General features: G+C 65.2%; 47 protein-coding genes and 1 tRNA gene (2 of these 48 running past the window's edge). 18 read left to right on the top strand and 30 right to left on the bottom strand.

All coding sequences use genetic code 11. The annotated features are described in order from the left end of the window. Positions 1–244: the 5' end (the start) of a TIGR02757 family protein gene (locus FRC96_RS10165; protein WP_146974383.1), read on the bottom strand. It extends 629 nt beyond the left edge of the window; the window shows 244 of its 873 coding nt (coding positions 1–244); the start codon lies at positions 242–244; its stop codon lies beyond the left edge, outside the window. A gap of 102 nt (positions 245–346) precedes the next feature. Here FRC96_RS10165 and FRC96_RS10160 point away from each other — a divergent pair, with 102 nt between their 5' ends. Continuing rightward, entirely contained in the window at positions 347–592 is a 246-nt protein-coding gene (locus FRC96_RS10160; protein ID WP_230470093.1) for a TIGR04563 family protein, read from the top strand. A 119-nt stretch (positions 593–711) separates the two neighbouring features. Then, a complete protein-coding gene (locus FRC96_RS10155) occupies positions 712–1,140 on the top strand; it encodes a hypothetical protein (protein ID WP_146974382.1) in 429 nt (142 codons plus the stop codon). On the opposite strand, the gene FRC96_RS10150 is transcribed toward FRC96_RS10155, so the two are convergent. The 10 genes from FRC96_RS10150 to FRC96_RS10105 all read right to left on the bottom strand — a co-directional run bounded on the left by FRC96_RS10150 (position 1,137) and on the right by FRC96_RS10105 (position 15,379). After that, entirely contained in the window at positions 1,137–2,717 is a 1,581-nt protein-coding gene (locus tag FRC96_RS10150) for a carboxypeptidase-like regulatory domain-containing protein (protein WP_146974381.1), read from the bottom strand. The genes FRC96_RS10155 and FRC96_RS10150 overlap by 4 nt on opposite strands. Further along, the gene (locus tag FRC96_RS10145) at positions 2,714–3,139 is read right to left on the bottom strand and encodes a hypothetical protein (RefSeq protein WP_146974380.1); all 426 of its coding nucleotides are present in this window, start codon (positions 3,137–3,139) and stop codon (positions 2,714–2,716) included. Before FRC96_RS10145 ends, FRC96_RS10150 begins: the two co-directional genes overlap by 4 nt. 149 nt (positions 3,140–3,288) lie before the next feature. After that, positions 3,289–5,049 carry a sigma 54-interacting transcriptional regulator gene (locus FRC96_RS10140; protein WP_146974379.1) on the bottom strand — a complete coding sequence of 587 codons (1,761 nt, stop codon included), beginning with the start codon at positions 5,047–5,049 and terminating at the stop codon, positions 3,289–3,291. 106 nt (positions 5,050–5,155) lie between these two features. Further along, positions 5,156–6,037, bottom strand: coding sequence for a hypothetical protein (locus tag FRC96_RS10135; protein WP_146974378.1), 882 nt, complete (start codon positions 6,035–6,037; stop codon positions 5,156–5,158). Further along, entirely contained in the window at positions 6,012–7,973 is a 1,962-nt protein-coding gene (locus tag FRC96_RS10130; RefSeq protein ID WP_146974377.1) for a serine/threonine-protein kinase, read from the bottom strand. The genes FRC96_RS10135 and FRC96_RS10130 overlap by 26 nt, the downstream gene beginning before the upstream one ends. Continuing rightward, entirely contained in the window at positions 7,970–10,918 is a 2,949-nt protein-coding gene (locus FRC96_RS10125; protein ID WP_146974376.1) for a hypothetical protein, read from the bottom strand. The genes FRC96_RS10130 and FRC96_RS10125 overlap by 4 nt, the downstream gene beginning before the upstream one ends. Beyond that, positions 10,915–11,712: an FHA domain-containing protein gene (locus tag FRC96_RS10120; RefSeq protein WP_146974375.1), complete on the bottom strand. Its 798-nt coding sequence runs from the start codon at positions 11,710–11,712 to the stop codon at positions 10,915–10,917. Before FRC96_RS10120 ends, FRC96_RS10125 begins: the two co-directional genes overlap by 4 nt. A gap of 176 nt (positions 11,713–11,888) precedes the next feature. Then, positions 11,889–12,899 (bottom strand): PhoH family protein, encoded by a 1,011-nt coding sequence (locus tag FRC96_RS10115; protein ID WP_146974374.1) that lies wholly within the window; start codon positions 12,897–12,899, stop codon positions 11,889–11,891. Between the two features lie 30 nt (positions 12,900–12,929). Then, positions 12,930–13,349: a hypothetical protein gene (locus tag FRC96_RS10110; RefSeq protein WP_146974373.1), complete on the bottom strand. Its 420-nt coding sequence runs from the start codon at positions 13,347–13,349 to the stop codon at positions 12,930–12,932. Further along, a complete protein-coding gene (locus FRC96_RS10105; RefSeq protein ID WP_146974372.1) occupies positions 13,346–15,379 on the bottom strand; it encodes a hypothetical protein in 2,034 nt (677 codons plus the stop codon). Before FRC96_RS10105 ends, FRC96_RS10110 begins: the two co-directional genes overlap by 4 nt. Before the next feature lie 152 nt (positions 15,380–15,531). Here FRC96_RS10105 and FRC96_RS10100 point away from each other — a divergent pair, with 152 nt between their 5' ends. Beyond that, positions 15,532–15,978, top strand: coding sequence for a MazG nucleotide pyrophosphohydrolase domain-containing protein (locus tag FRC96_RS10100; RefSeq protein ID WP_146974371.1), 447 nt, complete (start codon positions 15,532–15,534; stop codon positions 15,976–15,978). Positions 15,979–16,062: 84 nt separating this feature from the next. After that, positions 16,063–17,727, top strand: a complete 1,665-nt coding sequence (locus FRC96_RS10095; RefSeq protein WP_146974370.1) for a hypothetical protein — start codon at positions 16,063–16,065, stop codon at positions 17,725–17,727. 113 nt (positions 17,728–17,840) lie between these two features. Here the strand turns inward: FRC96_RS10095 and FRC96_RS10090 are convergent, their stop codons facing one another. Beyond that, complete coding sequence (locus tag FRC96_RS10090) at positions 17,841–18,032, bottom strand: TIGR04563 family protein (RefSeq protein WP_146974369.1); 192 nt, start codon at positions 18,030–18,032, stop codon at positions 17,841–17,843. A gap of 128 nt (positions 18,033–18,160) precedes the next feature. Continuing rightward, a complete protein-coding gene (locus tag FRC96_RS10085) occupies positions 18,161–19,552 on the bottom strand; it encodes a carbohydrate-binding family 9-like protein (RefSeq protein ID WP_146974368.1) in 1,392 nt (463 codons plus the stop codon). A 218-nt stretch (positions 19,553–19,770) separates the two neighbouring features. Here FRC96_RS10085 and murC point away from each other — a divergent pair, with 218 nt between their 5' ends. Beyond that, entirely contained in the window at positions 19,771–21,204 is a 1,434-nt protein-coding gene (gene murC / locus FRC96_RS10080) for a UDP-N-acetylmuramate--L-alanine ligase (protein WP_146974367.1), read from the top strand. A 4-nt stretch (positions 21,205–21,208) separates the two neighbouring features. Continuing rightward, positions 21,209–22,594, top strand: coding sequence for a UDP-N-acetylmuramoyl-L-alanine--D-glutamate ligase (murD, locus tag FRC96_RS10075; RefSeq protein WP_230470092.1), 1,386 nt, complete (start codon positions 21,209–21,211; stop codon positions 22,592–22,594). Here murD and FRC96_RS10070 read toward each other — a convergent pair. From FRC96_RS10070 to FRC96_RS10030, 9 genes are all read right to left on the bottom strand, one after another. Further along, on the bottom strand, positions 22,578–22,799 hold the full coding sequence (locus FRC96_RS10070; protein WP_146974365.1) for an acetyl-CoA carboxylase biotin carboxyl carrier protein subunit: 222 nt from the start codon (positions 22,797–22,799) through the stop codon (positions 22,578–22,580). The two genes, murD and FRC96_RS10070, sit on opposite strands and share 17 nt — an antisense overlap. 119 nt (positions 22,800–22,918) lie before the next feature. Continuing rightward, positions 22,919–24,259, bottom strand: coding sequence for an acetyl-CoA carboxylase biotin carboxylase subunit (locus FRC96_RS10065; RefSeq protein ID WP_146974364.1), 1,341 nt, complete (start codon positions 24,257–24,259; stop codon positions 22,919–22,921). A gap of 99 nt (positions 24,260–24,358) precedes the next feature. Beyond that, a complete protein-coding gene (locus FRC96_RS10060; protein ID WP_146974363.1) occupies positions 24,359–25,288 on the bottom strand; it encodes an NAD(P)/FAD-dependent oxidoreductase in 930 nt (309 codons plus the stop codon). Further along, entirely contained in the window at positions 25,285–25,863 is a 579-nt protein-coding gene (gene folE / locus FRC96_RS10055; protein ID WP_146974362.1) for a GTP cyclohydrolase I, read from the bottom strand. The genes FRC96_RS10060 and folE overlap by 4 nt, the downstream gene beginning before the upstream one ends. Before the next feature lie 26 nt (positions 25,864–25,889). Then, positions 25,890–26,912 carry a Holliday junction branch migration DNA helicase RuvB gene (gene ruvB, locus FRC96_RS10050; RefSeq protein ID WP_146974361.1) on the bottom strand — a complete coding sequence of 341 codons (1,023 nt, stop codon included), beginning with the start codon at positions 26,910–26,912 and terminating at the stop codon, positions 25,890–25,892. A gap of 58 nt (positions 26,913–26,970) precedes the next feature. Continuing rightward, complete coding sequence (ruvA, locus tag FRC96_RS10045) at positions 26,971–27,567, bottom strand: Holliday junction branch migration protein RuvA (protein WP_146974360.1); 597 nt, start codon at positions 27,565–27,567, stop codon at positions 26,971–26,973. Between the two features lie 38 nt (positions 27,568–27,605). Next, positions 27,606–28,091 carry a crossover junction endodeoxyribonuclease RuvC gene (ruvC, locus tag FRC96_RS10040; RefSeq protein ID WP_146974359.1) on the bottom strand — a complete coding sequence of 162 codons (486 nt, stop codon included), beginning with the start codon at positions 28,089–28,091 and terminating at the stop codon, positions 27,606–27,608. A 26-nt stretch (positions 28,092–28,117) separates the two neighbouring features. Further along, the gene (locus FRC96_RS10035) at positions 28,118–28,576 is read right to left on the bottom strand and encodes a low molecular weight phosphatase family protein (RefSeq protein ID WP_146974358.1); all 459 of its coding nucleotides are present in this window, start codon (positions 28,574–28,576) and stop codon (positions 28,118–28,120) included. 16 nt (positions 28,577–28,592) lie between these two features. Next, positions 28,593–29,675, bottom strand: coding sequence for a 1-aminocyclopropane-1-carboxylate deaminase/D-cysteine desulfhydrase (locus FRC96_RS10030; RefSeq protein WP_230470091.1), 1,083 nt, complete (start codon positions 29,673–29,675; stop codon positions 28,593–28,595). 134 nt (positions 29,676–29,809) lie between these two features. Between FRC96_RS10030 and FRC96_RS10025 the strand changes: the two genes are divergently transcribed. Next, positions 29,810–30,130 (top strand): hypothetical protein, encoded by a 321-nt coding sequence (locus FRC96_RS10025; RefSeq protein WP_146974356.1) that lies wholly within the window; start codon positions 29,810–29,812, stop codon positions 30,128–30,130. Between the two features lie 71 nt (positions 30,131–30,201). On the opposite strand, the gene FRC96_RS10020 is transcribed toward FRC96_RS10025, so the two are convergent. After that, positions 30,202–31,833, bottom strand: a complete 1,632-nt coding sequence (locus FRC96_RS10020; RefSeq protein WP_230470090.1) for a serine/threonine protein kinase — start codon at positions 31,831–31,833, stop codon at positions 30,202–30,204. Positions 31,834–32,155: 322 nt separating this feature from the next. Here FRC96_RS10020 and FRC96_RS10015 point away from each other — a divergent pair, with 322 nt between their 5' ends. The 3 genes from FRC96_RS10015 (at position 32,156) to FRC96_RS10005 (ending at position 34,646) form a co-directional block, all read left to right on the top strand. After that, positions 32,156–32,581, top strand: a complete 426-nt coding sequence (locus tag FRC96_RS10015) for a YbjN domain-containing protein (protein WP_115602636.1) — start codon at positions 32,156–32,158, stop codon at positions 32,579–32,581. Positions 32,582–32,697: 116 nt separating this feature from the next. Continuing rightward, positions 32,698–33,471 (top strand): PspA/IM30 family protein, encoded by a 774-nt coding sequence (locus FRC96_RS10010; protein WP_146974354.1) that lies wholly within the window; start codon positions 32,698–32,700, stop codon positions 33,469–33,471. Positions 33,472–33,581: 110 nt separating this feature from the next. Beyond that, on the top strand, positions 33,582–34,646 hold the full coding sequence (locus FRC96_RS10005; protein ID WP_146974353.1) for a nucleotidyltransferase family protein: 1,065 nt from the start codon (positions 33,582–33,584) through the stop codon (positions 34,644–34,646). A gap of 21 nt (positions 34,647–34,667) precedes the next feature. Here FRC96_RS10005 and FRC96_RS10000 read toward each other — a convergent pair whose 3' ends face one another. Beyond that, positions 34,668–38,498, bottom strand: coding sequence for an AAA family ATPase (locus FRC96_RS10000; RefSeq protein WP_146974352.1), 3,831 nt, complete (start codon positions 38,496–38,498; stop codon positions 34,668–34,670). A 9-nt stretch (positions 38,499–38,507) separates the two neighbouring features. Continuing rightward, positions 38,508–39,809, bottom strand: coding sequence for a metallophosphoesterase family protein (locus FRC96_RS09995; RefSeq protein WP_146974351.1), 1,302 nt, complete (start codon positions 39,807–39,809; stop codon positions 38,508–38,510). A gap of 173 nt (positions 39,810–39,982) precedes the next feature. Between FRC96_RS09995 and FRC96_RS09990 the strand changes: the two genes are divergently transcribed. Next, positions 39,983–41,683 carry a hypothetical protein gene (locus tag FRC96_RS09990; RefSeq protein ID WP_146974350.1) on the top strand — a complete coding sequence of 567 codons (1,701 nt, stop codon included), beginning with the start codon at positions 39,983–39,985 and terminating at the stop codon, positions 41,681–41,683. Positions 41,684–41,798: 115 nt separating this feature from the next. Here the strand turns inward: FRC96_RS09990 and FRC96_RS09985 are convergent, their stop codons facing one another. Next, complete coding sequence (locus FRC96_RS09985) at positions 41,799–42,650, bottom strand: PspA/IM30 family protein (RefSeq protein ID WP_146974349.1); 852 nt, start codon at positions 42,648–42,650, stop codon at positions 41,799–41,801. Positions 42,651–42,670: 20 nt separating this feature from the next. Beyond that, entirely contained in the window at positions 42,671–43,855 is a 1,185-nt protein-coding gene (locus FRC96_RS09980; RefSeq protein ID WP_146974348.1) for a 3'-5' exoribonuclease YhaM family protein, read from the bottom strand. A 288-nt stretch (positions 43,856–44,143) separates the two neighbouring features. On the opposite strand from FRC96_RS09980, the gene FRC96_RS22640 reads away from it, so the two are divergent. From FRC96_RS22640 to FRC96_RS09960, 4 genes are all read left to right on the top strand, one after another. Next, entirely contained in the window at positions 44,144–46,426 is a 2,283-nt protein-coding gene (locus FRC96_RS22640) for a serine/threonine-protein kinase (protein ID WP_146974347.1), read from the top strand. 160 nt (positions 46,427–46,586) lie between these two features. After that, the gene (locus FRC96_RS09970; protein WP_146974346.1) at positions 46,587–48,887 is read left to right on the top strand and encodes a protein kinase domain-containing protein; all 2,301 of its coding nucleotides are present in this window, start codon (positions 46,587–46,589) and stop codon (positions 48,885–48,887) included. A gap of 201 nt (positions 48,888–49,088) precedes the next feature. Then, positions 49,089–49,928: a lysophospholipid acyltransferase family protein gene (locus FRC96_RS09965; protein ID WP_434006975.1), complete on the top strand. Its 840-nt coding sequence runs from the start codon at positions 49,089–49,091 to the stop codon at positions 49,926–49,928. Continuing rightward, positions 49,925–50,842 (top strand): SDR family oxidoreductase, encoded by a 918-nt coding sequence (locus FRC96_RS09960; RefSeq protein ID WP_146974344.1) that lies wholly within the window; start codon positions 49,925–49,927, stop codon positions 50,840–50,842. Before FRC96_RS09965 ends, FRC96_RS09960 begins: the two co-directional genes overlap by 4 nt. 36 nt (positions 50,843–50,878) lie before the next feature. Here the strand turns inward: FRC96_RS09960 and FRC96_RS09955 are convergent, their stop codons facing one another. Next, a complete protein-coding gene (locus tag FRC96_RS09955; protein ID WP_146974343.1) occupies positions 50,879–52,501 on the bottom strand; it encodes a hypothetical protein in 1,623 nt (540 codons plus the stop codon). Positions 52,502–52,704: 203 nt separating this feature from the next. Here FRC96_RS09955 and FRC96_RS09950 point away from each other — a divergent pair, with 203 nt between their 5' ends. Further along, positions 52,705–53,835: a tetratricopeptide repeat protein gene (locus FRC96_RS09950; RefSeq protein WP_146974342.1), complete on the top strand. Its 1,131-nt coding sequence runs from the start codon at positions 52,705–52,707 to the stop codon at positions 53,833–53,835. 78 nt (positions 53,836–53,913) lie between these two features. Continuing rightward, a complete protein-coding gene (locus tag FRC96_RS09945; RefSeq protein WP_230470089.1) occupies positions 53,914–55,035 on the top strand; it encodes a LysM peptidoglycan-binding domain-containing protein in 1,122 nt (373 codons plus the stop codon). A gap of 416 nt (positions 55,036–55,451) precedes the next feature. Here the strand turns inward: FRC96_RS09945 and FRC96_RS09940 are convergent, their stop codons facing one another. Both FRC96_RS09940 and FRC96_RS09935 read right to left on the bottom strand, forming a co-directional pair. Further along, a complete protein-coding gene (locus FRC96_RS09940) occupies positions 55,452–56,219 on the bottom strand; it encodes a J domain-containing protein (protein ID WP_146974340.1) in 768 nt (255 codons plus the stop codon). Between the two features lie 171 nt (positions 56,220–56,390). Continuing rightward, positions 56,391–56,464: transfer RNA gene (locus FRC96_RS09935), tRNA-Met, on the bottom strand. Positions 56,465–56,689: 225 nt separating this feature from the next. Here FRC96_RS09935 and FRC96_RS09930 point away from each other — a divergent pair. Continuing rightward, a protein-coding gene (locus FRC96_RS09930; RefSeq protein WP_146974339.1) for a penicillin-binding transpeptidase domain-containing protein crosses the window boundary here: on the top strand, positions 56,690–57,671 show its 5' portion. It continues 437 nt past the right edge of the window; only the first 982 of its 1,419 coding nucleotides appear in the window; it begins with the start codon at positions 56,690–56,692; its stop codon lies off the right edge, out of view.

The following is a 57,671-nucleotide window of genomic DNA, read 5'->3' as shown; positions in this document are numbered from 1 at the left end:
GGGTCACCCGGAGCGTGTGGGCGGGGTGGGGCCCCAGAGGCGCCAGGGCCTCCACGATGGCGTCGCGCAAGACCTTGACCTGGCCGTAGGCCAGCGAGCTCGCGATGAGCGCGGCCACCTCCCGATCCTCATCGCGCTCGTACTCCCAGACTCGCCCCACCGGGTCATGATCGCGTCGGGCGAGGTGGTCGCAGTCGGCGATTGCTTCTTCAAGTAGAGCTTTAAGTGTATGCGTGTTCGTCATGGAGATTCAGGCCGAGGAGGATGGCGCGAGGATCTTTCGCATAAAATTTTTGACCGTCGTGGCGTCTCGCATAGGGTGTGCCTTCGATGTGGGAGAGGCGCGGTGGAACGCGGCCTCACCCTGGCACCCGACGATGCGCCCGAAGTCACGGAGGACTCAATGGCCACCAAAAAGAAGATGACCCTGTACCTGCCCGAAGAGCTTCTCAATGAGATGCGGCAGGAGGCGCTTCGCCAGGATCGCTCGTTGAGCTGGATCATGGAAGCCGCCTGGAAGGTCGCCCGGGAGCGACTTCGCGAGATGCCCGGGGTCGACGAGCTCTACGAAGATTATGAGGCTGCGAGCTAAGCAGACCTTTTGACGCATCACGTGAGGATGGGCCGCCGGGCGATTGCGCCCGCGCGGCCCTTCGTCTATGGAAGAGGCATCGAGAAGCGTGCATTCCTCCAGAGCCCGATGAGATGACCATGGCCGAGAAGACCCCGCCGAGTTCGAGCGCGTTGAGCCCGCGTGAGCAGCGCCTCCAGAGCGTGACGCGCAAGGCGCGGCGTCTGGGCTACATTGTCTTCTTTGGGACGGCGGTGTTGGTCTTTTTGCCCATTACCATCGGCGCGATCAGCGGCCTTCGGGATGGGCGCGTCTGGGATCCCTTCACCGGGCAGCAGGTCAGCGCAAGAGCTGAAGATCCGGATTGCCGCCGAGACGCGACCTCCCTTCTGATGGAGGCCGGGCGCCTCAACGCGCTGAGCGCGTCCTGGGAGAATCGCCATCGCCGTTGGGTGACGCGCTGCAAGGGCGAAGAGCCGGTGGCCTTCTCGATGTTGCGCAGCGCCCGCGGAGAGCTTCGGCGCGGGGAGTCCGGCAGCGCCTCAAGCGTTGAAGAAGACGTGGATTAACGAAGATCTTCGAGCACCGGCGCCGGCACAATGAGCTGGTAGCGGCCCGTGGTGTCGGTGCGTCCTTCGGCAAGAATGTCGCCAGTTTCGGGGTGGGTGAGCTGCACGGTGATCGCGCCGGTGGGATGCTGCGGATGCGTGAGTTCTCCGCGCACGATTGTCGGCGCGGCAAGGCGAAAGAGCAGCGTGGGGGTCTGGTCGTTGGCGCTCAAGGTCTCCACCTGGCGCGGCTGCCCCAGGCTTGCCGGTGGCACGATCGTGACACGGTAGTCTCCGGCCGGGAGGCGCGCCGACCAGCTGCCATCTTCCAGCGTGGTGAGGCTACGCGAGACATTCGACCTCTGGAGGTGCTCCAGGCGAAGGCGCGCTGACGCGACCGGCTCACCAGCGCTGTCGATGACGCGACCGGAGATCTCCGGCCGTGCCGCGAGCTCCACGGTGGTGCTCAGGCCATCGAGCAGGGAGGTCTCGACGACAGTGGACTCCAGCGCGCTGTCGGCCGGCGGACGCACCTCCAGCGCGTACGTTCCGGTCAAAAGGCGCGCGCGGGCCCGGCCCCCGGCGTCGACGGGGATGGGAAGTTGCAGCTCTCCGATGCCCAGCGGCGCGCGCGCCTCCAGGGCATAGGTTGACCAGTCTTCGGGCGCAAAGGGCGTCGCCGTCTGCAGCTGAACCTCCAGCTGCAACAGCTCAATGAGCCAGTTGCCCAGGTGAAAGCGCCCCTGGTCGTTCTCCGGGCCAAAGGCGCCTTCGAAGGTCGCCTGCGGGATCAAAGCGTCGGGCTGCGCCGGGGTGACGCGAAGGTCATAGGTGCGGCCGTCCTCCGGCGCGAGCAGGACGAACTCGCCAAGGCCATCGGTGATCGCGGTGGAGGTCGTCTGGCGGGAGTCGGGATCGATGCCGATCACGCGAGCGCCGGCGACGGGAAGATCGAGGAGGTCGAGCGGAAGTCCGGAGCGGCGGACCAGGCGACCGCGGAGCTCTCGAAGCTGGGAGGTGGGTGGCACCTCCAGGGTGCGCTCACCGTCGCCCTCTACCGAGAGGGGGCCCAGATCGTAGCGCGGCAACTCGCTGCCGTCGGGCACAAGAATGATCGCGTAATCACCGCGTGCCAGCCGCAGGGTGGCGCGGCCTTCGCGGACGCCGGCCTGGGTTTGTGCTTCCGAGAGGCTCCCATCGGGGATCGCCACCAGGGTGGCGCTTTGGTCTGGGGAGACACCTTCGAGTTGCAGCTCCAGGGTTGCGAGCGCGTCAACCTCCACCGTCGCACCTGTGACCGGCCGGCTCTGCGCCGCGATCGTCTGTGGCGCGATGTCCGAGGCGCTCGAGGGGAGGATGGTCAAACCGTAGCGCAGCGTGTCGCGGACAACCGGCACCACGCAGAGCTCCTGCTCGCATCGTCGCGTCGAGGGGCACTCCGTGTCGCTGCGACACTCGCCATAGAGGACCGGTTGATCCTCATCGGGAGGTTCAGGCCCATCAGGCCCCCCGGGGCCACAAGACGCCGCGGCGAGCCCTGTGAGCAGGCCGACGAGCATTCGGAAGGGAAGCGGCACACCACCTGAAACACGCGTCATAGTGCCTCCGTGCACAGACCCGGCCGAAAGCGCAGCTGCCAGCTATGCGAGACCATAAATCCGCCCGGCGCGACCTCGACCTCCGAGCCGGTCACGCGCACAAAGCGCCGGTCAGCCACAACAAGCCAGAGGGTCTCATCCTCACGATCCCGAAGGCGTTCGCTGCACGGATCGATGCGCGTGGTCACACGTTCGTAGACGTGGAAGACCTCGCGATGGCGAGGGTTGCCCGGAAGCGCACCGACCTCGGCCTGCTCCAGAAGTCCACTGTGCTCGCCCATCCAGACATAGTAGAGCGCCTCTTCTTCGTTGGGGTCGAAGAGCCCCTCGGCGGCGAGTGTGATCTCGCGCGCTGTCTCGACGCGTACGACGTCGAGGGCCGGTGAGACAAAGTCGCGATCGATAAAAGGGGGCAGGTTCACGGGGGCTTCCTCCACATGCAGCGGCGATCCAACGCAACTGCTCAAAAGCAAGGCCCATGCCACCGGCAAACACGCCCGACAACTCGCCATGTTGTGCGCTTCTTTCACGTCGTCGCTCTCGGGAGGGGCAGAATTCTCGGACATCGATGTCAGGCCTTCTCCAGATATCGGAAAATGGTGCGCGGATCGACATCAAGGTCGCGGGCGGTCTGGCTGCGGTTCCCGCCGTTTTGCTCCAGGGTCTCGAGAATGTAGTTCAGCGCGAAGGCTTCTTTGGCCTCGGCCAGCGAGCGACGCTGCGGGAGCGCGCTCTCCTGAAGCTCCAGATCGGCGGGCGTGAGCGCCGAGCCGCTGGCCAGAATCAGCGCGCGTTTTATGCGATTCTCCAGCTGGCGCACGTTGCCCGGCCAGTCGTAGCGGCGCAGCGCCTCGCGGCAGCTCGTGCTGAGAGGACGCGACGAGACGCCAAGCTCCGGGGCCAGGCGCTCGATCAGGAAGTTCGCCAGCAGCAGCACATCGTCGCCGCGTTTGCGTAGCGGCGGAAGGCGCAACTCCACGACGTTGAGGCGGTAGTAGAGATCTTCGCGAAAACGCTTCTTGGCCACCGCCTCGTGAAGATCGACGTGGGTCGCAGCGAGCACCCGAAAGTCGAGCTCCTCCGGGGTGTTGGAACCGACGCGCGTGACGCAATGCTCCTGAAGCACCCGCAAGAGCTTGACCTGCAGCGCCGCGGGCATCTCGCCAATCTCATCGAGAAAGAGGGTGCCGCGGTGGGCCGCGTGGAACTTCCCGTCGCGGCGGGCGGTGGCGCCGGTGAACGCGCCTCGCTCGTGACCGAAGAGCTCACTCTCAAGAAGATGCTCCGGGATGGCGCCGCAGTTGATGGTGATAAAGGGGCCATCGGCCCGCGGGCTGCGACGGTGAATCTCATGGGCGATGAGCTCTTTTCCGGTACCGGTTTCGCCCGTGATCAGCACGCTGACCGAGGCCGGCGCGACGCGCTCGACCGCTTCAAAGATCGTCTGCATGGCCTTGCTGGCGCCGATCACCGAACCGAAGCGTTGGTCGCGGAGCCGGGCGCGCAGCGCGTCGCGATCTTCTTGCAGAGCGTCGACGTTCAGCGCGTTGGCGATCATCAGGCTCGCCCAGGAGGCAAAGACCTGCAGTAGCTCCAGATCGACCCCGGCAAAATACCCGGTGGGGCGGTCATCGCCCACATAGATCAACCCGAGCAGCTCGCCATGGGCGAAGAGCGGAAGGCAGAGCACGCTGGAGATCTCCAGATCCACCACCGACTGGGCACCCTCAAACGCGTCCTCGCTGCGCACATCGGCGATGATGAGTGGGCGACGGCTGGCGATGGCGTGCCCGATAATGGAGTCCGAGAGGTGAAGGTGAGCGTTCTCCAGGGCGGTCGCGTCGACGCTGCGGGCCGCCGGGACACTCCACTGCCCGTCACGAGCCAGGATCACAAAGCCCTTTTGCCCCTCGCTGAGCTCCAGCACCGCGTCGAGAAGGTGTTCGAGCACCCCGGTGATGTCATCGGTGCCGGTGAGGCGCGTGGCGAGCGCGCGGAGATGCTCCAGCCCCCGGGGGTTGGTTGGCTCCGGGGGGGCCGCGGGTGAATCCAGGAGCACAACCTCCAGCTCAACCCCACCGAGGACAAGGCGATCCCCGTGGCAGAGGGTGTGCTCGCGGCGTTTCTTGCCGTTGACCATCACGCTGAGCTTTCGCGCGGTGGTGCGGATCACAAAGGCGCTGGCATCGAGCTGTATGGTGGCGTGATGCTCGGCGAGCTCCGATGTGTTCAGAGAGATGTCGTTGGCCGGCGCGCTCCCCAGAGTCGTCAGACGCTCGGTCAGGGGAAAGATGCGCGGCTCACCGCCACCGATGACGCGAAGACTTGCCATAAAGGTTCCGGGTCACAGTGTGATACAAAAGGATCGATGCGAGGGATTGAGGCGTCCACCTCACCAGGTGTCGGGAGGAGAGGCTGCCCTCATCTGTGAGGTCGCTTCAGTCCGAGAGATTGCGCAGCTCGGCCGGAGGTGCATCCAGGGTGCGAAGCGCAACATCCTCCGCCTCAAAATGATAGAACGACTCGGCAGCGCCCAGGCCCCAGCTCAAGCCCGCGACGGCCAGCCCGGTCCACTGTAAGGTTTGCCAGCGACGCGCCTGCTCAGAGTCCGCGGTCGCGATGCGACCCTGAGGGTCTCGCAGCGACTCGACCTGCCAGAAGCCGACGAGGTTTGCCGCCAGGCCCAATACCTGGGTGGCGGCAACGATCGCGCCTCGCAGCGGATGTCCGTTTTGAAATTGGCCGGCGCCCATCGGCAAGAGCGTCACCCAGGGCGAGCGGCGCGTGATGCGGCGTTCGACGTAGATGAGCGACGCGTCGTCGGGCGCAGCGGCGCGGCTTCCGGGGAGCGGAAGTGGCGTACGAAGCGTGCGTTGCAACGCGATCAGATCGGCGGGAAACACCAGAGGATCGAGGGTGTGCTCGGGATCGTCGAGGATCGCGACCTGCAGCTGCGCGCGCGCGTGGGCCAGAAGCTCTGACGCGCGCATCGCATCGGCCAGCGACTGGCCCTCGAAGTAGAGGCCCAGTGCCAGCAGTGACCTTGCCTTCGCGCGATCCTCTGGCGAGAGCGCGTGGAAGGCCTCGGTGTCGATGAAGGGGGAGAGCAGGGGGCGTAGCTGCTCAAACTCGGCACGTTGAAGGGCGTCATGCGCCCGGGATAAAGGGTTTTCTTGAAGTGATGCTTCAGGTTTTGTGGCGGAGGGGGCCTGAGCTGAAGCAGGCAGAGCCTGGAGCCAAAGCGCCACGAGCGTTACGGCCAGAAGCGCGGCGCGTCGACCGGAGGTGCGGCGATCAGCGTGGTGAGTCGGCATCGGCAAGGGAGAGCGCCAGGGAGGTGGTTTGTCCGGGGCGTACGGTCACCGTACGCGAGAGGATACGGGTCAGATCGCGGTGGCTCGCCACGCGCAGCTCCAGCTGGCGTTGAGCGGGGGCTTCGTCCGCCTTACCAAAGGACACCTCGATGGGCTCGGAGGCGCCCCCGGCGTTTACCATCACCGGTCGGGAGCGTTCATCGAGCCAGACCAGCGCGTTGCGATCCGTGACCAGCTCAATGTAGCCGGGCAGCCAGCGCAGGACAACGCGCTGCGCGCGTTGACTCGACTCCGGGGTGATCTCGAAGGCGTCTTGGAGCGTCTGGCAGCCCGGGCTTGTAGCCTCAATCTGGGTGGGGCCGACCGGGAGCTCGATGCCACGAGCGGCCTCGATGGCCGAATAGCGTTTGCCATCGATGATGAGCGTAGCCGCCGCGGGGATAACCCTGAAGCGTTGCTTGAGGGTTTTGGGCGGTGTGCGGGAGGTCTCCGCGGGAGGTTGATCTGTGGGCCATCCCGCACCCGCGCTCGCCGATGCCGGGGCGACAGGGGGAGGGGCATCGCGCTGGTCGATGCGCGCAGGTCGGGCGGACTCGGCGTCCGATGCATGTTGAGTGCTTTTGTGAGCTGCATCGATCGCGGCGACGATGTCCTCCTGAATCGGACGGATGTCCGCGAAGGGTGAGGTCGCCGACGTCGGCTGAGTCGTTGTGGTGGCGAGGGGAGCCGGAGCCTTCCGGGTAGGTGTGGATGATGGTGCATCGTTCTGAACGGGTTCTTTGGCACCGAGCCACAGCGCACCTCCCGCCAGAGCACCACCGAACAGCGCCACTGCGCCGGCTCGCAACAGGCGGCCAGGTCCGCGCGCCGCTCGGTCGCTGGCGTGAAGCTGCGAGAGCTTCGCCAGTGCTTCCGGCGAGTCGGGTTGGTATGCGAGCAGACGTTCCAACTCGTAGGTGGCTTCGAGCGTGGCGCCCCGGGTGCGGAGCGCGTCGACGCGCCTCATGAGCGCCTCACAGATCCTCGCTTCCAGCCGAGAGACACCGTCCGGTCCTAAAGTGTTGCCTGAGATTTCATTGATGTAGCGCTTGAGGTCTGGGCGCCATGCAGGCACATCGACGAGGTTCCGAAGCTCTTTTTGCGCCTCGGTGACGTTGGAGGGGCGTTTTTCGGGGGCGACGCTGATCCAGCGGCTGATCAGCTGGCTCAGGCGGCGTCCCACCCGGGCGTCGCGCCGATGGGCGGGCGTGTGGTCGCCGCGCTCAATGGCGCGAAGGATCTGCGCGGGGTGGTCTCCTTCAAAGGCGTCCTGGCCGGTGATCAGTCGGTAGAAGGTCGCGCCGATGGCAAAGAGGTCACTGGCGATGTCGGCGCGCCGGCCCTCCATGAGCTCCGGCGCCATAAAGGCGGGGCTCCCGAGCAGCGCGCCGGTACGTGTGATGCGGGCCTGGTCAAGGAGGTTGGCCAGCCCGAAGTCCAGGATCACCACCGAGGCGTCCTGCCGCACCATCACATTCTCCGGCTTGATGTCGCGGTGAATGATCTGGTGCTGATGCGCCAGCTCCAGCGCGTCGAGGGTCTCGGCAATCAGGACTGCGGCAAGCTCCGGGGGCAGTGGACCCGCGCGCTCCAGGAGCGCCGCGAGCGACTGTCCGTCGATGAGCTCCATGACGATGAAGGCGTCGTCGGACTCGGGGGAGGAGAAGTCGTAGATTTTGACGATGCCCGGGTGGTCCAGGCGGGCGACCGCGCGGGCTTCACGCTCAAACCGCGCCCGGTGTTCGGCCACCTTCGCCAGATGCGGGTGCAGGCGTTTGACCGCGACCTCGCGAGCCAGAGTCTGATCGTAGGCACGGTACACCGTCGCCATGCCCCCCTGTCCGAGCTCCTCAAGGATCGTGTAGCGCTCCGCGATCGTGTCGGGCGTGGAGACCGGGTTCATGGCGCGGCGGCCTCCGGCGAGCAGAGCAGGGCGGGACGCTCGGCATCGGGCTGAGCCGCGAGCAGCGCGGCCTCTTCACGCCGGCCGACGATAAGCAACGCCGCCAGGTGGGCGGCCGTGCCGTATTCGGGGCTCGCTTCAGAAAGCGTGTTCAGCCAGGAGGCAGCCTCGCCATCGCGGAGCCGTGCGTGCTCCGGAGGTAACTCCAGGCTGGCAGGCTCGTCAGCCTTCGGGGTCGCGAGCGCTTCGAGCAGACCACCGAAAACGAGCCCGTCGAGGAAGGTGATCGTCGCGACTCCGGGGCGGTGATTCAGCGCGCCGAAGTGGTCTCGCGCGGCCTTGAGCGAGCGGGCTGCGCTGAGCGCGTCGCCACGCGCCAGGGCTCGGGTGCCCGCGTTGTAGCCTGCGCGCGCCTCTGAGAGCAGGTGGCTGGCGGTGAGTACTGAGAATGCCTCGCCACTGACATCCGCGAGCGCGATGCGCCCGGCGAGCTGGTGAAGGGAGCCCGGCAAGTGCCGGTCGAGGTCGAAGTTCAGGGGAACGAGCCCCACGCACGTGCCCGGCACCGGCTCACGGCGCGCCAGTTCGCGCAGCTCGGCGCCCGCGTCGGGATGATTGAAGCCGCGTTTGCCGGCGCTGCGCTCGAACTCAATGTAGGCGGCGACGAGATCGCGCGCGGCGCGAAGTTCAGCGGCCTCAGGCGCGCAGTTTGTCGCGCGCACGAGGTGATCACCGGCCAGCTGGATGTGGCCGCGGCGCGCCGCCGCCACCGAGAGCGCCAGGCTCCAGCGGGCGCAGGTGTCGGAATCCCCCAGGCTGCCGGCCAACGTGGCGGCGGCGCTGAGCTCGTCGACGTTCAGCGTGTCGGAGCCGGCGGCGCGGTAGCGTGCGTCGAGGAGCAGAAGCGCCTCGCGGGTAAAGGGGCGGGCGCTGACCGGACGCGCCTGGAGCGCTTCGATAAAGCGCTCCGGGCTCTCGCAGAGGGCATCAAGACCCTCGTCGGCCCACCAGCCGACAAACTCGACCCACTGACGTCGTTCGCGCCCGAGGAGGGGGCGGTCGCCGCGCCGGGCGGCGTTGGCAAAGTGCCAGCGAAGCGCGCGGGTGCGTTCGCAGGAGGGCGCCGGGCTACTTACGACCTCAGCGATGGCGTTGAGGGCTCGCCGGAGCGCTTCTGCTGAATCGGCGTCATCGGTAAGGGGCAGGAGCGCGACCCAGAGCTCCGCGCGCTCAGCGGGGTCCTGGATGGTGCTGGCGAGCATCTCCAGCCGGGCCACGTCAAAGAGCGGGCGAAGCTCCAGGGTGGGGATCGTTTCCAGAGTTTCTTGCAGGGCGGGCTCGGACGCGTCGCGCGCGCGCAGCCCGTACGAGGTGGCGGTGCACGTCTCCACGCTCAACGGATCGCAGCTCGGGGTCAGGTCGGGCTTGAAGATCGCCTCCCAGAGGGCAAGCGCGCCGGCCTGCTCGTAGCGCGGGCGCAGCACCTCGGCAGACTCCACACCGGGGAGCGACTGGCCGTGCATGCCGAGCATGGCCCAGATCGCCAGGGCCCAGTCCGCCTGGTCATCGTTTTCAAACCCCACGACGTAGTCGCGATAGGCCAGCCCCTCCGAGGCGCTTCGGGCCGCGTGGGCGGTGCGGAGCTCGGCCCAGCGGTACCAGGCAAGACGCTCCTCGTCGCGTCGGCTCTGAGCCAGCTCCTGCCTGCGGGCGGTCTGCTCCAGGTAGCGATCGGTCTGGGCGAGCTGGGCATGGATGATCGCCGTCCCGTCGAGAAGATCGGGGATGTTGGCGCTGTTCCAGACGTTTCGACCGGCGTAATGCGCCAGGCGCATCGCGGCCTCCAGAGAGCCGCCGGTGGCGAGGATGTCCATCACGCGGAGCGCCCGCGACTCGCCACGGGGGTCCGGTGAGGTCTGCGCGATCGCCCGCTCCGCCCAGAACGCAGCCAACTCCCAGTCGCCGACCGCACCGAAGGCGGCCACCAGGCTCCAGACGTGCGCTTGCGGCGTGGGAACCTTGTGTGGCGCCATCGCGAAGTTGGGCGGCCCGAGCAGGCGATCGTCGTAGGTGGCCATAAGTGGGCGGGTGATCGCGGGCATCTCCACCAGAGCGTGCTGCGCCGAGGGGCAGCGCACCATCGCATCGGCGCCGGCCACCAGCGCGCGAGCTTCCATGGCGACCGGGTGGGGCGAGTGAGGCGACGGCCACTCGCCGGCGCTGATAAAGCGCGCGGCGGTCGATGGCCCATCGGCGCGAAGATCGCAGTCCGGGCCCAGCGCAACCCGGGGGGCGGCGGCAAAGCGGCCGCGACGCGGCGCGCTGGCGATCGCCAGCCAGGCACCCTCGATCGCTTCGCCATCGCGTTGCGCTCTCTGTTGGACGACATCCACCACGGCACGACGCCGGTAGGGAAGATGCATCGCCCCGTTATCGGACGAGCCGAGGCGAAGTCGGGGCGACGCGCTGGCGTCGAGGTCGAAGAGTGACCAGCGTGTGTCTCCGGTCACCTCACATGTTGAGGCCGTGAACGCGCCTTCCCCCACACACATTCGGGCGGGAAGGCCGGCATCGGTCACCGGCGAGAGACGTCCTTTTAGCTCGCCGCGAAGGGGCCAGGTGTCGAGGCGTTGTAAGCGAAGCCGCTCTCCCGGAGCGTCGATCACCACAAAAAGATGTTCGGCGTCTCCGCCTTCAAAACGCGCGACCTCGCCGGGCTCGAACTCCCAACGCCAGGACGCGCCGCGGTCGGGCTCCATCGACCAGGTGCCGTCTTGCAGAAGCGTGAGCGCCGCGCTGTCGCTGACGCGATCGTCGGGCTGCACGCGCATGGTGATCGCGAAGTCATCCGCGGCGCCCGGTGTGCTCGCGCATCCGAACGCTCCCGACGTGGCGACCACCATGGCAACGCGCAGCAGCGCCCCGATCCGACTCCAATCATTCATCCCTGATACCGAACCTGCAGCCGCGTGCGGCCGACGCAAAAACAATCGCCGTCAATCAGCTCAACGGCGCCACGAATTCGAATGAAGGTGCCCGACTCGCTGATGAGATCGCGCAGGTAAAACTGCCCGTCGCGGCGCTCAAAGCTGGCGTGCGGTGACGAGAGAAGCTCATCATGGGGGAAGTTCAGATCGGCGCCTTCTCGGCCGATCAGCATCGAGTCCACAATCGGGTAGATCCCCCGGATGTGGCCCCCCTCGACATACTCGACCAGGCGCGGCGCGGTGGGCAGCTTCGGAGCGCCCAGGGTCGGCACCGACTGCGAAGACCCTGCGTCCCAGCCTGTTCGAAACGCCAGACGTTGCGCGCCCACGAGGATCTCATCGCCGTCTTCCATCACAAACTCATCGGCGATTCGCAGGTAGACGCCGTTATGACTGCCCAGATCTTCGAGCACCCACGAGCCCTGCTCCTGGCTAAGCTGGGCGTGCCAGCGGGAGACAAAACGATCGTCGAGGGTGAGATCTGCACGCTCTCCGCCCAGCAAAAAGCGCGGACCCTGCAGGCGAGCGCGCTGGTGCGGGCGGCCGGGCGACTCCACGTCCAAAAACGCCGCGGGTTGATTCGCGCGTCCAGCTCGCCGTGAGGCCACCGGCGCCGCAGGTTGTGCTTGCCTGCGAGCGGGAGCCGCCGGGGAGACCGGCGCGGAACTCAGCACGTGGTCATCGGCCACACTGGAGAAGAGGTCGGCGTCATCGACGTCGAATGGAAGGCTCTTGTCACGAGAGTCAGACATAGCGCGAAATGAGGGTGTGGGACAGGCCAGCGCTACGCGCACAGAGGCGCGAGGCGTCGGCGATGGCGGGCGGAGTACGCTGGCGCGAAGCTAACACAGCGCGCGAAGCCGGGACAACGCCTCAGCGCCCGGCTTCGCCCGCTCTCCCCTCAGGTTGGTCCGAGTCTCCCAGAAGTCTAGGACTCGCTGGAGGTGGCGCGGTCTCGCGCGCCGTCGAGCTCGGCCTGGGCGTTGCGTTCGTACGCGTCGATGATCTTCTGCACCAGGGGGTGGCGCACCACATCGTGCTGAGAGAAGCGGCAAAAGGCGATGCCCGGGATGTTGTCGAGCACCCGCTCGGCCTCCACCAATCCGCTCATCCGTTTGGAGGGCAGATCGATCTGGGTGATGTCGCCGGTGATCACCGCGCGAGAGTTAAAGCCGATGCGCGTCAGAAACATCTTCACCTGCGCATTGGTCGCGTTCTGGGCCTCATCAAAAATGATGAAGGCGTCGTTGAGCGTACGACCGCGCATAAAGGCCAGTGGAGCGACCTCGACCACGCCGCGCTCCAGCATCATCTCCGCCTTCTCAAGCTCCACCATGTCATGCAACGCGTCGTAGAGCGGGCGCAGGTAGGGGTTGACCTTCTCGGCCAGGTCGCCGGGCAAGAACCCCAGCTTCTCGCCGGCCTCGACCGCCGGACGCGTCAGGATGATGCGCTTGACGCTTTTGGAGAAGTAGGCCGAGAGCGCCATCGCCATCGCCAGATAGGTCTTGCCGGTGCCGGCCGGACCGATACCAAACACGACGTCATGCTTGCGGATGGCGTCGACGTAAGCCTTCTGCGCCAGGCCTTTGGGCGAGATGATCTGGTTATGTTTGGTGGCCAGGACCCGGTCGGTGAAGATGTCGACCAGATTGATCTTCGGGTCACGGACCAGAAGATCGATGGCACGCCCCACATCGACGGCGCTCAAGTGATGGCCGCGCTGGCCCAGGCTGTAGAGCTGGCGAAGCACCCGCTCGGCGACGCGAGCGTCGTTGGCCGCCCCTTCGATATGCGCCTCGGTACCGCGTGCGCCGATGCGAACATCGAGGCGTGTTTCAATGAGTTTGAGGAAGGCGTCGCGGTGGCCGTAGATGTAGCGCGCCACTTCGGCGTCGGCGAACTCCAGATGAAGCTGAACAAGATCGGTGTCGGACAACGGGGGCGACCTCTCGCAAGGGGAGCGAACTCAGGGCGACGCCGTGCCGCCCTCGGGACGTTGCAACGTGAGCTCAAAGCTATCCACGCCGCGGCTGTAGAGCCAGAGCTCTGTGGCCGAAGGGTAATACAAGTCAGATTGCAGCAGCAATCCCCGGTCCACCAACTCCTGGAGGCTGGCCGGGTAGCGATCGTCGAGACGTCGGGCGGTCGCCAGGGCCATCTCGATGCGCTGGCGCTGCGCCTCAATCAGCGGAGGCGTCAGGCGAGCCTGAAGATCGTCGCGATCGACCTCCACAAAGAAGTCGGTCTTCTGAAAGGTGAGATAACTCCACACACCGATACCGATAAAGAGCACCAGAATGATGACGGTGACGCTGTGGTGAAGCACCAGCGTGGCCAGTCCCGCACGCTTCGGCGGTGGCACGGGAGCGTTGGGATGGGTGCTCATCGCTTCACCTCGCTGTGGACCGTGGTGCCGCGCACGCGGGTGGGGTCAACACCGGCGAAAAGCCCCCAGAGCCCCACCAGCACGCCAAGCCCGACCAGCACCCACGCAACGACCTGTTGTCCGGCCCATCCTTCGTGGAAGAGCTCGGCGGGCGGGCGCCAAAGCCCCATCGGGTTCATCAGCCAGAAGGCGCCGAAGGCCAGCGCCATAAACGCCAGCGTCCCTCGGAGCGCGTGACCGCCGAGCACATGCCCGGTGCCGGGGAGAAGCAACGAGAGGGAGCGGCGTAGAAAGGACTGAAAACGGTCGCGCCGACCCAGGGTCGTCTCACTCTGCACGCGAGCGTGGTAGTCCAGCGTCGCTCCCGAGACGAAGGTCTGGTAGCAGGGCAGGCAGTAGTGATGGCCTCCCAACTCCCGCGCGTCTTCGGGGTCGCGGGCCAGGCCGCATTTGGGGCAAGGCGTACTGACGCGCTGGCGCAGGTAAGGCTGCAGGGTCAAGAGAAGCCAGAGCAGCCCGGCGCCGCCCAGGTACGGCGCCAGCGAGAGCGGCAGCTGGGGCCCGGCGAGCGCCTGCCAGAATGGCGAGATCATCGATATGGAGCTGATCGTCTCGGTGTAGACGAGGTGCTCCTCCCAGATCTGCGAGCTCTGCAGAGGGATGATCATCAATAAGCTGTTGGCGTCGCGACGCCCGGTGTCGAGGTAGCGTCCCACCGACTCCAGCCCGTGGCGCACCGCCTGATCGAGCGCGTCGTAGCCGCCTTCCTCGTCACCACTGAGCTGCAGCGCGCGCATGCGGTTGAAGTGGGGCTCGGGCGCCTGCGGCAGGAGCATCTCGGCCCGCTCCAGATGGTCGAGCGCGGCCTCCGATTCGGCCTGCGCGATCAGTGCGGCACCCTGGAGGTTGGCCCACTGCGCCTTGAAGAGGCGACTCGCCGGGGTCGCTGCTTCCGCGAGATCGACGACGCGCGCCATCGCCTCCGGCGTTCCGGTTCGGAAGAGGGCCACTGCCGCCGCATACTCCTGCGCGGGTGTGGTACCTGCTTCAAGGCGAGCAAGGCAGGCCTCGTCGCAGCCCCGAAGATGCTCGTGGGCCAGTGTTTGAGCAGGACTTCCCGGGAAGAGCACCATCCGGCTCAACGCCACATCCAGGGAGGGCAGGGCGAGGATCGTGGCCAAAAAACATGCCGAGACCGCTCGTTCGTTGAGCTGCTGGAAGGGGATCACCAGGGCCAGCATAATCAGCAATGAGGCCAGCGGTGAGCGCAGCAGCAACCCGGGGACAATCACCAGCGCGACCAGCACGATCACCGTCTGGTTTGATGAGAAGCCTCGGGGTAGCCAGCGCGTGCCGTCGTAGGCGGCGACTCCGAAATAGCGCAGCAGCTGCGCCAACATAAAGGCGCCCAGCCCCACCAGCACACTGAGCAGCGCGAAGATCGCAAACTTTAGCACCCACGCCATGCAGACGTCGGGCGAGTTCATCCCGCGCCGCACGCCCTCCACAAAGGGCGCGATCGCGCGGTGGGGGGCCCCCTGATCATGAATGCGCTGCCGGGCCAACTCCAGCGCCGGGTAGGGAAGCTCCGGTGCCATGGTCATCGCCATCGTCAGCAAGGCTTCCGCGTCGGTCGGGCTCAGGCCGTAGCGATCGCGCGCTCGGGCCACCGCCAGCACCGCCAGCGCGTGTTCGGGCAGAGAGACGCGCCCCAGGCTCAGCGCGTCGTCACGCAACGCCTGCAGCTCATTGATGCCTGGCTCGCCAGACTCGATCAGCGTCAGCCAGAGGCGCCACTGCACCTCCAGGTTCAGCGGCGCCACCGTCGAAGGGGCCAGAGCGCCGCTTCCCGCCTGAACATCCTGCTCGCCAAGGCGCTCGATCATGCGCTCCATGCTCGCGTCCTCCACCTGGGCCTGAGCCAGCCCTGGCACGATCGCGCAGAGCATGAATATGCCCAGCGCCAGCAAGGGGAGCTTAACGCTGAGAAGGGGCCCCCACAGGCCTGTCGCACGCGGTTGGGATGACACGGGGTTTGCTCGATCGAGGGTCGATGGGCAGAGTTAGAGCGCCGGGCGCATTCTATGCCTCGGGTAAAAATTTACACAACCATAGTTAACAAATTGTCACGAAGGGCGCATCCCGAACGCGCCATCCTCCTCGCTTGCCAGATGAGGCTCCGATGCCCGACGACACCCACCGCCCCGCCACCTCCCCCACCGAGCTCCGGCTGCAAGGCCTCAAACGAGCTCAATCTTTGGGCGATGAGGCGGCCTCCTGGGGCTTTGACTGGCCCTCGGTCGATGGTGCGCTCGCCAAGGTCGAGGAAGAAATCGCCGAGGTTCGCGCCGAGCTCGCTGCGCCCACCCCCGCCCCCGAGCGCCTGCGCGCGGAGCTCGGCGATCTGCTCTTTGCGGTGGTCAATGTGGCGCGCCACCTCAACATCGACGCGCAGGCCGCGCTCGATGAGGCCAGCGACACCTTCTCACACCGCATCGCCTCTGTGCGAGAGCAGGCCGCCCGGGCCGGACATCTCCCCGAAGATCTCAGCCTCGATGAGCTCGAAGCGCTCTGGCAGAACGCCAAGGCCGCGGCCGGTCTTGATTCGCCGAATTCAAGCGACCTATAGTGCGCCCGATGACGTGTGACGCGCCGGGGCATGTCGGCGCCGCCATGCCTTGAGCTGTCTTTCCATAAGTAAGGAGCAGGAACGATGCGATGTGATGCGATGAAGTTGGGCTGGCCGCTGCTTTTGAGCGGCGCGATGGCCTTCGGGATGGCGAGCGCCTGTTCGGGCGACGATGGCGACGGCGGGGAGGGCGCGGCCTGTGAGAGCAACGCCGACTGCACCGACCCCAACATCTGCCTGGAAGACGGCACCTGCGGCCCGAACCCCGAGGGCGATGTCGGTGAAGAGCCCGTCATTGAAGACGAAGACTACGTCATCTCGTACGTGCGGCGCAGCTTCCCGCCGAACCAGGAGTACGACGTACGGCTCTACGCCACCAGCGATGCGACGCATAACTCCATCGTCCCGGAGAGCGCCGACTGCACCCCGCCCAACCTCTGCGGCGTGACCGAGAACCTCTCGCACTTTATCTACATGGAGAACGGCGCGGGCGGACTTCAAGACATCTACACCGCCGCCATCGATCCGGACTCCCTGGAGGTCACCGGTGCGCTGGAGCTCTCGGAGTCCGGCGTGCTTGATGCGCGCGTGCGCGGCGCCGGCGTGGCCTACGTCGACGGCGACACCGCCTACTACAAAGAGATCGGCGGCGACGCGCAGGTCATCGGCGTGGTCGCCACCGAGCCCGAAGGCGACGAAGCTCCGGTGCCCGCACACTGGGATGTCGACCCGGAAAGCGGTCGCACCGCGCTCTACCAGCCGACGCTGGACTCGGTCACCGTGCTCGTCGGCGAGCTCGGCACTCCGATCAGCGCCGAAGACAACCTGATCACCATCAGTGGCGCCAACTTCCCCGGAGAGGCGGGAAGCTACTACATTGGCGCGCTGCCCACGGCGTTTAGCCCCGACGGCAACCTCGTCTCCTTCATCACCGTGGGCCCCAACAACTACAACGCCTGCAACTCCAACGCCGACTGCTCGGGCACCGCGCAGGAGTGCGGCGATGAGAACCGCTGCACGGCCATCGAGGCCACGGTCAACATCATCGACATGAGCAACGCCTCAAACCTCGGTGGGGCCTGCTCCTCCGATGCGGAGTGCGGCCCGGTGCACCGCTGCGATGCGGCCACCGACGACTTCGACCGCGCGATGTGCATGCCGCAGCGCGTGGTCTACGGCCTGCCGCACTTCCCGCAGCAGGGCGAGCCCACCCGCGCGGGCTGCGACTGGACGCGTGAAGATGGTTCGTTTGCCTACACCGACATCGACAGCGAGATGACCTTCGGCGAAGACGGCCGCATCTATGTGGCTGCCGCCCGCGACTGCGTGCGTCCCCTTGGCGAAGCGGCCGGTGAGGGCACCGAGGCCAACATCCCGCTCTCGGCGATCACCCGCATCGACCCGCAGACGGGCACCTTCGATGAGATCTACGGCAACCCGCAGGGCGACGACTTTGATGAGTCGCGCTGCTACGACGAGATCGAGCAGCAGGTCGTCATCGACGACTGCATCACCCGTGTCGTCAGCGCGAAGCTCTCGCCGCAGGGCAATGACCTGATCTTCTCGGCGACCAACCCCAACGTGGTCGATCCGGGCCTGGCCGACCGCACCTTCGACATGTGGAGCGTGCAGCGCGACGGCGCCGAGCCCGCCTGGCTGACCCGGGAGCCCTCGACCTGGTCGGTGGTGAACTTCCGTGTGCACGCCGACCCTCGCGTTGATGAGGGTGATGCGGAAGCGGTCGAATAATTCGGCAAGTTAGCATCCACAAAAAACGCCGCGTCCCGAAAAGGACGCGGCGTTTTTTTGTTTCATCGCCTCGGTGCCCGCGACGTGGAGACGCCGTCGGAGCCGGTCGACATTTACTCTTGCTCGTCTTCGCCCTGCAGGTAGTCGTTGGCCGCCGGGAACTGTTTGATGGTATCGCGGGCAATCTCCCAGGCTTTCTGCACGACCCAGGACATCGACCGGTCCTGTCGCAGCGACTCCTCGCGGATCTCATCGAGGTAGTCTTCGGGGAAGTAGAGGCTCTGCTTGCGCTTATCACTCGCCATGACAACTCGCTCGTTGGTGTGGTTATCCCGATTTAAATGTAACCAATGGTAGTACTATAGCCGTACTTGTCGCCGGAGGCCAGCGCCAGATGCGGCGCTGGCGCACCCGGCCACCGGGGGAGTGCGTTTTAGTTGGAGGCGCCCTCACGCTCTTTCTGAATGCGGCGGCGCAGGCGCTCGCGGGCGGCTTCGCCGGGGCCTTCAACCCGGGGCAGCGCGACGTTGTTTCGCACGGGCACCGCGCCGGCTTCGCCGCCGAAGGTCAGCGTGCCGAACTGGTTGCCGTCGTGGAAGTCGCGGCGCGGGCGCGTGCTCCAGCCGTACGCAAAGGTCTGCCCCTCGGTGGGGCGATCGAAGCGGTAGAGGTTCGCCCGCCAGGAGCTCCCGGGGGCAGGCGCGCCGTCGACGCCGGGAAGTTCCGAGAGCGGGATGCGCATCTCCACCGACCAGAAACGGTCTTTGTTCTCCTCGTCGTTGAGCGTGCCTTCGATGTGCACCGCCGTCTCAAGACCTTCCATCGAGAAGGGCTTGGCCGCGGCGATGTCTTCATCACGGCTCTTGGACTTCGAGCCCGGCCGGTGCGGGAAGCGCGCGTCGAACACGGTGTTCTGCGGGCTGACCTGCAGCTCGACGTAGGGCGCGTTGGGGCCGCCCGGCGCGATGAAGAACTCAAAGACCTCCTGGGTCCAGAGCGGATCGTCGCGATCGGTGAGCGAGCCCCACACGTGCTCATCTTCCAGGTAGGCACCCACATAGAGGTGGGTGGCATCCGTGGCCAACTTCACATTGCTCTCGTAGGGCGCGCGGGGGTTGAACCCGGTCAGCGAGACGCTCTGCAGCTCGGTCCAGACAGGCTCATCGAGCTTGCCGTCGAGCGTGATGGACTGGGCCTGGGCCTCGGAGATGCGGCGCACCTCGTGGCGGGGCAGCCCGGCTTCACGCTGCGGGTTGCCGGTGATCTTCAAGGTAGGGCCGATGGCGCGTCGGTCGTCGGTGATGTTCTCTCCCTCCACATGCGCGCGCTCATCGCCGCGGAAGAGTCCCACGTAAGGGAGCGCCTCGCCGGTGGGGAAGTCCTCGCGCAGCACAAAGGTCTGGCTGTCACGGATGATCTGGCCTTCTTTCCACAGCGAGGTGCGGTAGAGCTCATCGACTGGATAATGATCGAGGTTCTGGCGCAGCGGGTGCACCTGGGAGTCGAAATGCACAAAGATTTGCCAGTCACGCTTCACATCTTTAAGTGCCCGCCAGTACCAGATAAACGTCACCTCCTGGCCGGCTTTAAGTTCCCCGTCGATGTCCAGGCCGATGAGCTCGATGGCGTCGTTGTAGGTTGCGCCGATGGGATGCTCGGGCTCGGGCGCCTCGTCGAGGATATCCTCGCGGACCTGGTTCCATTGCTCCTGGGTGAGCACGATCTGGGGCTCGTTGCTCTGGCAGGCCGCGCAGATCGTGCCGGCTGAGAGCGCCAGCGAAAAGACCAGCGCGCGTCGGCTGGCGGGTCGAATCAGGGAAGACATCGAAGAACCTCATCGATAGTGGGCGACGCCCACTTAAAGGTTTGGAATAGGGCGCAAAGGTCGTTGCCAGCGAACCTAGCGCACGGCCCGGCGCCGATGCAACGCTCTGCGGCGCTGAGAATTGGCGAGCGCCGCGCAAGTGTGCTACCTCACGGCGCCAGAGGCGCGCGGCGCTGAGGTTGACGATTACCATCACACATCAAGCGAAAGGTCAGGCGATGATAGACGGGATTGGGCGAGTGCATATGCTGGGGATTGGCGGCATCGGGGTATCGGCGGTCGCGCGCATTCTGCATGCGCGAGGCGTCGAGGTCACCGGTTCCGATGTGCGCGAGAGCTCGCTGACCGAGGCGCTGCGCGCCGAGGGCATGAACATCGTCATCGGCCATGACCCGAAAAACGTGGAGGGGGCCGACCTTGTGGTCGTCTCCACCGCCATCCCCGACGAGAACGTCGAGCTTGTGGCCGCGCGTAAGGCGGGCATCCCGGTGGAGCATCGCTCCTCAATCCTCGCAAAGCTTCTGGAGGGCTACCGCACCATCGGCGTGACGGGCACCCACGGCAAAGGCACCGTCTCGTCGATGATCGCCTGGATTCTGGAGTGCGCCGGGCTGGAGCCGGGCTTTGTCATCGGCGGGATGCTCAACAACTTCGGCGTCAACGCCCGCGACTCCGGCGGCAAGTGGATGGTCGTGGAGGTCGATGAGAGCGACGGCTCGCACCACAACATCGCGTGCGACTACGTGGTCTGCAACTTCCTGGAGCTCGACCACCTCAACTACTACGACGGCCTCGACGACATCATCGCCAAGATGGCGAGCTTCCTCGAATCGAACACCCGCCTTAAAGAGGCGTTTGTGAACCTGGACTGCGCCGGCAACCGCGAGCTTGTGGAGCGGGTCAACCTGCGGCCGACCGGCTACTCGATGGAGCATCGCGCGGAGTTTCGCGGCGAGCTTCTCGACAAGGGGCAGCTCCCGATCCGCTACCGCGCCTACCACCGCGACGAGGTATTGGGCGACTGGGAGCTCAACCTCCCGGGGCGCTACAACGTGGTCAACGCCATGGGGGCGATTGCTGTGGCGCGGCGCATCGGTGTGGCTCCCGAGGTCATTGGCAAGGCGCTGGCGACCTACAAGGGCCTGGAGAACCGCTTCACCATCGCCCAGGGCGGTGGGGTGACCATCGTCAAGGATTACATCAGCCACCCGACGGGCATCAAAAAGGTGCTGGAGTCGGCCAAAGACCTGGTGGACGGGCGCGTCATCAGCGTGTTCAAACCCTACCGCTACACGCTCATCAAGTACCTCAAAGATGAGTATGGCGAGGCGTTCCAGGGGAGCGATGAAGTGATCATCACCACGATGTACGCTGCCGAAGAAGACCCCATCCCGGGCATCAACACCCAGACGGTGGTCGACCGCATTGAGGCCAACGGCCTTCCGGTGACCTTCATCCCCAACCAGCCCGACATCAACGACTACCTGCTGGAGACGGTCAAGCCGGGCGATAAGATCATCTTCTTCGGCGGGGATGACTTCTTCCGCCAGGCGGACCAGATTCTGGCGGAGTTCGCGCGCCGCGCGGCCAAAACCGAAGGCGATGATGCGGCCCAGCCGCGTTTCGACGGCCCGCTCAACGAGGGTGAATAAGACGATGCGTGAGAATTTTCTGAACCATCAGCGATTTGCGGTGTGGGGTGCCGGCGTCAGCGGTGTGGCGGCGGCTAACCTGCTGGCGCGTCGAGGCAAAGACGTTGTTTTGAGCGACATCAAACCCCTCGATGCGCTGGCGGAGGTTCAGGAACGCCTGCACCCGGGAGTGAAGCTGGTCGGTGGCCAGAACGTGCTCGATGCGCGCGAAGTCATCGTGGTTTCGCCAGGCATGAAGCCCTCGCACCCCGACTTTGAGCGGGCGCGTGAGCAGGGCGCGCACGTGATCTCGGAGGTGGAGCTTGCGTGGGAGGCCAGCAAAACCCGCTGGATTGGCATCACGGGCACCGACGGTAAGACCACCACCACCTCACTGGTGGGGCAGATGTTGCAGCAGGCCGATGTGGAGCATGTGGTCGCCGGCAACATCGGCCTGCCGCTGTGCGCGGTGGTCGAAGCGCTGAGTGAAGACGCGGTGGTCGTGGCCGAGCTGAGCGCGTTTCAGCTCTGGAGCTGCCATAACCCGCAGCCGACCGCCGCCACGGTGACCAACGTGGCCGCCGACCACCTCGACTATTTTGAGAGTTTTGGGGAGTACGCCGCCGCCAAGCTGCGCATCTTTGAGCTTCAGAAAGGCGAAGGGGTGGCGGTGGTGCCGATGCGTGACCGCCTGGTGCGCCGGTGGTTCAAGGAGCCAAAAGGTCAACGGGTGGTGGGGTTCTCAAACCGCCCCGACGATGTCTCGGAGCTCGATGAGGCGGTGTGGTTCGACGACGACCAGGGCTGGACGCGCGAGGAGGACGGCGTCGATCTCTGCTGGCTGGAGTCCTTTGACGACACCGAGCTCTTTGGCGCCCATAACCAGCTCAACCTGGCCTGCGCCGCCGCCCTGGCGCGCAGCGTAGGCGTGAGCTGGGAGCATATCACCGAGGCCGCGCTCAGCTTTGAGCCGCTCGCGCACCGCATGGAGTATGTGGGCGAGGGCAATGAGGTGAGCTTTGTGGACGACTCCAAGGCGACCAACGCCCACGCCTCACTGGCCGGGTTGCAGAACCTGGACGCGGGCTTTGTGGTGATCGCCGGAGGTGTCGACAAGGGGCTGGACCTCAAGGGCTGGGCCAAACACGTGGCGTGCGAAGCCGGCGCCGTGGTGCTCCTTGGCGAGATCGCCGGGCGCATGGAAGACGCGCTTAAAGCCGCAGGGGCGACAAAGGTCTGCCGCGCGACTTCGATGGAAGATGCCGTCGAGCAGGCTTTTAAACGGGCCAGGCCGGGGAGCACTGTTGTGCTCAGCCCGGCCTGTTCCAGCTTCGATATGTTCGAGAGCTATGCCCACCGCGGCCGGGTCTTCCAGGCCGCGGTCGAAGCGCTGATCAGCTCTCTTCCATAATGATCAGCACCTGATCTTCGTCGACGGCGTCTCCCTCTTTGATGAGGATCTCTTTGACGACGCCGTCGCAGGGCGCGGGCACCGGCATCTCCATCTTCATCGACTCGAGGATGATGAGGTCATCGTCTTCTTCGACCTCCTCGCCAATCTCGACTTCGATCTTCCAGACGGTGCCGGTGATGTGCGCGCGGACTTCTTCAGCCATGACAATCTCCTTCCAGTATTCAGCGTGTACTAACGTGATCTAAGGGGCTCTGTGCGACGCGGAGAGTCTTCGCACGGAGCCCCGAAATTTTCCAGTGGTGAGTGCGCTGCTCTAAAGCCTCAGCGCTTCTCAAGCCAGCCGGTGTGAATGTCACCGGCCTGGAAGTCGGCGTCATCCATCAGATCGATGTGCATGCTGAGGTTGGTGGTCAATCCGCCAATCTCCATCTCGGTGAGCGCGCCTTTCATCTTCTCAATGGCTGCCGAGCGGTCGGTGGCGTGCACAATGAGCTTGGCGATGAGCGGGTCGTAATAGGGGGTGACCTCGCGGCCGGCGTCGACGCCGCTATCCAGACGCACGCCCTCGCCAGTCGGCGCTTTAAAGGTGGTGATGGTGCCCGGGGCGGGCATGAACATCTTCTCGGGGTTCTCGGCATAGAGGCGACACTCGATGGCGTGGCCATCAATGGTGAGCGCGTCCTGAGCGAGGGTGAGCTCTTCGCCGGCGGCGACGCGTAGCTGCCACTCCACCAGATCGAGCCCGGCGATCATCTCGGTGACCGGGTGCTCGACCTGCAGGCGCGTGTTCATCTCGATGAAGTAGAAGTTGCCGGCCTCATCAGCGATGAACTCCACGGTGCCCGCGTTGACGTACTCGCTGGCCCGGACCAGCGCCAGGGCCGCTTCGCACATGCGCTCGCGCAGACCATCGTGGCGTGAGACGAGCGGGGAGGGCGCTTCTTCGATGACCTTCTGGTGGCGGCGCTGCACGCTGCACTCACGCTCAAAGAGATGAATGGCGTTGCCGTGCGTATCGGCCAGCACCTGAATCTCAATATGGCGCGGGTTCTCAATGTAGCGCTCCAGGTAGAAGCTCGGGTCACCGAAGGCCGACTCGGCGCGGCGCACCGAGGCCTGCACCGCCTTGCGCAGTTTCTTCTCGTTTTTGGCCAGGTTCATGCCGATGCCCCCGCCGCCGGCCGACGCCTTGACGAGGATCGGAAAGCCGATGCTCTCAGCGAGCGCGACGGCGGCGTCTTCGTCGGCCACGACCCCGTCGGAGCCGGGGACCACGGGCACGCCCGCCTTCTGGGCAAACTCGCGGGCGCGAGCCTTATCCCCCATCAGTTCCATGACCTCGGCGCGCGGGCCGATGAAGGTGATGCCGGCGGCTTCGACGGCGTGAACGAAGTCGGAGTTCTCGCTCAAAAGCCCGTAGCCAGGGTGAATGGCGTCGACGCCCGCTTCGCGGGCGACCTCCAGGATGCGCTCGGCGTTGAGGTAGCTCTTGGTGACGTGCGCCGGGCCAATCAGATAGGCCTCGTCGGCGATCTGGGTGTGCGGCGCGCCCTCGTCGGCTTCGCTGTAAACGGCGACGGTGCGGATGCCCATGCGCTTGCAGGTGCGGGCGATGCGGGCGGCGATCTCACCGCGGTTGGCGATCAAGACGGCTTTAAACATCAGCGAGTTCCTCATGCAGAAGGTTATCCCAATAATCCCGGGGGGATGGCGGTGTGATGTGTGCTCGTGGTGCGAGGTAGCACGAGAGGTTAAGCAGGGTCAAAGATAGCCGAGGTCGGTGGCGATCAGGCGCGCGGCCAGCGCGCCATCGCCGGAGGCCGTCGCCACCGAGCGCAGCGGCGTGTGGCGAATGTCACCGATGGCGAACACGCCCGTCAGGCCCGTGCGACAGCCGGCGTCGGTGTGCACAAAGCCCCGTGCGTCGAGCTTGAGGCCGGGGACATCCGGGAGCAACGGCGCGATGCCGATGCGCACAAAGAGCGCGGCCACGCGCAGAGTCTCGGGAGGGTCGCCGCCCTCAAGGGAGAGCTCACAGCCCTCGTCGACGGGGGTGATTCTGGTTACCTCGGCGGGGGTTGGCCAGAGCGTGACGCTCGGGTTCTGCCGGGCGTCCTCCAGAAAACTCTCTCGAGCGCGCGGAGCGCTGCGCATCAGGAGGTGTACCCGGCAGTCAAAACTTGCCAGACGCAGCGCGTTCTCCAGGGCGGCGTCGCCGCCGCCGACCACCGCGACCTCCCGGCCGGCAAAACGCTCGGCGTCGGCCATCGCGCTCTGGCTGACATAGCGGCCCAGGCCCTCGGCCTCACCAGGCACCCCCAGGGTGCGGTAGCGGCTGCCCGTGGCCAGCGCCACAGCCTCATAGTGGCGGGAGGGGAGCCCCTCGAAGTCCGCGCGCAGTGCGGTGTTCGGGGCATCGGGGGCGGGGTGCAACTTCACCAGGGTCGCCGTCTCGGGGCGCAGGTCATGCTTGGAAACCTGCGCTCGGAGCGCGCTGGCGAGTTCACGACCGTGGGCCCACTCGGTGCCCGGAAAGTTGCCGATGCGGTTGTTGACGCGCAGCAGCATTCCGCCGACCTCGCCGCGGGCGTCCACCCAGTCGAAGGGCACGCCGAAGTCATGCAGCCAGAGCGCGGCGCTCACCGCGGCGACCCCGCCGCCGACGATCAGAGCCCGGGCGTCCTCGCTCATAGCGTCTTCTCCGCGCGCTGAAACTGCGCCATGCACTCGGCCCGCAGCTCTCCGCTGGCGAGCACGCCGCGGGCCTCGATCGAGATGAGCTCGCCATGCTTATGAGCTCCTCGCATCTCCATGCAGAGCTGTCGGGCGCGCAGTCGCACAAGCAGGCCGGCCGGGTTAAGCGTGGTCTGCAGGTGCTCAGCGATCTCGATGATCAAACGCTCCTGCACCTGAGGTTTTGCGGCAAAATGGTCGATCACGCGCCCGATGCTGCCAAAACCCACGATGTGCTCGGCAGGCACGTAGGCCACATCCACCGTGCCAAAGAAGGGCAGGAGGTGATGAACGCACATGCTCTGGAAGGGAAGCGCGCAGGTGAGCACCGGGCGGCTGCCGCCGGTCGATTCGTTAAGCCCCGGCGCCTCAAAGGTGCTGATCTGGGGCGCCGCTTCGTTAAGCCCGCTGAAGAGCTCATCCATCAACCCGGTGAAACGCTCCGCGGTGCGGGCGAGCTCCGGGTCCTGGTCGGCATGCAACCCCACTGCCTTCATGAAGGCTCGAAAATGCTCGACTGCCTCATCACTCATACGACCTGCACCGCGGGTTTGGCGTGTTAGAAGATGGTGTTCTGGTTGCCGCTGTTGATGGGCACTCCCAGATGGCGAAAGGCGCTGGCTGAGGCCACGCGCCCGCGCGGGGTGCGCTGAATAAAGCCCTGCTGCAAAAGGTAGGGCTCGATCACTTCTTCGATGGTGTGGCGGGCCTCACCGATGCTGCTGGCCAGAGTATCGAGTCCGGTGGGCCCGCCGCCGAACTTGACCACGAGCGCGTCGAGGTAAAGGCGGTCCAGATAATCAAAGCCGGCCGAGTCGACTTCCAGGCGTTCCAGGGCGTAATCGGCCAGCTCATCGTCGATGGTGCTGTGATTTCCGACCACGGCGTAGTCGCGGACGCGGTTGAGCAGGCGGTTGGCGATGCGCGGGGTGCCACGGCTGCGCCGCGCGATCTCAAACGCTCCGCGCTCCGAGAGGCCGATGTCCAAAATGCGCGCCGAGCGCTGCAAGACCGACTTCAGGTCGTCGGCGTCGTAATAGTCCAGGCGTGCCACATAGCCGAAGCGGTCGCGCATCGGCGCGGTCAGAAGTCCGGAGCGGGTGGTCGCGCCCACAAGCGTAAAGGGAGGCAGCGTCAGCTTCATGTTGCGGGCGTGTGGGCCCTCGCCAATCACAATGTCGAAGTAGAAGTCTTCCATCGCCGGGTAGAGGTTCTCTTCGACCACCGGCGAGAGGCGGTGGACCTCATCAATAAAGAGAATCTCGCCCTTCTCCAGGGAGGTGAGGATACCGGCCAGGTCGCCTTTTTTCTCGAGCGCCGGGCCGCTTGTGATGTGGATATTGACCCCCATCTCCTCGGCCAGGATCTGCGCCATGGAGGTCTTGCCAAGGCCGGGCGGGCCGCTGAAGAGGATGTGGTCCAGCGGCGCCTGGCGCATCTTGGCCGACTTCACCATCACCCGCAGGTTATCCTTGATGGCCTGCTGGCCGACGAACTCCTCAAAACGCCGGGGGCGCAAATACTCATCGAAGGAGACATCATCGCCGGTGGGCGTCATCTCGATGTTGGGATCGCGAGGCATAAAACGACTTCCTCAAAAGGTGGTGCGTGGGTGCGGGATCTGGCGTATCGGAGCAGCTTCAGCGCAAGAGTTTTAGCGCCATACGCAGAAGCTCTTCGACGGGCTGATCGTCGGTGGCCTCGCGGGCCACATGGTCGACCGTGTCGTCGACCATCGCCGGCGGGTAGCCCAGGTTTTGAAGGGCGCTGCGCAGGTCGTCGATGGCCGAACGCTCCACAGCGACCTCGCTCACGGAGCGCTCAAAGCTGAAGTCGCCCAGAGCGTTCTTAAGCTCGAGGATGAGGCGCTGCGCGGTCTTTTTGCCGATGCCGCTGACTTTGGTGAAGGTGTCCACCCGGTCGAGCTCCACGGCCATGACCACGTCGGCCGGGTCGAGATCAGAGAGCACCGCCAGCCCGATCTTGGGGCCGATGCCGCTGACCGAGATCAGCTTCGCGAAGAGGCGGCGCTCATCGCCCGAGGCGAAGCCGTAGAGCTGAATGGCGTCTTCGCGCACGCTGGTATGAATCCACAACGAGACCTCGCCAGCCTCATTGGGGCGAAGTTTGCCGGCGCTGCCCACCGGCACAAAGACCTGGTAGCCAACGCCGCGGACGTCGAGGATGACGCTGTCGAGCTCGGTGGTGAGCAGGCGGCCTGTAAGATGTGCGATCATAGACTGGATTCCATCCTGAGAGCATGTTCAGCGCCACTCTATTGCAGGCGGCGCTGAAAGTCGAACGCCTGACAGTGGCAAATCGCAACCGCCAGGGCGTCGGCGGCGTCTTCGGCCAGCTCCCCGCGCAGGCCCAGATGCACGCGCACCATCTGGCCGACGGTGTCTTTGGAGGCGCGCCCGCGCCCGGTGACGGCCTGTTTGACCAGCGTCGGCGCGTATTCGTTGAGCGCGAGGTTGGCGTGGCTCAGCGCCAGGAGCGCGACGCCTCGGGCCTGGCCGAGCTTGATGGTCGACATGGCGTTGCGGGCCACAAAGACGCTCTCCACGGCGGCCTCATCGACCGAATACTCGTTGAGCACGGCGCTCAAGCCGCCGTAGATGATCTCCAGACGCTCAATGAAGGTTTTGGCGCGCGAGGCGTTGATGCGCCCGCTGGCGACGTGTTCGAGCTCCTGGCCGCGTTTTTTGACCAGACCGTAGCCCGTAAAGCGGCTGCCGGGGTCGATGCCGATGACAATCACAAGGGTTCCGAGGGTATGGCGAGTCGTTAGTGCGGGAGGTTCAGGGTGCCGATCCAGGCGTCGATGCTGCGATCGATGATCGCGCAGCAATGCTCAAACACCTCGCGGTTCTGGCCCACCGGGTCCGGGATGCCCGTCTCAACCTGCTGCTCGGGATCGAAGCGCCAGATCTCGACCAGCCGGCTCTGAAGATCCGGTGCGAGCTGCAGAAGATGGCGGCTATGGCGCGGCGACATCACCAGAATGTGGTCCGCCATGCGCATCAGCGGCAAAGAGACCCCCTGGGAGCGGTGGTCTTCGAGAGAAGCGCCGAAGCGCTCCACGGCCATCTGAGCGAATTGAGCGGCCGGGCGCCCCACAAGCCCGAGCGTGCCCGCGGAGATCACCACGGCGCGTTGCTGCAACTTCACGCGCAGCAACGCCGCCGCCATCGGCGAACGGCAGATGTTGCCGGTGCAGACACAGATGATGCGGCGAGTGGTCATGGTGTCTCGAGAGGCATCAGCGGGGCAGGGGAGTGTCGAAGAGCGCGCGATACGATGGCGGAAGATCGCGATCGATGTTGGCGCGGGCGATAAGCGGGCTTAGGTCGGCGCCACTGAGGGTATGCCAGTAGAGCACGCGTTTGTCAGCCAGGCTCTCGGCGTGCGCGGCCAGCGCGGCGAAGGTTTTGGCCGTGTAGGTCGGCTCAAGCTCCAGGTCGGTGTGCTCCGCGACGACCTCCATAACGCGCAACCCCTCGGGGGTCTCCTCGCCATAACCCTCGCCGAAGAAGTCGTCGAGGAGGGTGACATCCGAGGCGCAGATTTTGGGCAGGTCGGGACCGCCGGCGTCGCGGATGAGCTGGGAGGTTTTATTGGCCATATGGGCGGTGAGCGGGGCGTTGCACACGACTTTGTCGACGACACGCACGCCGACGATCCTGGAGCGGAGCCCGGCCAGGTGCGCGCCCAGAATCAGGCCCGCGAGCGTGCCGCAGGTGCCCGCGGCGACGTAGATCGCATCGGGCTCGGGGCACTCGCCATCCTCGATCTGCCGGGCCAGCTCCAGCGCGGCGTTGACGTAGCCCACCACTCCCAGTGGCGAGGAGCCGCCGCCGGGGATGTAGTAGGGATTCTTGTCGCGGGAGAGCCACTCGCGGATATGCGTCTTCGCCATCGCGAAGGGCAGCCCGTTTTTGGACTCCACCGGCGTGAGCACCGGCTGCGTGGTGCTGAGCGCGCGTAAGACCTCCAGCACATGCGCGGTCATCGGCTGTGGGAAGTGCAGCGCATGGGGCTCAAGCCCCACCTCCCGGGCATAAAGGGCGGTGGCCAGGACGTGATGGCTTCCCAGCGCGCCGACCGTCCAGACCCGCTCATGGCCACCGGCCAGGGCGTCGGCCAGGATGAACTCCAGCTTTCGCACCTTGTTACCGCCGTAGAGGCTTCCGGTGAGGTCGTCGCGTTTGACCCAGAGCTCGCCCACACCCACGTCGTCGGCCAGCGCGGAGTACGCCTCGATCGGCGTGGGGAGGTTGCCCAGGCGCACATGGCCCAGGGCCCGGGTAGCCGGGTAGCGCTCGAAGATTTCCAGATCGTTCATAGACCTTCCCATGTGTTTTGAGCCGGGCGGTGTTATCTTTGCGCTCGTGATGTGGAAGTACTTGCGACCGTCGCGATGTTACTTCACGCAGTGTCGTTTCTGACCTTTTCTTCACCCACTGGATGGAGCCTTATATGAGCAAGCCACGCAGCGACTACGACGCCTCGCAGAAGTTGATCCGCGTCTACCCCACCTTTGATTCCCCCAAAACGCTGGTGCCCCGCGAGGAGCTCAACGCGATGGGCGCGATTCTGCAGGCCGGCAAAGACGAAGAGGGGCGCGAGGTCGAGGCGATCCGCTACGTCTTTCGCTCGCCGGAGAGCGCGGCCTACAACCAGCAGGCGCTCTCCTTTATGAAGTTTCAGACCTACGTCGATCAAGGCGATGGCGAGCAGCCCGTCGATGGGGATGGGCCCGAGTTTGCGGTGCGCGAAGACTTCGGCATCGACGACTGAGCCACCGGCGCCGGGCAATCATCAAACAGCGGCCCTGGCGAACGGGGCGGTGAGCGCGCGCGACGCGAGCCCTAAAGGAAGCGCGTCGCGATAAAGCCCAACGCAGCCAGCACCAGCACCACCCCGACGATGATCTGGGTGCGGCGGTCCATCTTTGCGCCGCCGGCCCGGTCAACCTCGGCCGCACGAAGCCCCGAGGGCCCGACTTGCGCCGGACTTACAGCCATCTCGGAGGTGTTCTCTCGCCGCGGGAGCGAGGGCTGAGCCCCGGAGCGTTGGAGGTCTGCGCGCGGATTCGAGGGGGAGGCGGGCGATCGAGCGCGCTCATGCGATCGGTCGGGCAGCTCCGGGGAGCGGTGATGCGGGTTGGTCTCGGGCTCGAGATCCGCTTCGTCATCGCCCCAGTCGTCTTCAAAGGTCGGCAGCGGTCCGGAGCGCGAGATCGCCTCCCGGGCCACCGCGTCGTGGGCGCCGGAGAAGCGCACCTCATCGAAGAGCTCGGTCTTCTCATTGGCGAAGTCTGCGGGAACCGTCTTCACACGAGTGGCGTCATCGGGGTGTGCAAAGTCGTCGTCGGGACGCACCTGGGCGTAGGCCCCGCTCAAGCGAACCTCCTCGGGGACCTCTTGCATCGGGGCGGTGCTCTCTTCGATTTCACCGACCGCGATGGGGGCGGGCACAGGCGTGGGGGCTTTACGGGCGGTTCGCGAGCGAGGGTCACGGCCGCGGGGACGCGCGTCTGCAGAAGCGGCCGCGCGCGCCAGTGAGTCCAGCGCCGGGTCTTCTTGCTCAAAAAGCTCTTTGAGCAGCGCGCCGCTCTCCAGGCCGGTGTGCCCCGGCGCGATCTCGGCCAGCACCTGGCTGAGCGCCTGCGAGAAGTCATAGGCGCTCTGGTAGCGGTCCTCGCGTTTGCGGGCCAGCGCGCGCTCCACCACCGCGATGAGGCTCTCGGGCAGCCCGGGGCGGGCCTGCTGGATCGGCACGATCTCGGCCTGGCGCGCGCGCTTGAGCATCGTGAGCGGATCTTCGCTCTGGCCATAGACCGAGCGCCCGGTGAGCATCTCATAGAGGCAGATGCCCACCGAGAAAAGATCGGAGCGATGGTCCAGGGGCTCGTCCCAGGCCTGCTCGGGGCTCATGTAACCGAACTTGCCTTTAATGACGCCGGCGCGGGTGCGCTCGCGCATCTTGGAGTCGAACTTGGCGATGCCAAAGTCGATGAGTTTGACCTCGCCAAGCACGCTCAGGAGGATGTTTTGCGGACTGATGTCGCGGTGGACCAGCTGCAGCGGACGGCCGTCGCTGCCGGTGCGGGTGTGGGCAAACTGCAGTCCGTTGCACACGTCGCGAGCGATCTGCACCGCCGTCGCTACCGGGATGGCGTAGCTCTGGCGGGCCCCTTCGGCGAGTACGGCGTGGAGGTCGCGGCCGTTGACGTACTCCATGACCAGGAAGAAGTTTCCATCCTCACTGCCCACATCGTAGAGGCTCGAGATGTTGTTGTGGCGCAAGACCGCGATGAGCTTGGCCTCTTCGAGCAGCATGCGCGTGAAGCTGCGATCGGCGGCCAGGTTGCGGTGCAACACTTTGACAACGCAGGGCTGAACGAGGTCACCGTAGCGCATGGCGTGCGCCAGGTAGACTTCGGCCATGCCGCCGACGCCGATTCGCTCAATGAGGCGATAGGGTCCAAGTGATCGCACCGTGGAAGTCCTTAGGTCGGCAGGGGGGCCGGGCAACATCAGAAGGGGCGTTCAGGGCGCGTGGGTGTGTCAGATCGACCCGCGCGGTGGGCGCCGATTGTATCCGATCGCTTCATATTGACAACCGCGGCTACCGCGGCGTTGCTGCCTTGACACTGATTTGGCGCGACCCCTACACTTCGCCGGCGTTCTCGAAGAAATAAGTTGGCGTCGACGTACCAGTTCTTAGCCTTGAAGGCCCGGAGAGGGCCGGCTGAACCGGAACAAACGACGCGCGCGTCGTGTCGCTTACACGGGTTGTGTCATGGATGAGGCAGGGAGGATGGCGTACATGGTCACCAACGATAAGATTGAGAACTTCATCATCGAGCACGGGCTGCCTTTTGAGCAGGTCCAGGAAGGGCTGTGGCTGATTCACGACGAGATCGATTACATCGACAATATCGTCGTCTACCACACCCCGCCGGTGATCACCTTTCGGGTCAAGCTGATGGACGCACCGGAGAAGGGCACCCGCGACGCGCTCTTTAAGCGTCTGCTTGAGCTCAACGCCACCTCTATGGTCGCTGGAGCCTACGGTCTGGAAGACGACGCGGTGGTGATTGTTGATACGCTGCAGAGTGAGAACCTGGACCATAACGAGTTCCAGGCGACCATCGACGCGTTGGCCATCGCGGTGCGCGAGCATTACGAGGAACTTCGCGCCATCGTCGGCCAGCCCAAATCGACCGCGCAGGCTTCGTCCTGACGTCTTGACACGTAGCAAGCGGCATCAACGCCTGCACCACCTTGTTTCCGGCCTACCACTACCGCTGGAGCCTGTGAGCACAGCCCCCGGCCACAGGCACATAGGAGAGAGAATATATGGGACTCTTTAATCGGATCGGCACGCTCCTCAAAGCCAACATCAATGACCTGATCAGCCGCGCCGAGGATCCGGAGAAGATCCTCAATCAGCTCATTCTCGACATGAAAGAGCAGCTCATTCAGGCCAAGAAGCAGGTCGCGGTGACCATCGCCGATGAGAAGCGTCTTAAGAAGCAGCTCGACAATGAGCTGCAGCAGGCCCGCGATTGGGAGAAGAAAGCGATGATGGCCGTGCGCGCCGGTCGCGATGACCTGGCCCGCGAGGCGCTCTCGCGTAAGAAGGAGCACGACGATCTCAGCTCCGAGTTTCAGAAGCAGTGGGAGGCCCAGAAAGCCGCGGCCGACAAACTTCGCGACTCGCTGCGTCAGCTCAACTCGAAGATCGAAGAGGCCAGCCGCAAGAAGAACCTGCTCATCGCGCGTAAGAAGCGCGCCGAGGCCCAGAAGACCATTCAGGAGACGATGTCGGGCCTGAGTGACACCTCGGCCTTCGACGCCTTCGACCGCATGAGCGGTAAGATCGAGCAGATGGAAGCCGAGGCCGAAGCCAGCGCCGAGCTCGCTGAAGGCTTCAGCGGTGACGACCTGGCCGCCAAGTTCGACGCGCTGGAAGATGACCACGGCGCCGATGAGGCCCTGATGGCGCTGAAAGCAAAAATGGGCGTGGGCGCCGAGAAGAAAGAGACCCAGTTCGACTTCGAGGAAGAAGAAGCCGAAGAGAAAGAGACGGTCTCCGCCAAGCGCGGCACCTGGGACAGCGACGAGTTCTAAGGCGCGGCGCGTCTGCGCTGCGAATTGAGTTTGAAGGTTGCGACGCTGCGGCCGAGCGCGCCCGATGGGCGTCCTCGGCCGCAGCGCGTTTTGCTCTCTGGAGGTGAAGGTTGAGCCAGGATGAATCCACAACGGTGACAAACGAAGACCTAAGCCCGGCACCGGTGGGTGGCGTGCTATGTGCCGGGTACGGCTCGCGTCTGGCACCGCTGACCGATGTGTTGCCCAAGCCGCTGATGCCCTTTTTAAACACGCCGATGGTGGCCTACGCGCTCAACCATCTGGTCGGCGCCGGCGTGGAGCAGGTGGGCATCAACCTGCATCATTTGCCCGACGCGATCCCGCCCGTGGTCGACCGCCTCTGCGCCAACTTCGGGCTTCGGCCTCGCTATGTGCGGGAGTGGGAGATCCTGGGCACCGCGGGAGGCGTCCGAGGCATCTGGCAGGGGCTTGGCGAGCCGGAGACGACGCTGATCGTGCTCAACGGCGACAGCATCATGAACATCGATCTGGCAGCCCGGCTTCAGGCGCATCGCCAGAGTGGGGCGCTGGCCTCGATGGTGGTTCGCCCGCGCGCAAGCGATCAGCCCGGGCGCGTATGGCTCAATGAGGCGCAGGAGCTTCGCGGCTTGCGCGATGCCCGTCACCCGGATGCAGCGTCGGAGTCGCTTCGTGAGTACGATTTTACCGGCGTGCATTTTCTGGAGCCCGAGCTCCTGCGTCGCATCCCGCTCGAAGAGGGGTGCATGGTGGGTGATGTGTACATCCCGATGCTGGAGCGGGGCGAGCGCATCAACGCGCTGATCAACGATGACTTCTGGGCGGCGCTCGATAACCCGCGCCTCTTTTTTGAGACGACGCGGCGTGTGCTGCGGGAGCCGGGGCTCTTTGCCCAGGCGCCTCTTCCCGAAGCGCTTGGCGAGTCGCTCTACATCTACAACCAGGACACCATCGACGATAAGGCGCAGCTGGCCGGGCCGCTGCTCGCCGGTCTTCATGCCAGCGTCGATTCGGGGGCACGGGTGGGGCCGGAGGTGGTGCTCGACGGCGTTGAGATCACCGGCGGCGCGCGTATCTCCCAGTCGATTCTCTACGGGATGGGCCGCGTCGAAGGTGACTGGGAGCGGGTGATGGCGGTGGCCGGAAAGGTCGTGAGTTTTTCGCTCGATGATTGAAGATGACGAAACGCGTGGCGTTCAGCCGATGAGGCCGGCGTCGGGGCGCTCGATCTGAAGGGTGGAGCGGCCGTTGCCCTCCGGGGTAACTCGAACGCGGTACTCCACGCTCTCTTTTAGCCCCTCGACGTGGCTGATGAGCCCGATCTGGCGGTTGCTGCGCGATTGCAGCGAGTTGAGCACGCCGATGGCCACCTGCAATGACTCCTGGTCCAGGGTGCCAAAACCCTCGTCGAGCAGGAGCGTCTCCAGGGGCATATGAACCTGACGCAGGTCCGCCAGCGCCATCGCCAGGGCCAGCGAGAGCAAAAAGGACTCGCCGCCGGAGAGCGTCGTCACCGGGCGTACGCTGTTGGCGCGGTTGCGATCGAGGATCTCAAAGTCGAGTTTCGGAAGCCCCTGCTCATCGCGCCGGATCTGCAGCGCATAGCGCGGTGCCAGATCCTGGAGGTGGCGGTTGGCGTACACCGCGATGTTTTGCAGGTGGAAACTCAGCGCGTGCTTCTCAAAGGTCGTGCCGTCATTCTTACCGATGAGATCATGGATCGTCTTCCAGTGCCCGAAGGTTCGATTCAGCGCTTCGAGGCGCTTGCGGCCCTCGGCCAGATCCTCGTGCTTCTGATCGTCGGCGTTTAAGCGCTCTTTAAGGGTGGCGACCCTGGCGGTTGCATCGCGCAGATCCGCCTCACAGGCTTCAAGGCGAGCTTCCAGGGTCTCGAGGTCTTGAGCCTCATCGAAGGTTGGGGGGCGTGTGTTCTGAAGTTGCTTGAGCGCGTCGCCGGACGTTTTCAAAAGCTCTTCGGCGGTGGCTTTTTCCTGACGAAGTTTGTCTCGTAGCGTGATGAGGCGCTCGCGCTCCTCGACGCCAAGCAGGGCGGAACGCAGCGCCTCAAGGGTATCGACGGGCAGAGTGTCCAGCATGTTCTCGAGGATCTGCTGTGCCTTCTGGCGCTTCGTGGCCGCGTCGTCGAGCTCTTTTGTCTGAGACTTAATGTCCTGGTTGAGGTTTTTGAGCCTCTCCTGAGCGCTCTCCAGGGTCTTGCGAGCGGTCTCATAAGCCTCCTGCGAAGCGCTGACCTGCTTCTGGAGGCGCGCTTCAACCTCGTCGGCGCTCTGTCCCTCGAAGATGGCCTGGCGCTCTTTGCGCAACGCCTTGAGCTCGGTTTCACGGGTCTGCAACGCTTGAGTACGTTGTTCAACACTCTCGCTTTCGCTCGTATGACGCGCCTCAAGGGTCGCGAGGTTTTTCTCGATGTGTGCACGTTGGGTCTGCAGCGCTTCGAGCTTGCTCATGATCTGGCTGCGAAGCGTTCGCTCCTTTTCGAGGCTCGAGATATGGCGATCCAGCGCGTCGATGATCGTGCCGCGGTCATCGCCGGCCTGGGTATCCAGAGGTCGGTCCAGGGTGTGCAGCTGCTCGGAGAGCGCTTCCAGGCGCACCCGGAGCTTGCGGCGGTCCTCGGCGACCTTTTCTCGGAGGGCTGTGATCTCGTCGTTGAGGCGGGATTCCTCGTCGGTGGCGCGCTCAAGTTTCGGGCGAAGCTCGGCGAGCTTTGCGTCGGCCTGGTTGCGCTTCTCGCGCGCGTCGCTGAGCGCGTTGTCGGCCTCATCGAGCGCGTCGAGGCGTTTGAGGAACGCCTGTGCTTCGGCCTGCAGGGTCTCGCTGCGCGTGTGAAAGTCTTGCGTCAGTGCGCTCCAGTCGGGGGCGTCAGCGAGCGGAGCGTCCAGCACGTCTGCGACCAGCGCGCGCAGGCTGGCGTCCTCGCGCTGAAGGCGTTCGTTGAGCTCCTGAGCGGCTTTGTCTGCGGCGTCGGCTTCGGCCTTCACCCGGCTCTTCGTGCTGGCAGCGGCCGTGCTCGTTTTGCGCGCGGCTTTGAGCTCTTCTTCGATGCCCCGCAACAGTTCGACGGCGCGCTCCTGGCCCTTGCGAAACTCCTCGTGGCCCAGATCGGAGCCCGCGTAGGGGTGGTTGGTGCTGCCGCAGACCGGGCAGGGCTCCTCGTCTTTGAGCAACTCGCGGGCGTCAATGAGCCCGAAGAGGCGTTCTGCCAGAACCTTTTGCTCCTCGGCGAGCGTGCGGGCGTGCTCTTTTTTCTCGACGAGCGCCTCGGCATGTTGGGCCTCTTCGATGGCCTCGTTGAGGGTTTGTTTGAGTGCGTCGCGACGGGACTCCGCGTCCTTCACCCGGGCGCTGAGTTCGACGAGGCCGGTGGTGCGCTCGGCGGCCTGGCGGAAGGTTCGGTTGTGGTTCTCCAGGCGGCTTATCGCGGCGGTCCAGGCGCGGCGGGCCTCGCTGACGTCGGGTTTGTCGCCCAGAATCTTTTTGAGCGCCTCTTGCCTGGATTCAAATTCTTTACTTAAAACCTCAAGCTCTTTCTCGGCTTTCTTGATGTTTTGCTTGAGGGTGTCGGCGTTCTGGCTCTGCTGGGTGAGTGACTTCTTGAGCGCCAGGCCTTTGTGCGTGCCTTCGTTATTGGCGTCGCGTTCGCTCTGGAGCGCAACGACCTGAGGGCGCATCGCCACGATGGCGTCGCTCAGCTCTTCAGACCAGGGGGTGGTGGGTTGGTCGGCCTGAAGGCGCTTTTGCTCGGCGTTAAGAGCGTCAAGGTTCTTAGCTTCTTCTGTGAGCAGCTTTTTCGTCTCGTCGAGGTTCGTCTTCGCTGCGTCGAGCGCGCTGCGGTCGGTGCCGACGTCTCTGGCGAGCGCGGCAATTTGTGTGTCGAGTCGGCGGGCTGCCTTAAGGGGTTCCGCGTTGTCTTTAAGCGCCTGGCCGGCGATGTCGCGCACGTTCTGCCGGGTGAGCAGCGCATGTTGATGAAGCTCCACCGCCTCTTCGAGCTCGGGGCGTTGTTCGCGAAGTTCGGCAAGTTTGACCTGCCGGTTCTTTATCTCGGCGTCGAGGCTGTTGAGGTCGCGAAGCGTGTCGCGAGCCGGCTCAAGTGATTCGCTCAACGCCAGACGATCGAGCTCGCCGGCGCGTTCTTGAAGCGCGTTCGCGGCGTCGGTTACGCGCTTCTGATGGGCCTGGTGCTCCCGTTGCAACGCGTCGAGGGACTTTTGCCATTGAAACACGTCGCGGGCAGCGTTCCGCGTGTTGGCGGCTGCGGTTTCAGCTAACGTCGCCTTCTCCATTTCTTCTGTGAGAATCTGGCGATCTTCGGCGCTGAGGAGGTCCTGAGCGTTGAGCTCGATGGTCAGCTTCTCGACCGCCTTTCTGGCCTGGCTGTGGCGTTGTGCACACGCCTGCCCGATCTTCAGGAACTCACTGACATCGGTGAGCTGCTTGAGCAGCTCGGCTTTGGCGTCTTCGTTGCCGTGGAGAAACTCTGCGAACTTCCCCTGGGGCAGGATCACGGTGCGCAAAAAGTCGTCGAGCTTCATCGCGCCAAGCACCTCATCGAAGGCCGGTCCGTAGTATTTGGCGCGGTTATCATCGGCGAGCACCCGGGGGGCCGGATCGTCAGGATGACTTAAGGCTTCGATTTTGCGCTGGTCGTTTTGGATGTTGCCATCGGGTTTGCCGTGGGCCCGGCGAAGCGACCAGGTCGCGCGGAAGTATTCGCGCTGGCCTGCGCCGTTGCGCCGGCTAAAGGTCAGCTCGGCCGAGCATTCTCCGGTGCCGCTGCTCATGATGTGGTGATTTTTGCGATCGTCATCGCGCCCCTGCTGGTCGAGGCGCGGCGTGCAGCCAAAGAGAGCCAGGCAGATGGCGTCGAGGAGCGTGGTCTTGCCGGAGCCGGTGGGCCCGTGGATCAAAAAAAGCGGGACACCGCTTAGATCCGGATCGAAGCGAAGTTCGTGAGCGCCGTAAAATGAGTTGAGATTTTCCAGCTTTAAGTGGTGAAGTCTCATAAAGCACCTTCAGGTTTCTTCAAGCAATGAATTAAGTGTTTGTTGCTCAGGGCTCGCCAGCTCCAGGGGGGCATCGTCGCGCGGGAGCAGGTCGGCGAAGGTCGCCGTGATCTCGGGAGGCGGGGGCTGCCCCTCGTGGGCGGAGCGGTAGAGTTGCTCAAAGAGGTAGGCTGGCGTGACCGTCTCCAGAGGAATGGGCTCTTGTTCGCCAATGGCGAGGTGCTCGCGGTTGGCGTGCAAGACCTCCCGGAAGGCGATGATGCGGGGGCGTTCGCCCGGCTCAAACGCCTCCTCGATGGCGTCGCGCAGGCGCTCAAGGGTGCCGGGGCGCGTGACGTCGACGATGGACTCGATGGCGACATAGGGAGGATAGGGGGCATCCCAGGTGCGCTTTCTGACGAGCTTTTCGAGCTCTTCCGGCGTATCGCGGTAGGTGATCAGCGCTCGAAACTCCGGAACGTCGCGTCGGTCAATGACAACCTCCTCGCCGACATCGACGAGGAGCACCTGACGGGGCGTTTGCGCCTCATTGAACCGAATGGGCACCGGGGTGCCGCTATACCAGATGCGACCGCTCTCCACGGCGAAGCCGCGGTGGATGTGGCCGAGCGCCACGTAGTCGTAGTCTTCGCAGAAGATTGAGGGGGGCAGGGCGCCGAGGGCGCCGATCTGGTGGAGGTCGGTTTTAAAGTCGTCGTCTCGGAGTTTTTGCGCGGCGGGCATGCAGGTGAGGTGGGCGACACCGACCAGGGGAAGGTCGCCAAAACGTTCGCGGGCGCGCCTGGCGAGCTCGGTGTAGAAGTTTTCAAAAGCGTCGTAGAAGCTTCGGGCCAGGTCAGGGGCGATGCCCTCGCCAGCGATTCGTCCGACCCCCAGGCGAGATTCGTGGATGTAGGGGGTGGCGACGATGACGGCCTGCGGGGTTCCGGTGGCGTCCGGGACCGGGATCAGCGCGCGCTCCCATTGCGCGGGATCCGAGGAGAGCCCGCCGACCACATCCACCGAAAGCTCTCGCAAAACCGGCGCCGGCGCGTCGAGCTGGCTGGCGGAGTCGTGGTTTCCGCCTACCACAACGATCTTTTTGAGCGCGGGGAGATCCTGGCAACGGTGCAGGAATCGGTAGTAGAGCCCCTGGGCGCGGGCCGGGGCCTGGGTGCTGTCAAAGACGTCTCCGGCCACAATCAGGCAGTCGACCTCGGCGTCGCGAAGGGTCTCGTAGAGCCAGTCCAGAAAACGCGCCTGCTCGTTCTCCAGAGAGGCTTGCTCAAGCGTGGCTCCCAGGTGCCAGTCGGATGTATGTAAGATACGCATCAGCTCACTCGATTCTTAAGTCATTGCTCGATATGCTCAGCGGAGCGTATCGACAGGATGCTCTCTCCTACAAGGCGCGCGTGATGGTGTGTAGCGCGACAATGATCGTAGGAAGATAAAATAGTGCGTTGAGGGTGCTCGAATCGGGCAGCCCTGGACGTCTGGAGGTCAGGATGACGCATCAAACTAGCGCAGGATGGCGAGGGCGTTGCACGACTTCAGCGGCGGTGTCGCTGCTGATATTCACGCTTGCCAGCGGCTGCAGTGAGTCGGTGGTGACCGCCGAATGGGAAGGGGATGTGGGTATCGACGTGGGGGGCGACCTCGACGCAGACTCGCCAGACACCACCGTGCCCGATCCTCCCGACGGGGACAATCCCGACCCGGGCGACACCGGCGACCCGGATGATCCTGATGGTGGGGACGGCGGCCAGGGAGACGCCTGCGCCGACGAGAACGTCATCCCGAACCCCGGCCGGCAGGGGAGTGAGGCGTGCCGACCGCAGGCGGGGTGGGGCACCCGCGCGTATTTTGTTGCGACGCATGGCAATGACGCCAACGAAGGCTCGCTGCAACGACCTTTTGGCACCATCGGCGCGGCCGTTGAGGCGGCGTCGACTGACGCTGAGCGGTCCTTTGTGCTGGTGGAGGTCGGCACCTACGACGAGGTGCTGGAGCTGCGCGAGGGCGTGCACGTGGTGGGCGGCTACGCGTTCGGCTGGCTGTATGATCCGAATGGGCGCGTGGAGATCTCGGGCGGGCGCCCCTCGGTGATTGGCGAGGACATTGAAGCGACCACTCGCCTGGTGAACCTGCGTGTGCGCGGTCAGGATGCGCCGGCTGGCGAGTCCTCGGTGGCGATGCTCTTGAGAAACAGCCAGGGCGTGGTGCTGGAAAGCACGGTGGTGGAGGCCGGGCGCGGGGGCGCGGGTGTGGATGGGGGAGAGGGAACCATTGGAAGTAATGGTCGGGCGGGAAGTCCGGGAGGCGATGCACCGCCGCGACGCGATCTGGCCGGTCTACGTTGTATTAACGAAGACAATCCACCGTCCCCCGGGGCCGGAGGGACGTCGAGTTGTGGGGCGCAGGGGGGGCGAGGCGGAGACTCCGGGTTCAATTATGGCAGCGGGCAACGTGGAAACTCTGGCAGCTCCGGCGACGCGGGGGGAGCCGGGGGAAGTGGCGGTGACAGCCCTCAGGACGGAAGCGTGGGGTCGCGGGGTAGCAATGGGGCGCAGGGGCCTTCCGGAGTGGGAGGAGGCGATGAGGGGCATTTCGACCTGGCCTCGCTAAGCTGGGTGGGGCAGAGCGGTGCGCCCGGCGGACTGGGTGAGCCCGGGGGCGGCGGGGGCGGAGGAGGAGGTGGTGGCGGCTACCATAATGAAGGAACCTTTGGCGTCTTTTGCGATACGTGGGGAGGTGCCGGCGGGGGCGGTGCGAGCGGGGGCTGTCCCGGGACCGGCGGTGAGGGTGGTGGTCCAGGTGGCGCGTCGATTGGGGTGTTGCTTGATAACGCGGTCTTTACCAGCCGCAGCGCACGCGTCCTGGGAGGCGTCGGTGGTGCCGGCGGCCAGGGCGGTCTGGGAGGTGCAGGCGGACTCGGTGGCACACCGGGAGGCGGTGGGGGCAACCGTGAGCTTAACAGCGGTCTGGGAGGTGCGGGTGGCGCCGGGGGCAACGGCGGCCAGGGAGGTACCGGAGGCGGCGGTGCGGGTGGGCCCTCATTTGCGATCTATGCGACCTCTCCGGTCACGCTCAACGATCTGGGCGATGTCGAGGTGGTGGCAGGCCAGGGCGGGGAGGGCGGCGGTCCGGGAAGTGGCGAGCTGAAAGGGGCGGCCGGGCGGAGCGCGGAGTTGGAGGTGTCGCCTTAAGGTCGAGCTTATTGTCTCAGCGAACTCTGGCGCTGGCGTTGTTGCCAGAGATGAAAAGGGCTCCCGAGTGGGAGCCCTTTTTTGTGGAGACGTGCCGTGTGCTTGCAGCGAAACCTTACTCCTGGAACTTGCGTTTAAGATCGGCCAGGTCGTCGCGGTCGTCCTCGTTTTTACGGGGGGCGTTTCGCGGTGCCGAAGACGATTCGCCGCGAGATTTGCGATCTTCGAGGCGGCTGAAGATCGCGTCGAGCTCGGCACGGCGAGGGTCGAGAGAGTTTCCGATGTCGCTGAGCTCGCGCATGGCTTCGATGTCGGCTTCCATGCTGTCGATCTTGCTGGACATGCGGTCGAACTCGCGCATGGAGCGGGTGGTATCGAAGGTATCATCGGTGACGAAGTCGGCCGGTGTCGGGCTGGATGTGCGCGGCGTGGTCGAGGAGGAGGTTTTGGGGGCAGGTGCGGCGTCGCCTTGCTCGCGGGCTTCCATGCGGCGGCGAAGCTCGGCGTCCCAGGCCGACTCATTGCGCAGTGAGGGGCGCGCACCGCTTTGCCGGCTGGAGGCGGCTCGCATCTTGCCGCGGGTACCTTCGAGTTTGTGCTCCAGCGCTTCAAGCGCGCGGGCAATGTCCTGCATGTAGGCGCGGTGTTCATCGAGCTGATCGCGCAGGCGGCGCGCCTCGACCGTGGCCTTGTTTTTGACGACGAGAGCTTCGCGGGCGAGGTCTTCATCGCCGTTGCGCAGGGCGAGCATGGCGCGATCTTCCCACTGGTCGGCCCTCTCGCGTTCGCTGCGGATCTGCTCAATGATCTGGCGCTCTCCGCGACGTAGCTCGGCCTGCTGGCGCTTCGCGTCGCGAAGGCTGGTCTCGACCTCGCGCAGGTTTGAGCGAACCCCACCGCGCTCGCTTCGCGAGCTCTCATTGAAGTTCGAGCGAATCAAGAGGTTGAGGCGGTCGAGGATGCTCATAAGGACTCCCTGCAGCGGGGTTATTCGCCAAAAAGGCTAAGGTTGTTGTCATCAACGCGGCGCGTGCGCGACTCCGAGCTCCGGCCGACCTCCGAGTCGGCCTGCGGCGCCTGGCCATTGAGACCTTCGGACGGGGACGCCGGCGCTCCGGGCACAAGGCCGGGGCCGCGCGAGGCGTCGCGGCTCAGACGCCCCTCATGCTCCCAGCGACCTCCCTGCGGCGGTGGCGCAACGAACATAAAACCTTCCAGCGCGCGGCGGTAATCCGACCAGCCACCGGCCTTCTCGTCACCGGTCATCAGGGGTTCGCAGGCATTCCAGCACATGTTCATGCGGCTGTCGATGAGGTCGAGGAAATGCAAGATCATCGCCTCGGCGGTGCGCGGTGTGACCGGCGAGCCGTACTCAAGCCGTCCGTGGTGGCTGAGCACCAGGTGCTTGAGGTGCGTGACAAGCTCCGCGTCCAGCGGGGGCTGTAGCGCCCCGGCCACCTGACCTACAATCTCGGCACCGCGGGCGATGTGGCCCACAAGGCGGCCTTCGGTGGTGTAATCGAAGCTGCGTCGGTACGAGAGCTCTTCGATCTTGCCCATGTCGTGCAGCACCACGCCGGCGACCACCAGATCGCTGTCCACCAGCCCCGGATAATAGGTCTGGTAATGGCGGGCCATCTGCAGGCCCAGGCGGGCCATCGAGAGGGTGTGCTCAAGCAGCCCCCCCAGGAAGTTGTGATGGTTGGTGACCGCCGCCGGCGCCTGCTTGTAGCGCGTGGCAAAGTTCTCATCATCGAGGAGCGCGTCGAGGAAGCGGCGCACCTCAGCGCTCTCAATACTGCTCTCAATCAGGTCACGAAGCTCCTCGAAGAGCAGGTCGGCCGACCAGCGCGAGTGCGGCATGTAGTCGGCGAGGTCGACGCCGGCGTCGTCCACGCGCTCCAGATCATTGAGGGTGATCTGCAGGTTGTCGCGGTAGCTGCTCACGCGTCCGCGGATGGCGACGAAGTCGTCGACATCTGCGCGCTTGTCGAGCACCAGCGCGTTGTCCCAGGCGCGCACCTCGATGGTGCCCGTGCGGTCTTGCAGCGTCATACTCAGGTAAGGATCGCCGGAGCGCGTCTCCCGAATGCTCTTGGCGGCGAGCAGGAAGGTGGATTCCACCACCGAGTTATCTTCAAGATCGGCAATAAACACTTTTGAGCGGGCCATCTGGGCGCTCCATCTTCAGAGGGACAGTTCGGCGCCCCGGCATCGGTGCGGGGCGATTGTTCAGCGTCACCGGCCCGGCATAGCACAGCGCGATGGGGCAAAAAAGGTGCGCGCTACCTCGTATTGCGATCGCGCTGGCCGTGATGATGAGCCGCTCTTCGCCTCACCAGGCCGATTTGTTGATCCCGACGACTACCGTGGCAGAATACTGGCGAGTATGCCTCGTCCGAGTGTCAACTGCCCGTGAAAAGAACAGGGATTGTTCGGGACGGCCACCCAGGAAGCGCTTTGAGTCAGGATGACGCCCAAAACCCGCGCCCGCGTCGCGACACCTCACCGGTCCATGATGACGCCCGGGAGTCCTCGCCATTGACGATGCCCTCGGATAAGCCGCAGGAGATCGCAGCCGGGGAGGCCCGCCAGATCGTCAAGATCTGCAAGAGCTGCATGGTCTCGCAGAAGAGCGGCGGGGGCTACTGCGTCAAGTGTGGCGCACCGCTGGTGCCCATTCGGGCGGTAAAAGACAGCTGCATCGGCGATGTGGTCGGTGGAAAGTTCAAGATCATCGAGCCCATCGGATCCGGCGGGATGGGCGATGTGTACCTGGGGCTCAACGAGAAGCTCGGGCAGCGCGTCGCGGTGAAGTTTCTCAACCAGAAGTTCACCTCCGATGAGCGCATCGTGCTCCGCTTTCTCAATGAGGCGCGCTCCTACTGCAAGGTCAACCACCCCAACGCGGTGACGCTTCTGGAGTACGGCCAGCATGAGAACGGCGCGCTCTACCTGATCACCGAGTTCATCGAAGGCAAAAGTCTCACCGAGGTGCTGCGCAATCAGGGGCCGCTGGATCGGGAGAACGTCGTCTCGATCGGGCTGCAGGTCTGCGAGGTGCTTCGTGCCGCGCACGCCCAGGGCGTGATTCACCGCGACTTAAAGCCCGATAACCTGATGTTGATGCCGGCTCGTAAGGGTCGCTTCGCGGTGAAGGTGCTCGACTTCGGTATTGCGAAGATCGCCGATGATGATGACGCCCCGATGACCGAGACGGGATCGATCTTTGGCACGCCGGAGTTCATGTCGCCGGAGCAGGCCAGGGGGGATGTGGCCGACCCGCGCTCGGATCTTTATGCGCTGGGCGTGATGCTCTTCTTTATGGCGACCGGGAAGTTGCCTTTTAAGGGGAAAAACAAGTTCGCGATCCTCAACAAGCAGCTCCATGACGCGCCACCGCTCCCGAGTCTGGTTCGACCCGGGGTGGAGGTGGATGAGAATCTGGAGGCGGTCATTCTGCGCTGTCTGGCCAAGGCTCCCGAGGATCGACCGGCGGATGCCGAGGCGCTGGCTGAGCTGCTGGAGGTGGTGGAAGGCGGCGGGCGTGTGGAGGCGCCTCGGGGCGCCCGGGAGGCCGGGCGTGCGGCGGCGCTCAAGCGCCAGGAGGCTGGCAGCCGGGGCCTGGCCGAGAGCAGTCAGGGGAGCGAGAGCGCCGATCTTCATGACGATGGCCTCTCCGGCCCCCGCATCGATGGTGAGCTTCAGCTGGAGAGCGGCCCTGTGGGGCCGGTGGAGATGGCGCTGGATTCGGATCCGGCGCCCGTCTTTCGCGCCGAGCTTGCCTCCGAGCCGAGTATGGATGGCGAGGAGGCGTTCGCCTTTGGAGGAACCGATGCCCCCTGGCCGCGTCGGCGTCGAAGACGACAACGCTCGCCAGCACTGGTCGCCGCGCTGAGCACCGTGGCGGTGGTGGGGCTGGCGATGGGGTGGAGCATCTGGCGAAACACCCAGGCCCCGACCGATGTCGTCGCTGAGGCCAGCGCGGAAGTTGGCCAGGGGCAATGGGCCGGCATTGAGGCCGCGGTCGGGTACCTTATTGAGGCCGGTCAGATTGAGGAGGCGCGCCAGGCGCTCGCCGCTGCCGCAAGTGACGATGTGCGCGCCGCGGCGCTTGAGACACGGATCAACCGCGTCGCGAACCTTGAACGCCAGCTTGGCGCGGCGCTCGGTGCCAGACAATGCGACCAGGCCCGGGAGCACTATGAGGCACTTCTGGCGCACTCCCCCGGTGCGGCCACCGCCAGGATTGAGGCAGTCGAGGCGTGCGGTGAGGCGTCTGCCAGAAGACCCGCCTCAACGCGGCCCGCGCCAGACCAGGCGCCTAAACCCGAGCCGGAAGTCTCGACACCGCCACCAGAACGAGCTCCCGATTCCGTGCCGCCCGAACCCGCCTCGCCAGAACCGGAAGCCCCTGAGCCTCAGGAGCCGACGGCACCTGAACCTCCTGCATCGGCGCCCGCAGAAGACGACGCGACGGAAGTGCCCGCAGAAGCTTCGCCGGACACCGGGCCGTCAGCCGTTGAGACGTCTCCGGATGCCACTCCGAAAGACGATGAGCCGGCCGCTGCACCGGTGAGTGAGGATGCGGCGAATGCTCCCGACGCTACGGAGGCGGAAGATGCCCGCGGTGAGGGTGGGGAGCTGACCTCGGACGACGAGGCGGCAGAGTCTTCCGAGGATGACGCGCCCGATGCGGGGACGTCCGAGGATGGGATGGCGCTTCCGCCGCGTCAGCTCTAAGGAGCGCGCAGCCTTGTGTTGCGCGTGCGGGGGCAATTTGCTAATCCCTGCGATCCGTTTATCTGTACCCAGAATGCGCCCTGATTTCGCCGACCTACCCCCTGTGGTCCGGGCGAGCGAAGGGGCGCTTAAGCCCGGAGATTCCGGGAGGTAAAAGACCGTGCTCTGTCATCAGTGTGGAAGTCCAGTCGAAGACGATGCGCAGAAGTGCCCCAACTGCGGGGTGGGGCTGCGTCGCGCGCGCCGCAAAACCAAAACCTCGGCCGAAGGGCTGCGTAGGATGACGATGGAGCTTAAGGCGCTTGACGTCCAGGGGCTCTACTTTCCGCCTGGCGAGGTCATCGCCGAGCGCTTTAAACTTGAAGAGCGCATCGGCGAGGGGAGTTTCGGTCAGGTCTACCGGGCCGAAGACACGCTCATTGAGACCGATGTCGCCATCAAGCTCTTCGCCACCGATGTGCTTCGCACTCCCATTGATGAGGAGCGCTTCTTGAAAGCGACGCGGGCGGCCCGGGCGCTGACCCAGCGCAATGTGGTGCGACTCCATGATAGCGGCGTGCATAAGGGGCACCCCTGGGTGTCGATGCAGCACCTGGAGGGGCTAAGCCTCGACAAAGTGCTGAAGATGCGCAGCGAGCGCGAGCAGCGCTTCGAGCTCGACGAGCTGGAGCCGATTATCCAGCAGATCACGCTGGCCTTGCAGCATATCGGCCGCGACTACCCGCACGGCAACCTCAAGCCGCAGAACATCATTCTGATGCCGGACCTGCTCAAGGTTACCGACACCTATGTGCTGGCCGCGCTGGCGCCAGAGGTCTTTGCGGGCCGGGCCGATGAGAGCCCCTTTGTGGCGCCGGAGCTGCGCAGCGCCTCGGTGACGCCGGATGCGCGCGTGGACGTCTACAGCGTGGGCGCCCTGATCAAAGCGATGGTCTTCGGGCAGGAGCACAGCGCGGGGAGCTACCGGGGGGATTCGCAGCTGGAAGCGGTCGACGCGCTTGTGCGTCGGGCTATGGCCTTTGATCGCGGGGAGCGCTACGCCTCGGTCGAGGCGCTCAGCGAGGACTTCTCGACAATCGTGGATACGGGACTTCGCCTGGCAAACGCCGGGGTGGTCAGCGAAGCGCCGGCGGCTCCGCCGGCTCCTCCCGTCGCCCCGCCCGGAGCGCCGGGGGCCGATCCGCTCGCGGTCGAGACGCCGATGGATATTGGCGAGCCCCTCGAAGACGACATCGCCACCGTCGAGGTGAAGCGATCGAGCCAAAAGCCCGAGCTCATCGACATGTTGCCGACCAACGAGGTCGATCGCGATGCCCACCCGACCCCGGCAAAGGCTCCGAGCGCCCCGGCTCCGCCTGTGGCCCCTCCGACGGCACCTCCGGAGGCGCCCGAAGCGCCGCTTGCCAGCGATGAGCCCGAGCTTGAAGAGCGCCCCCCGGTGGTTCCGACCCAGGTGGCTGCCGCGCCGAAAGCCCATACAAAGCCGGCACGCAAGGAGTCGAAATCTTCGGCGGGCTTGATCGCAGCGATCGTGCTTGTGGTGGTCCTGGTCGCGGCCTTTGCGCTGACGCGCGGCGGTGAAGAGGAAACCACCACCACGTCGGAGCCCGTCGCCCAGGCCAATGAGACCGTGGAGGTCGCAGCCGAGCCAGACGAGACACCTGCTCCAGACGCCGGCGATGACGCCGATGAGGCGGCCGCCCGGGCCGAGCGTGAGGCGTTTGCGGCCCTTCTGGCCCAGGCCGAGCCACAGACCGAGAAGGCGCTCAGCGACGCCACCCAGGCCGCGCAAACCCGCGCCGAAGAGCTCGCCGAAGATGCTCGCCAGGCCGAAGAAGCGGCGACCACTGAGTCGGTCGTTGCTCAGGCCAGCTCCCCGGCCTCTTCTGGAGGCGCGGGCAACGGAAGCTCGGCCAGCCAACCCGCGCAGACTGGCGGGGCATCGCGCCCGACCCAGCAGGCTCCCCGGCCGGCTGCTAACGCTACGAACTGCCCTCCCGGCATGCTGCTCGTCCGTGCCAACGCGGGCAACTTCTGCGTCGATGCGTACGAGTATCCGGGACGGGGCCGCGCCCCCAAAAACCGCGTGACCTGGTTCGAAGCGCGCCGCCTCTGCGCCCAGGACAACAAACGCCTCTGCACCATGAGCGAGTGGCGCTCGGCCTGCGGCGGCTCGGCGTTCCCTTACGGCAACTCCTACGACGCCGACCGCTGCAACACCGCCGACGAAGACGGCTTTGAGCGCAGCCTGGCCGCCGCCGGCAGCTTTGCGCAATGCCGCAGCCGCTCGGGCGCGTTTGATATGACGGGCAACGTCTTTGAGTGGGTGGAAGAGCAGCGCGTGGCGGGCGGCGGCTACGACAGCGAGTCGGAAGTGGCCTCCTGCCGCTACTCCTCGCCGAAAGCACCCGGCTCGGGTGAGGCCAACATCGGCTTCCGCTGCTGCGCCACCCCCGAGTGAGCATTCTCGCGCGAAGCGATGAGTCACATTGAGAGCGCGCCCTTTGAACAGGGCGCGCTCTCTGCGTTTTGCGACCGTGAGAATCCTCAACGCGTTGGGCAACGGAGACGTTGAGAGCGCCCGAGAAGATCTCGCGCACCCCGGGGCGCACGTGGTATGACCAGCTGCCATTTGCAGTGTTAACGAGGATGTACCCCCATGATGTCTGACGTGCTGGTCGACGCGCAGGTTGCTGAGGCGATCCGTCGCCTTGAACTTCCTTTTAACCGTTACGGGCTCGACCCTTACGGCATCTCCCGAGATCATCTGGAGATCTTTTTCTCGATGCTCGCGCCATTCTACCGCACCTATTTTCGGGTGCGTTGTTTCGGGCAGGAGCATGTGCCCGCGCAGGGCCGGGTGATGGTCGTCGGCAACCACTCCGGCGGGCTTCCTGTGGATGGGGCGATGGTGTTGGCCTCGCTTCTGCTGGGGTTGGAGTCGCCGAGGCTCGGCCAGGGGATGGTCGAGAAGTTTGCCAACCGCTGGCCCTTCGTCTCGCACTGGTTCAGCCGGGTGGGGCAGTTCACCGGGCTTCCCGAGCATGCCGAGCGACTGCTCGAAGATGAGCGCTGCCTGATGGTCTTTCCCGAGGGGGCCCGGGGCACCGGCAAGCTCTACCGCGACCGCTACAAGCTGGTGCGTTTTGGCAGCGGATTTGTCCGCCTGGCGATGAAGACCAACACGCCGATCGTTCCCTTTGCCTTCATCGGCGGGGAGGAGGCCATCCCGACCGTAAGGCACCTCAAAGGGCTGGCGAAGATGATCGGCGCACCTTACATCCCGCTGACCAGCTACGGTCTGCCGCTGCCCCTGCCGGTGGCCTGCCAGATCTTCTACGGAGAGCCGCTGGTCTTTGAGGGCACCGGCACCGAGACCGACGACGTGATTCTGGGGCATGTGCAGCGGGTGCAAGACGAGATCGCCGCGCTGATTGAACGCGGGCGCACCTGGCGCCGCGGCGCGGTCGAGCGCGGCGAGCTTGAGGGAGGTATGCGATGAAGGTGCTGATCACCGGGATCGCCAGCGCGCTGGGCCGACTTCTGACGGCGGAGCTCTTAAGCGAGGGCCATGAGGTCCTGGGCATCGACCGCCGCTTCTGGGCGGACGCGCCCGAGGGCGTGAAGATCTTTCATGTCGATGTGCGCAAGCGCCCGGCCGAAGAGGTCTTTCGCACCGAGCGCCCCGACGCGGTCATTCATATGGCCACGGTCACCCACTTCTCGGCCCGACCCCAGGAGCGCTACCGCATCAACCTCGGCGGTACGCGCGTGGTCTTTGAGCACTGCGATACCTACGGGGTCAAACAGGCGATCTTTGTCGGGCGGCACACCTTCTACGGGGCGGACGCGGAGTCGCCGCTCTACCACACCGAGGAGGAGCCCCCGATGGCGGTGAGCACCTTCCCGGAGCTTGCGGACCTGGTGGCGGCCGATCTTTTTGCAGGCTCGGCGCTCTGGCGTTTTCCGAAGATCGACACCGTGGTGCTACGCATCTGCTATGCCCTGGGAGATGCTGGCCAGGGCACGCTGGCGTCGTATCTGCGCGGTCCCCGGGTACCCACGGTGCTCGGCTTTGACCCGCTGTATCAGTTCATTCATGACCGGGACATGGCGCGTGCGATCGCGCTGGCGCTCAACGCGAGGTTGCGCGGGATCTTCAACGTGGCCGGGCCCCCGCCGGTGCCGCTCTCGTTGCTCATCAAGGCGACCGGGCGCAAGCAGCTGGCGCTCCCGGAGCCGCTCTTTACCAGCGCGCTGGGGCGGTTTGGGCTGCCGAAGTTGCCGCCAGGCTCGCTCAACCACGTCAAATACCCGGTGGTCGTCGATGGGGCGCGTTTCGCCGAGGCGACCGGGTTTGAGCCCCGTTACGACGAGGTTCAGACGATGGATTCGTTTATGTGGGCGACCTTCTAGCCACGGCGCACACGGGCCTTATGGCCCGCAACCATCTCAATCTCTGGGGGGCCCCGGGATGAAGTGGGCTTCGATGAAGTCGGCGTCGTTTCGGCGTCGCCGAAGGGTGGCCAGCGCGTCGTGCGCGTCCTGACGGACCTGCGTGTCGTCGTGCTCGCAGAGCTCGATTAAGCGCTGGTAGGCGGTGTCGCTGGCGCTTCGGCAGAGCAGGGGGATGCGGTGGCGTTCGGGATCGAGGGCGGGGTTTTGGCCAGCCTCATCCAGCGCATGCAGACCCTGCGGGGCGACGCGAATGAGGATGTCGGCGGCGCGCGAGGCGGGCTTGTTGTCGGCGCCCGAGGCGATGGCGATGAGCCGGCCGAGCTGATCGTCGGGCCAGGCCTCGGTGGCGCGCAGGCTGAGGGCGTCGAGAAGTTCCAGGGAGGCGACCTGAAGCGGTCTGTGCTGGCCGGGGAGGTTGAGGGTGACGATGGCGAGCGCTCGGAGCTCGGGCAGAGGGCTGGCATCGCTCGGGAGGCGTCGCGCCGCGGCCCGAAGGGTCCAGGCCAGCGCCATGGCGGCCGACTCGGCGCCGGCGTGCTGCAGCCGTTGCACGCTGATGTCGGCGGCGCGGATTACCCGCGCCAGGGTAGCCTCTTCAAACGCTCCGGGAAGATGCGCCAGGGCGCGCGCGGCGGCTTCGTTGGTTGCCGGGTCCGACTCCAGCAGCATGCTGACGAGCGCGCGTTCGACCTGAGGATCTTCGGGGGAGAGGGCAGCACACAGGGCCGCGCCCGCCTGGCGGGTCAGGACGTCCGGATGGGCCAGGGCGCGGCGAGTCGCCTCCAGCTCCGCTGTGCTCGCCGGTGAGGAGGCGAAGGCAGCGAGAGCCTGCAACGCGAGCGTGAAGCGGTCGCTGTCGCGGGACGCAAGGTAGGGCTGAAGGAGCTCGCGCGCGTCGGGCTCCGGTGAAGCGATGAGGATCTGCAGCGCCTGATCGATCGGCCCTTGATGCCGCTTGAGGATAGTGCAGGCTATCGCAGTGCGGTCCGGGCGCCGGCGCCACTCGCGTACCAGCACTCGCCGCCGGGGGCCGGCGGAGGCGATGAGGTCCTCGCTAACCTCCTGACGCGACCGCGTCTGCCCGCCATCAAGTGTCAGGTTGCTCAGAGTTCCCAGTGTGGCGCGAAGCTCGGCCGGGTTCGACTCCGACAGAGGCTCGCGCAGGCTCTCCACGCGCATCGCGGAGCGGGCGTCGCCGACGCGCTGAAGCATACGCAGGGCGCCGCCAACAACCTCCGGATCACGGTCCTCCAGCAGATCTTCGGAGAAGGCTCGGGTGCGTCCGCGCAGGGCGCTGTCGCTCTCGGCATGCTCCTCCACCAGCCGCTGGAGCAGGGCCATCGCCAGGGTGCGTCCGCTTTGTTCCTCGATCACCTCGGACGTATCAAAGATGTAGCGCATCAACGCCAGGGCAGCCTCGCTATCGACGCGGGAGCCCAGCCAGCGCAGCAGGGCGCGATGCACCCGGGGGCTGATCAGTCCCAGGCTGGCCAGAGCGACCTCCCGGGCTTCTTCGCCCCGGGCGGTGAGCGTGGCCAGGAGCTCATCCTGGTGGATGGCATCGGGGTGATCGAGACGAGCGATCGTACGGGCGATGTCGCCGCGAGAATCGGGCATGAGGAGGGCTCCGGTGAGGACAAAAAAAGCTGATGCGAAGTTGGAAAACTCCAGTATTTATGCGGTCAAAGCGGTCTTTCAACTTTCTTGACACGATCCCGGCCCATGTTAGCATCGCTCCCGTCTGCATGTCAGCACAGCACCTATCAGACGCCGAATTCTTGCGACGAAGTCCCCGGGAGAAGGGGCGTCAGGAGGCTTTTTTGTCGAAGCACACTCCCCAACATCGAGCGCGTCCTACGCGGCTTCGTGCCCGCGCGGTGGCGGCCTACCTCTTTGGTCCGACCCTCTTTCTGGGGGCCTGCGCGCAGCAGCAACCCGTGGAAGATGTGCTCACCCGGGCGGAGCTCGTCGAGGTTCAGGAGCGCGTCGAGGATGTCGAGCGCACCAACGGCCGGCTCACCGTACGCATCGAAGAGATGGAGCGTCAGCTGGTGCTGATGCAGGACCGGGTGGAGGCGAACCGCATCGTCTTGCAACGCCGGGGATATCTGCGCAACAGCCATGAGGCCTTCGCGCGTGCCGAGCCCTCACGACCGGCGCCGGCGCCGGAGTCCCATTATTCGCAGCGCGCCCCGCAGAACGACAGCTATTACGACGGCTACAGCGCTCGGCCGCAGCCGCCGGTGGAGCGTCGTCCGGTGACGCATATCCCGCTCTCCGACCAGCAGTCCGGCCGCCAGCAGGCGCCGGTGCAGGAGCATATCGAGATCGTGGTCGAGGAGCCTGCCGCCGCCGATGAAGAGACGGTGGTCTTCACCAACGAAGATCTCGCGGCGTATTTCGGGCAGGAGCAGACCGAGGCGCCCGCGCCAAAAGCCAACGCCAGCAGCGGCGGCGCACGTCGTGCCCAGGCGCCGGTCACCGATGAACGGCTGGCGACCCGGGACGAGGCCGCGCAGGCGGCGCCGGCACCCTCGTCGGCAGCAGCGCCCCAGTCTCAGCGGGAGCTTCTGGAGCTCTACCAGGAGGCGCTGACCAGCTACCGGGCCGGCTCCTATGGCGAGGCGCTCGAAGGTTTTGAGACCTTTCTGCGCGGCGAACCTCGCGAAGACTATATCGATAACGCGCTCTACTGGATCGGTGAATGCCACTACGGGCTGGGCAACTTCAGCCAGGCCGTCACCCAGTTTGAGCGCATCCTCACCGAACTTCCCGGCGCGGCGAAGGTTCCCGACGCGATGCTGAAGATGTCGCTGGCCTACGATCGGCTCGGGCAGCCGGGCAGGGCGGTGGAGCTGTTGCGCAGGCTCAGCGAAGAGTACCCCACGACCAATGCTGGTAAGCTCGGCATCAAGCGTCTTGAGGAGCACCCGCAGCGGGATGCAACCTGAGACGCAACGTGGCACCATCATCAAAGACACGATGAATGAATGCCCCACCTGAGGGCAGGACACACATCTGGAGCAGATATGTCGAAGAAGAAGGTCGGACCCAGCCTGCGCCGCGGCGCCTCCCGGGTGATCAGTGGCGGGATTATGGCCGCGGTGAGCGTGGCGATTTTCGGGGTGCCGCCTCTGCCTCAGGCGCAGGCCCAGTCGCCGAATGTGTACGCCAGCGATCTGCCCGACTACCACGTGATTCGTGAGGGCGACACGATCTGGGACCTCTCCGGAAGTTATTACGGCGACCCCTACCAGTGGCCGCGGATGTGGAGCTACAACGCGCACATCACCAACCCGCACTGGGTCTATCCGGGTGATATCGTCTACCTGCAGGAGGCCCCCGAGCCGCAGGCCGCGACCGAGGGGGCGTCGCCCGCCGCGGCGGCCCAGAGCAGCTCCCAGCCGCCGCCGAGCGGGATGTACCTGCCGACCGGCGGCATGATCACCGCCGAAGAGCTGGCCTACACCGGCCGCATCATCGGCTCGCCCAAAGAAGCCGCAATGCTTGGCGAGCACGACGCGGTCTGGGTCGGCTTTGGCGAAGACGCCTACACCGAGCGCGAACGCGAAGAGATGAAAGAGGAAGATCGCACGGTGATGGAGGAGCAAGAGGTTGCCGTGGGTGACCGCTTCGCGGTGGTTCGCCTTCAGGATGAGATCACCGATGAGGAGGGCAACGCGCTGGGCCAGAAGTATGTTGTGCTGGGCAGTGTCGTGATCACCGAAGTCTCGGAGAATCACGCTGAAACGGCGATGATCGACCAGTCCTGGCGGGAGATGGAGCGCGGCGATGTGCTCGTGCCTTATGAGCGTCAGCTCAAAGCGGTGCAGCCGCGCCAGGCCGAAGATGACCTCATCGCACATATCGTCGACACGCTGCAGCCGGGCTTTGCCTTTGGCACCGACCAGTATGTGTTTGTGGACCGCGGCGCCGAGGACAACGTGCGCGTGGGCAACCGCTTCTTCATCTACCAGCGTTTTGAGGGCCTGGGTCGACCGGGAACGGCTCCCGACGATGAGATTCCCTGGCAGCGTGTGGGTCAGGTGCTGGTGGTCGATGTGCGCGAGAACTACTCGACGGCCATCATCACCAAAGCCAGCCGCGAGATCGTGGTCGGTGACCGGCTGGAGATGTACGCCGGCTACTGAGCCCGCGTCATAGATCCGGGCGCGATGTGGCGCCCGATACGAGAGCGTTCCCGGAGCGAACGCATGGCGAGACGCCCGAGGCCGATGATGCGGCCGCGGGCGTTTTGTCGTGTGGGGTGGATACAACCAACTCAATATCCATTGTGAGAATGGGTGGGAGAGGCTGAGAAGTTGGTGTGTGTTCGCGGCGCTATCCGGCCAGGCGAAGAGGCGCGTAGCGTAACTCTCGGAATCATGATCTCGGCGAGAGTGGTCAGCCAACCCTCACCGTGGCGCTCCATATCCATGAGTTAACATAATATACACTATCGGACGTTAATAGTCTGACAAAAGAGAGGGGCGCATTCGGTGGTGTGACGAGGTGATCCGAATGCGCCCCGCTTGTTGGGGTCTTTCGTGAGGCTCACCCGCGGTCATCAGGATGGCTTGAGCTTGTCCATCAGCTGGGCGAAGAAGCCTTTCTTCTTGTTCTTGCGCATGTCCATCAAGCGCAGGTGGCGCTTGGCCTCGACGTTGCGAGGGTTGTGCTGCATCGCCTGATGAAAGAGTCCTTCGGCCTCGCGGGTGCGGCCGAGCCCTTCGGCCACCACACCCATAAACGTGAGCAACCAGTCACGGTCGGTGAGCTCCATGCTGATGGTGTCGAGCTCTTTGAAGATCTCTTGAGCGCGGGTGCGCTTGAGCGGTGTGCCCTCGGCGTTCTTCGGAATGAGCAGGTACTCGGTGTAGAGAAAATGCGCCCGATACTCCTGGTCGTCCTCGTTGTGCTCACTGGCGATCTTGAACTGCTCGTGGGCACCGGCGTGAGCGCCCGTCTCAAGCATCTTCTGGCCTTTGCGAAAGGCGTTCTCGGCGGTGAGGATCGAACTGATGTCGGTGTTGGCGCCGGAGAGCTGAAGATCGTACTCCGCGCGCTTATCCGGGTCGGTGAGCACCTGGTGCGCGGTGTTGATGGTGGCGAAGATCTCCTGGACGAGCTTTTTGTCGTCTCCCAGCTCATGGGCGCTAAAACGGTCGACGTGCCACTTCTTGGCGAGCTGGCGAAACTCTTTGGTCGCCTGCTGCTTGATGATCGCGTCATCGAGCCCACTCTTGAGTCCCAGAAGATCGTAATAGCTGGTCTCGGCGAGGCTCTGATGCATCTGCCGAATCTCGCGGCGTACGGCTTCGGTATCTTGACTCATGCTGGGGGCTCCTGGAGGGGGCAAAGTCCGCCAAAACTGGCGGTCTGACGGCGAATTCAAGCGCCCGAAGTCTACTGAATCCAGCGCGCACTGACAACGCGCAAGCCGGGGGGCATCGGCGCCACAACGAAAAGCCCCCGCAGCGCGGACGCTGCGGGGGCTTCTCTGGAGTGGCTACGCAGGGACTTGAACCCCGGACCTAGCGGATATGAGCCGCTCGCTCTAACCAGCTGAGCTACGTAGCCTTATGGGAGCCTGCGGTGTTTTCACCGCCGACGTGGCGCAGAGAAATAGGGCCTTTGAGGGGGGACGTCAAGACTGTTTTGCAGTCTCGGTGCAAATTTTCGCCAACCGAGCAGAAAATCGCGGGAGGAAATTGACACTCGGTCCATCCCGGGTACAACGGAAGTCCCCGTCTGGGCACAGAAAATTACAAGTACACTTCATTCACACCACTTCGGCGACGCTTTATGAAAAAGCCAATCTCAGGACGAGATCGCGTCTGGACCACGATGGTCACCACCGCCGCGCTAACCTTTGGGGTCGTGGGAGCGACCGTCATGACCGCCGGGGCAAGCCCCCCGGTGCAGGAAGTCGAGCGCGCCCAGCAGGTCGCGGAGCGCGCTGCCGCCGCCGATAGCGCGGTGCGTACGCTGCGCCTGAGTGCGGCGCGCGAGGAGGCGCAGGCTCAGGCTCGCCAGCGCGCCGAGCGCCTGGTGGGTGTGGCCAGCACCTTTGAGCCGGTGGAGTTTCCGGCGCTTCCCGACAACTGGGTGGCCGCCGGCCTCGACATCTCCAAAGCGGAGGTCGTGGGCGATAAGCTCGTGCAGACGCTCCCCAGCGGCGCGCGTGTGGTGCTGACCCTGGATCCGGAGCTGCAGTCCTACCTGGACCAGATGCTCCAGGCCAACCTCGTGCCTCACGGTGGCGTGGTGCTCATGGAGCCGCACACCGGCCGGGTGCTCGCCATGGCCGAGAACTCCAGGCGTGGCGAGCAGTACGATCACTTCACCCGTCAGGCGCAGGCGCCCTCGGCGTCGGTCTTTAAGATCGTGACGGCGGCGGCACTGCTTGAAGGGGAAGGCGTCGATCCGCATCAGGAGGTCTGCTACCACGGCGGCACGCGCGGGCTGTCCGTGCGCAACATCGAGGGGAGCCCCCGGCTCGACAACCGCTGCAACGACCTCGAGGGCGCCCTGGCCTGGTCGATCAACTCGCTGATCGCGAAGCAGGCCTACCAGAACCTCTCGGCCGATGAGCTTCTGAGCTGGGCGGAGCGTTTTGGCTACAACCAGGAGATCCCCTTTGAGCTGCCGGTGCAGATCAGTGAGGCCTACCGGGTCGACGATCCGCACGAGCGGGCGCGGGCTGCGGCGGGCTTCTGGCACTCGCACTTAAGCCCGATTCACGGCGCGATGATCGGCGCGGCGATGGCCAACGAAGGCGTGATGA

The organism is Lujinxingia vulgaris (assembly GCF_007997005.1).
Lineage (GTDB): Bacteria > Myxococcota_A > Bradymonadia > Bradymonadales > Bradymonadaceae > Lujinxingia.
Note: the sequence above shows the minus strand (reverse complement) of the source record. Positions and strands in the feature narration are given on the sequence as shown.

Bases quoted from the DNA above. Each gene is read 5' to 3' on its own strand.
- FRC96_RS10155 (WP_146974382.1), top strand. From the start codon at position 712: ATGGCCGAGAAGACCCCGCCGAGTTCGAGCGCGTTGAGCCCGCGTGAG.
- FRC96_RS10150 (WP_146974381.1), bottom strand. From the start codon at position 2,717: ATGACGCGTGTTTCAGGTGGTGTGCCGCTTCCCTTCCGAATGCTCGTC.
- FRC96_RS10140 (WP_146974379.1), bottom strand. From the start codon at position 5,049: ATGGCAAGTCTTCGCGTCATCGGTGGCGGTGAGCCGCGCATCTTTCCC.
- FRC96_RS10130 (WP_146974377.1), bottom strand. From the start codon at position 7,973: ATGAACCCGGTCTCCACGCCCGACACGATCGCGGAGCGCTACACGATC.
- FRC96_RS10125 (WP_146974376.1), bottom strand. From the start codon at position 10,918: ATGAATGATTGGAGTCGGATCGGGGCGCTGCTGCGCGTTGCCATGGTG.
- FRC96_RS10120 (WP_146974375.1), bottom strand. From the start codon at position 11,712: ATGTCTGACTCTCGTGACAAGAGCCTTCCATTCGACGTCGATGACGCC.
- FRC96_RS10110 (WP_146974373.1), bottom strand. From the start codon at position 13,349: ATGAGCACCCATCCCAACGCTCCCGTGCCACCGCCGAAGCGTGCGGGA.
- FRC96_RS10100 (WP_146974371.1), top strand. From the start codon at position 15,532: ATGCCCGACGACACCCACCGCCCCGCCACCTCCCCCACCGAGCTCCGG.
- FRC96_RS10095 (WP_146974370.1), top strand. From the start codon at position 16,063: ATGCGATGTGATGCGATGAAGTTGGGCTGGCCGCTGCTTTTGAGCGGC.
- FRC96_RS10090 (WP_146974369.1), bottom strand. From the start codon at position 18,032: ATGGCGAGTGATAAGCGCAAGCAGAGCCTCTACTTCCCCGAAGACTAC.
- FRC96_RS10085 (WP_146974368.1), bottom strand. From the start codon at position 19,552: ATGTCTTCCCTGATTCGACCCGCCAGCCGACGCGCGCTGGTCTTTTCG.
- murC (WP_146974367.1), top strand. From the start codon at position 19,771: ATGATAGACGGGATTGGGCGAGTGCATATGCTGGGGATTGGCGGCATC.
- murD (WP_230470092.1), top strand. From the start codon at position 21,209: ATGCGTGAGAATTTTCTGAACCATCAGCGATTTGCGGTGTGGGGTGCC.
- FRC96_RS10070 (WP_146974365.1), bottom strand. From the start codon at position 22,799: ATGGCTGAAGAAGTCCGCGCGCACATCACCGGCACCGTCTGGAAGATC.
- FRC96_RS10065 (WP_146974364.1), bottom strand. From the start codon at position 24,259: ATGTTTAAAGCCGTCTTGATCGCCAACCGCGGTGAGATCGCCGCCCGC.
- FRC96_RS10060 (WP_146974363.1), bottom strand. From the start codon at position 25,288: ATGAGCGAGGACGCCCGGGCTCTGATCGTCGGCGGCGGGGTCGCCGCG.
- folE (WP_146974362.1), bottom strand. From the start codon at position 25,863: ATGAGTGATGAGGCAGTCGAGCATTTTCGAGCCTTCATGAAGGCAGTG.
- ruvB (WP_146974361.1), bottom strand. From the start codon at position 26,912: ATGCCTCGCGATCCCAACATCGAGATGACGCCCACCGGCGATGATGTC.
- ruvA (WP_146974360.1), bottom strand. From the start codon at position 27,567: ATGATCGCACATCTTACAGGCCGCCTGCTCACCACCGAGCTCGACAGC.
- FRC96_RS10035 (WP_146974358.1), bottom strand. From the start codon at position 28,576: ATGACCACTCGCCGCATCATCTGTGTCTGCACCGGCAACATCTGCCGT.
- FRC96_RS10030 (WP_230470091.1), bottom strand. From the start codon at position 29,675: ATGAACGATCTGGAAATCTTCGAGCGCTACCCGGCTACCCGGGCCCTG.
- FRC96_RS10025 (WP_146974356.1), top strand. From the start codon at position 29,810: ATGAGCAAGCCACGCAGCGACTACGACGCCTCGCAGAAGTTGATCCGC.
- FRC96_RS10015 (WP_115602636.1), top strand. From the start codon at position 32,156: ATGGCGTACATGGTCACCAACGATAAGATTGAGAACTTCATCATCGAG.
- FRC96_RS10010 (WP_146974354.1), top strand. From the start codon at position 32,698: ATGGGACTCTTTAATCGGATCGGCACGCTCCTCAAAGCCAACATCAAT.
- FRC96_RS10000 (WP_146974352.1), bottom strand. From the start codon at position 38,498: ATGAGACTTCACCACTTAAAGCTGGAAAATCTCAACTCATTTTACGGC.
- FRC96_RS09995 (WP_146974351.1), bottom strand. From the start codon at position 39,809: ATGCGTATCTTACATACATCCGACTGGCACCTGGGAGCCACGCTTGAG.
- FRC96_RS09990 (WP_146974350.1), top strand. From the start codon at position 39,983: ATGACGCATCAAACTAGCGCAGGATGGCGAGGGCGTTGCACGACTTCA.
- FRC96_RS09985 (WP_146974349.1), bottom strand. From the start codon at position 42,650: ATGAGCATCCTCGACCGCCTCAACCTCTTGATTCGCTCGAACTTCAAT.
- FRC96_RS09980 (WP_146974348.1), bottom strand. From the start codon at position 43,855: ATGGCCCGCTCAAAAGTGTTTATTGCCGATCTTGAAGATAACTCGGTG.
- FRC96_RS09965 (WP_434006975.1), top strand. From the start codon at position 49,089: ATGTCTGACGTGCTGGTCGACGCGCAGGTTGCTGAGGCGATCCGTCGC.
- FRC96_RS09960 (WP_146974344.1), top strand. From the start codon at position 49,925: ATGAAGGTGCTGATCACCGGGATCGCCAGCGCGCTGGGCCGACTTCTG.
- FRC96_RS09955 (WP_146974343.1), bottom strand. From the start codon at position 52,501: ATGCCCGATTCTCGCGGCGACATCGCCCGTACGATCGCTCGTCTCGAT.
- FRC96_RS09945 (WP_230470089.1), top strand. From the start codon at position 53,914: ATGTCGAAGAAGAAGGTCGGACCCAGCCTGCGCCGCGGCGCCTCCCGG.
- FRC96_RS09940 (WP_146974340.1), bottom strand. From the start codon at position 56,219: ATGAGTCAAGATACCGAAGCCGTACGCCGCGAGATTCGGCAGATGCAT.